Here is a 57,671-nt window from a genome sequence, read left to right as displayed (position 1 = left end):
ACGCTCCATTAATTCCACGAACGTACGGGATGCTTTGTATCGGATGCTCTCCATCCGGGCCTCATAACCAGAGTCATCTGTTGCGGCTAAAGCGTATTCGAGCTGCTCGTACGGATTCTCCAATTGGAACGACTTGCTCAGCCGATAGTGCAAATAGTCCTGGAAGGTCGTCTGCTCCATATTCTCTTCGCCCAGCTCAGGCAGAACGGTCGATACATAACTATTGAACATCGGATTTGGCGAGAAGAGGACAATCTGGTCGGCACTCAGGGTTCCTCTATGCCGGTACAGCAAATAAGCGACCCGCTGAAGCGCTGCCGAGGTTTTGCCGCTCCCGGCCGCTCCCTGAACAACGAGAAGCCGGCTGCGGTCATTACGGATAATTAAATTTTGCTCGCGCTGAATAGTGGCAACGATACTCTTCATCTGCGCATCCGAATGCTTGCCGAGCACTTCCTGAAGCATCTCGTCGCCGATCGTAACACCGGTATCGAATACGCTGGTAATGACGCCGTCCCGTATGACGAATTGGCGCTTCAGCTTCAATTCGCCGCCGATTATTCCCATGGGGGTTTCGTACTGCGCCGGTCCCGGCGGATAGTCGTAATACAGGCTGGAGACGGGCGCACGCCAATCATAAATGAGGTAGTCAGTATCGCTGCTATCCCGCAGCGAAGCGATGCCCAGATAGATGGGATCGGCCGCGGACTCCCCTTCCAGGGCAAAATCGATTCGTCCGAAATACGGTGACTGCCGGAGCTTTCTTAACGTCCGCAGCTGCTTGTCGCTCTGACGGTGCGCGTGCTCGCGGTCGAAGAGCATCTCGGCCTGCTGCTTTAGGCTTGCGGCGGTTTCGGCCATCTCTGCCGCATCCTCGAAGTTGACGGTGACGTCTTCCCAGAAATTTTTACGGATTTCAACCATTTCGCTTCTGGCTTCGGAGGTTTGCTGCTCCAGTGTAACCGTTCGGCTGTCAATTTCCTGAACAACCTGATCGACCCGCTGCTGTTCACTTTTCCACTCTTGAGTCGCTTCAGACATTCGACAACGTTCCTCTCACTATAATATGCATGCTTGAAATCGGTAAGTAACGAAAAACAAGGTGAATGCCCTTGTTGACACGCTCCGATTCATTGTGATATAATTAATTTGGGATAATTCGCTTTAAAAGAATTATCTATTTACCATTTCTTATTGTATCAAACCTCGCTCTAAAGTTCAATATCCATCCGCTATCTATATGATGAAATCCAACTGCATTCGCCTTCTCGATTCCTAACCGGAATTCGGGAGGGCGTTTATTTATTTCGGGCCGGAGTCTCCCCATGTCTGTCCGCTACTGAAGCCGGTTTCCTGCCCCATAATAACGGCACGGACGCGGCACAATAAGCACCTGAAATCGCCGGAGGCGAATCCTATCGTGAGCTTGCCCCCGGACGCAATCACATGGTTGATTTCAGCATTTCCCCCCTCATACCCCGCTTACTGTCTCCGTCTACAACGACACCAGCTTTCCCGCTCTTGAAGCAAAGCAGCCCTCGAGTATAAACATGCAAGGTTCAGGCAAAATAACCAATGATAGCATATTAAGTCGCATTTAAAAAAATCATATAAGCGGCAAGGGGGTAGCTCTCATTGTTGAACAAGACGCTGCAGAAAATCAGCGCATGGCAATTCGGCCTGTTGATGATCGTCGTTGTCACCGCCTCGGAAATTCTGTTCGCCCCCAGACACGCGAGCATGTTTGCCAAACAAGACGCTTGGTTATCCATGGCCCTTACCATTCTGCCAGGGATCTTCATGGTTATGTTGATGACCGCTCTGTTAAATCGGTATCCCGGATTGTCTATCGTGGAAATCGGATACCGGATTCTTGGAAGCTGGGGTGGACTCCTTCTTGCGGTCTTTTTATCCTACTCCATGTTTTTGAATGTTGCCACGAATCTCAAATCGCTAACATCCTTCGTTAAGCAGTACTCGCTTCCGCAGACGCCAAGCCTTGCCATTGCCGGCATCTTCATGAGCGTATGCGCCATTGCCGTGCTGGCCGGAATCGAAATTCAAGGACGATGCGCCGAACTAATCGTCCCGATCAATCTGCTGTTTATCGTTCTCGTTTTATGTTTCTCGATCCCGAACATGAAGCCTGATCTGATAAAGCCCGTCTTGGGAAATGACATATTGCCGATTCTGCAAGGAACGGTGTTGCCGTCTTTTTGGATTTTGCAGGGGAGCTTTGTGATGCTAGGATTTATCCTGCCTTTCTTGGGCCGGTTGCCTGCAGGCCGGACGATTTCCCTGTACTCGGTCGGTTTCAGCGTACTGCTGCTTGTCGTCATTACCGCACACACGCTTACCGTAATTGGGCCTTTTACTTCCGAAATGACATACCCGGTTTACAACGTTGTCCGCATGATCAACATCGGCGATTTTTTCGAGCGAATCGATATCATTATATCGTTCGTATGGTTGTCGGGCTATTTTCTTAAAAATAGCATATTTCTGTACGCCTTCTGCCATAGCGTGAGCCGGCTGTTCGGCTTGAAAGACTATCGGGACATCGTCATTCCGCTCAGCGTGCTTTCCGTGCTGCAGGTTTATTGGTCATTTTCCGGTTATGAGCAAATGCAGGAGTTCAGCATCCATACCCTTTCAATTACGGTCTGGATCACCTACTTTCTGATCCCATTGGCTCTATTGGTTGTCGATTCCATGCGCGTCAAAGGAAAGGTCTAGATCGTTATCGGTTCGGCCACTCATACAGGTCATGGAGGCGATCGGTTATGTGGGGAATTGCAGGGTTCATGCTTGTAATCATCACTTTGTCTTCTATTCAAATGAAATCCCTCTTCAAACGAAGACGGAAGAGGGAAACCATCGTATACTTCGGCTTGATGGGACTGGCAGCGATTATTGGATGTCTCTTGATTGCGGGAATAAAAATCCCGAGTCCTACCATCCCCCTTCAGATCGTGTTTGAGCCAATCGGAAAAATGATACTTAAAAAAGCGGAGTAACCGCAGCGTGCGAGAGAGAGAGGAAGAGACGATGAATCCGATTAGCAATAACCCGCAATCGCATAAGAAGGAACTGGTCTCTCCCGACCTGTCGGCCAACAAGCAGCGAATGGAAACGATTTTCGCGGATTGCAAGGATGTCGTGTTTCATCCGTATCATTATGGACCCGATCTCGTGCATTCCGCACTGGTTGTTCATTGCGAAACGCTTGTGCAGGACCAGAAGGTGAATTTCTTAAAATCGGCTCTGCAGGATCTTGTGGCGCATGAACTTGGGTCAACATTGGAGATTACGCCCGACCATATTATCTCCTTCTTTGGACGTCAGGGCGTTTCCGCTCATACCGCGAAGGTTCTCGAACAAATCCGCGATGCAGAACAAAACGTCATGAGCGGGCATGTTGTCATATTTTTTGATAAATGGAATAAAGCACTCAGCTTCAACGCGATATCCGTTGAGTCGAGACAAGTGACGGAACCGATCACGGAGCCGGTCGTTAATGGACCTCATGAAAGCACGGTCGAAAATCTGAAAAAAAGTGTCGGCATGATTCGTGCGCGGCTAATGAACGCCGACTTTAAAATGGATTTCTTCCGAGCGGGAGGCAAAACGAATAACGAAATCGCGTACGGGTATTTGAAAGGCGCCGTGAACCCGGAAACGTTGGCCGAATTTAAACAACGGATCGTCAAGGCCAAGGATATGGAGATATTGGAATCTTCTTATATCGAGGAGCTTCTGGAGGATTGGACGTATTCTCCGTTTCCGCAGTTTCGTTTCACGGAACGTCCGGATACGGCAGTCGCCGCTTTGTTGGATGGCAAGATTATCGTTATGGTATCCGGCAGTCCGTCCATAATGATTTGTCCCGGTTTATTTCCAGAATTCCTGCAATCCAGTGAAGATTATTACGAGAGAACGATTTATTCTTCCATGATTCGTCTGTTAAGGATCGCCGCTTTCCTGATCTCGCTTACGCTGCCGAGCATCTATATTGCCTTGACCACTTTTCATCCCGAGCTGATTCCGACGGTTCTTCTGCTAGCGATACTGAACACTCGCGAAGGGATTCCGTTCCCCGGCTTCGTGGAAGCGTTGATTATGGAATTTTTCTTTGAATTGCTCCGCGAAGCCGGGATTCGCCTGCCGCGGCCGATCGGCTCCGCGGTGAGCATCGTGGGGGCGCTGGTTATCGGCGAAGCGGCGATCAATGCAGGGATCGCCTCCCCTGCCATGGTTGTCGTGGTGGCGCTGACCGGGATCGCTTCCTTTGGCATCCCGCAGTACAATATCGCCATTGCGCTGCGGATCCTGCGTTTTCCGTTAATGATTCTTGCCGCATCGCTGGGAGGATTCGGTCTGATGATCGGATACCTTTTGATTCTGCTGCATTTGACGAGCTTGCGTTCATTAGGCCAGCCTTATTTTTCGCCGCTCGCTCCCCTTCACTTGCGGCAATTGCTCGATGTGTTCGTTCGCGCTCCATTGAAAACGTTGTTCCGTTCGCCGCGCAGCCGGCATTCACGCTAATCGTCTTCAATAACGGAGAAGGAAGGATGAACGATGATGAAGACCATAACTGCGGTTATATTGTTTGCGTGCTGTCTGCTTTTGTCGGGATGCTGGGATAAAATGGAACTGGACGAGTATGCGTTTGTTCAAGCGGTTGCAATCGACGAAACCGAGGAAGGAAAAATCGACTTGACCATCCATACTTATAAACCGAGCGGCGGTGGCGGTGGCGGGACGCCGGGCGGAGCGCAGGGGATGAAAAATTACATTAATATACACGTGACCAATGAGTCCGTTTTTGAAGCGATTCGCGACTTTACGCTTCATATGGGACGAAAGGCGCAATGGAGCCACATGCGGGTCTTGTTAATCGGGGAAGAGTTGGCTAAGAAGCGTAACATAGGCGAGATCCTCGATTTTTTTTCACGCGACCATGAACCGAGAGCTACCATCGATATCCTGATTGGCAAGGACAAAGCCGGTAATTATTTGGAAGTCGATCCGTATATCGAGAAAACCGAAGCGCAGGAGCTGCGGGAAATCACCCGGCTCGCTCACCGTTATTCCGCAAAGGCGGTTGAAACCAATTTAATGGATTTGTCTTTGCAGATGAAGAGCGAAACAGGCATTGCGAGGCTGCCGTACATTACTCGCGACAAAAGAAATAATCCCAACTCCGTGCCCGTAGCCGGAACCGCGCTAATCAAAAAAGGGAGAATGGCCGGACTGCTGAAAAAGGAGGATACGGAATCTTTGATTGTCCTGACAGGCAAATATGATAACGGAGTTATCGAAACCGACTGTCCGGATCCGAAGAAATATGAAACGCTGGAAGCCGATTCCTTAAAGACAAAAATAACGCCTAAAATCAAGGGAGACTCCGTCGATGTTCACGTGTCGGTCAAAATCGACGGAATTGTCGGCGAACTCGTCTGCCATTCTCTGAAGGACAAGGCCGGGTACAAGCGTTACGTCGATCATGTCGAACAGAGCGTGGAGCGCAAGCTGCGGAAAACCATTAAGCTTCTGCAGAAAAAAAAGCTGGACGCGATCGGAATCGGAGATCTGGTTTACACAAAAAATCCGGAACTGTGGAAGCGCTGGAAACCGGATTGGGAAGAGCGTTTCGCCCGCATTCCTTTCAAAGTCGATGTCAAGGTGAATGTGACATCCACGGGAATGGATATCGGAAAGCCATATGTCGAATGAGTCAAACCTCGAACAGGGGGCGATTATGTGCTTGTAAAATTGTTGTTTTTAGTTGTTTTATATGTTTCGATCATTGTCGCTGACGGTCCGAAATGGAAGGAATTCGGGCTCCTGGAGCGGATCGCTTACAGCATGATCGTAATCGCAGCCGGTTATCTGAGCGTGATCTATGTAACGGATTGGAGCTTGCCAAACCTCGATGATCTACTTAATGCCTTCTTTGCCGGCCCGGCGAGAAGCATCGTGGAATCGGTCAAGCTCCCGTCGTAACCCTTCTGATTGATTTGCAGAGGTGAATGTTAATGAAGAAAACGGAGACGGTCAGTTCAGGACAAATGGCGGCGCTGTTTCTCTCTTTTATGGCAGGTTCGGCCATCGTGAATATACCTGCCCCTTTGACGGGGGCCGCGAAGAACGGGGCCTGGTTGTCGGTCCTGATCGCAAACGGGCTCGCGATGCTTCTTCTGTCTTGCGTTCTCTATTTAAACAGACGTTATCCCGGATTGACTTTTGTTGATTACACCCGCCAAGCGATTGGAAAGTGGTTATCCGTTTTCATTTTCATTCCGTTGTTGATTCTTGTTTTAGTCGACCTTTCCTATATCGTCATCGATATCGGAGGTTTTTTTAAAAGCACGTTGATGAGGAGCACTCCCGTATATATGACGCATTCCCTCATTTTTTTGACTTCTGCCCTGACGGCAAGGGCGGGAATTGAAGTGATGGCCAGAATGTTCGTTTTGCTGCTCTTCGTTATGATCGCCTCCGTATTGCTGGTGTTATCGCTTGTGCTGCCTTATTATCAAGTGGACTATCTGGTTCCCTTGCTGTCGGGCGGGTACAAATCGGTTATCCATGGCGCGTATATCGTTTTTGGATTCCCATACGCCGAGCTTGTTCTGTTTTCCATGCTTCTTCCGCTTGTTTCCAAGGAAAACGGCCGCTCGTTGAATAAATTCATGTTTGCCGCTCTTCTGACAGTCGGTTTCCTTTTATTCGTCTCGATCATATGTTCGGTTATGGCTTTGGGCCCCCGCGCCGGAGAGCTGAAATATTCCCTCTTTCAGCTTGCTCGTCTAATTAATGTGCAAGAGTTCATCGAGCGGATCGAATCCGTGATCGGCATGACTTTGATCGTCGGCTCTTATATGAAAACGACCATCATGCTGTTTATTCTTAACAAGATGTTGTCGCATGTATTGGCCGTCAAGGATGCGAAGAGCTTTGTTTTTCCGATAACGCTGGCCGCTCTGCTCCTCTCGCTTACGATGTATAAGAATGAAGCGGAGTTTGTCGAAGCCGTCCTTGTGGTCTGGCCGTTATTCATCTTCGTCGTCGCCGTCCTTCCATTGCTCCTGGTCACAGCGGTTACAATGTTCAAGAAGAAGGCGAACTAGAGGGTCCGGTCGTCTCCTTTCCCCGGATTATTATTCCGCTGGAACAGGACTATTGTTTTCTCACGGCCTCTTTGGCCGGTATGGAACTCGAATCAACCACTCCTTCATTAGGTTAGCCGCCTTCGTAACGCCTTCGAGCATATCCATCAGCGGATCATTCTGCTCGATACTGAATACGTAGCTGTAGCCTGTCATTTGCAATGCGCTGATCAAATCGGCCCAAATTTTGATATCATGTCCGTAGCCTACCGTCCGATAGATCCATGCGCGAGTTCGAATCGAATCCGACGGTTGAATATCGTTAATTCCGTACATATTCATGTTGAATTCGTTAAACTCCATATCCTTGGTCGATACAAAATAAAGCGCCCCTGCATAGCCAAGAATTTTCACTGCTTCAACGGGGTTGATACCCTGTGTCCACAGATGGCTGGCATCGAAACTTGCACCGATCACATCGCCGACCGCATGGCGCAGTCTCAGCAGCGTTGCGGGGGAGTGGACCGCAAAGCCGGGATGAAGTTCGATTCCGATTTTCACCTGATGAAGGGCAGCATACCTTCCTGCTTCTTTCCAATAAGGGATCACGACATGATTCCATTGCCATTCATTGAGTTGAGGATATTCCGGCGGCCAGGACACGGTGACAAAGTTCGGAAATATTCCGGGATATGGCGTTCCCGGCTGACCGGAGAAGTTATTGACGATCGGCACTCCCATTTTGTTTGCCAATTGAATGGTTTTGATGAACGTCTCGTGATGTTCTTTGGCAATGGTCCTGTCAGGATGCAAAGGGTTTCCTTGCACACTGAAAGCAGCTATAAAAAGTCCTCGCGATTCAATGGCATGAAGGAAAGCTTTCCGCTTATATTCGTCTGCAAGAAGCTCATCCAGCTTGACAAAAGCATTGCCGGCATAATTGCCGGTTCCAAGCTCCAGAGCTTCCATTCCGACGGACTGGACGAAATCAAGCATCTGCTCAAAGGACAGCTCGCTAAACACGGAACTGATAAACACACCGAGTTTCATGGAATGTGCCTCCAATGTGAAGCCAAATGATGTACCTTATTTCAGCTGCTGGACAATATAATCTGCCGTGCGAATGGCCAGTGCGACACAGGTAAGGGTAGGATTCGCGGTACCGCTGGTGGGAATGACGCTATTGTCGGCGACATAGAGTCCTTGTATGCCATGAATTTGACCGTATTGATTGGTTGCCGAAGTAAAGGGGTCCTCACCCATGCGGCAGGTTCCCATATCATGATTCTCCAAACCTGGTTCGACCAAGCAGAGGGGAGGCTGGCCGTCTCTTGAAATCAAAGGGGTGTTCATCGCCGAGGCGGCCTGCTGCATCCCTTCTCCCATAATTTGAATGACGGCTTTGTCAAGCTCGCTGAAGGAAAAATCGACTTGCAGCTCCGGCAATCCATACGCATCCCGCTTGACAGGGTCAAGGCTAACTTTGTTATCATATTTCGCTTCGACTTTGCCGGAAGCGGCAAGAAGGATCTCCCACTTCTCTTGCAACGGTTGCACTTTATATTGAACCCAGTAGTATGGCCCCGGACCCAAAATCTGTATTTGATAAGGACGATCGTTGCCCGGGACCAATATACGAAGCGGCCCCAACACTTCCGGGAACTCGCTGCGGTTCAAGATGGCCGTTCCCATGACTCTGGAATGATTGATTAGATAATGGCCGATCGCCCTTCCTTCTATCTCTGAATTAAGCAAGATTTGCGGCGTTCCAAACGTGCTTGCCGCCAGCACAACGTTCTTTGCTTTAATAAAATAGGATTTCTTGTCAGGAGACATCACCTTGACGCCCACGGCTCTTCCTTTCTCCGTGAGAACCTGAACGACGCGCGCGTTAACGGCTAAATCGAAAGGGCGATTCAAGGCTTGAGCGAAGAAAACAATGGAGCTGAAGAATGCGTTGGAGTTGATCACGCCATATTGCGACGCCGGTTCCAGGTTCATGGCTTGAGGTTCATCTATGGCATCGGAAAAACCGTTCATCTGAAGCCGACGCAGAAGAATCTGCGTAATGGAGGCGCTTTTCGTAAAGTTCTGTGTGACGTTCATGGCCTTCTCCGCCAGGTTGTAGTAGAAATCCATTTCTTTAAGGGTGACAGGCCATCCTGCAATTTCGGAAACAGGCATTCGAGGGCAGGCCACTGTCCAGAACAAGGTTCTGCCCCCAAGGGCAAAAGTCTGGGAAGAATGATAACCGGGTGGCGATTTAGAGACGGTGTGAAAATATTTCTCTACACGTTCTATATCCATCGTTGCGATGTTCTGCGCATGTGTCGGCAGCAGCAGTCCCCCTCTTTCAAGGACAGCGATCCTTGTGCCGGTTGTCCCTAACTGTTCGGCCAATCTCCAGAGGACGGCGCCTCCTCCTGCCCCGGAACCCACGATGAGGACATCGTAATCCGTCCGCTCCATCTCCTCGAGCGTTGTTAGAGGAATCCATTGCTCGTTGAAATCAAGGGAGGCAGGCGGACATGAGGGGACGTTCGTTCTGTTATCGGCTGCCGCTGCCAAGTCGGGCAGCTTTATTGACATGCCCGCAATATTCGAATCGGGATGATCGATATACGGATTAAGTGAAATCAACGACTCTAGTTCGACATTGCATTGTCGAGCGACCGTTCGCAGAGTATCCGTATCGTGAGCGATAAAGATTCTCATAGCTGCACATCCTTTCCTTAAACTATATATGAGGATACGTATCCGCTTAGTCTACGATTAAGGTGGCACATCAAATAACGTCGCCCCATTATTGGAAAGTCAACCGCAATAACATCCAAGTAACGTGTATATTACCTATTTTGTTTGGAACAATATTACATGACATTATAACGATTTGGGTGATCATTGCAATGATGACAGGTTCAAAAATCAGTTTTTTTCAAGCTTGCCTGATTTTGATGCTAGCGATCGGACTTACGAATCATGTTATTCTCAATCCCATGCTATTGGATGCCTCCGGCAGAGATGCATGGATCGCCGTTCTATTGGCTGGGGTATGCTATGTTCCCTATTGCGCGCTTCTCGTCGTCTTTATGAGGAAATCGGATAAGCAGAAGCTTCAGCCCTGGCTGGCACGCCGGACGACGCCGTTCGTATCCTGGATCCTGATCCTCCCTATACTCATTCAAGTATACTCCATCGGGGGTACGACGATCATTCATACGGAAACCTGGACCTTAACCTACTATCTGCCTGAAACGCCTAAATACATATTAGTCCTCACATTGGCATTGGTCTGCTTCTATTTTGCCAGATCAGGTCTTAGCGTAATATCTTATAGTGCCGGAATACTGCTTCCTTTTGTTATCATTCTCGGTTACTTTGTCTCTTTCTCCAATACGCCGAACAAGGATTTTACTTTGTTAAAACCTATACTGGAACATGGATGGCAGCCGGCCGTTCACGGCATGCTCTATGCGGGAGGGGGATTCGTCGAGCTCATCATGCTGCTTACGATCCAGCACCGGATAAAGTCAAAGCCCAAGGTGTGGCAGATTATATTATTAGGCGCCATTCTAGTCTACATCACAATCGGGCCTGTAATTGGAGCTATAACCGAATTCGGTTATAAAGAAGCCGCCAAGCAGTTTGAGTCCCCCTATGAGCAGTGGCGGCTCGTGAAATTGGGCAACGATCTTGAGCATGTCGATTTCTTGTCTGTCTTCCAATGGATGGCGGGCGCCGTGATCCGCGTCAGCTTCGCTCAGTATATTCTGGCGGAGCTTCTGCCCTTCCGATCAAAGAGGGCGCGTGATTGGTTCATCCTCGGCACGACTGTCAGTTACATTGTCATATCCATGTATCCCATCGAACAGGATGCATTCTACCAATGGATGCTTCATTATTATTTTCCGCTATCCCTGATATCGGCTTTCTCTGTATCCGCGGTTTGCATTGCCATCTCGCTACTAACCAAAAAACCGAAGGAGGAGCCTACATGAGCGGTATAAATCAAAATCCCCAACGATCGGAGAAATGGACGTTCGAGAAGCTTAAGAAGCTGTTCATTCATGCTTCGGACGTCACGGTCAGACGACTTCAGCTGAGTGAGGAAGCCTCATCGGAGGTTGTCTTGCTTTACGGAGAAGGCGTGACGGACTCTTCCATGATCAGCAGATCCGTTCTTCCGGAGCTGGAGCGCTTGTACTGCTCGCAGGGCTTTTCCACGCTGCATGAACGACCCGTTCATGGCACACTGCCGCTAATTCCGACCCAAGAGGAAGTTTCTGTAAATAAGCTTTCGGAATGGATCTTTCAGGGAGATCTGCTTCTTGTGTTTCCGGCATCCGATAACGCTATATTCAGATTGAGCATCTGCAACCGGCCGGAACGTTCGCCCGAGGAATCCAGCACGGAGATTACGATCAAAGGCCCCAAAGATGGCTTCGTTGAGGATATTCTGACGAATGTGGGGCTCGTACGCAAACGGATCCGAAGCCAATCCTTATGCAACGAAACCTTCGTGCTGGGAAGACGAACGAGGACAAAGGTGGCCTTGTTATATTTCCAGGATATCCTCAATCCAGATATCGTTAAAGAGGTGCGCAAACGGTTAAACGGAATCGATATCGATGGTCTGTACAGCATTAACCAGCTCCAGGATATGATCGTCGACTCCAAATATTCCTTATTTCCGCTGCTCGATTTCACAGGGAGACCGGATAAGGTTGTAGCGAGCTTGCTAGCCGGACGTTTTGTCATTATCGTCGACGGCAACCCGCTGGTCTTGATCGGCCCGGGGAGCTTCTCGCTCTTGATGAAATCGCCCGAGGATTTGCATTTTAGTTACGAATATGTGTCGTTCGCCCGCTTAATTCGGTTGTTAAGCTTTGTAATCACGGTCCTGATGCCGGGCGCATGGGTGGCATTGTCATCCTATCATCCGGACCAGCTGCCCTTCCGATTAATGGCGACCATTGCCACATCCCGACTAGGCCTTCCGTTCTCCGGTCAGCTCGAGCTGTTTATCCTGCTCATCCTGCTGGAAATCTTCCGGGAAGCCGGCCTGCGCCTGCCCAGCTCGATCGGTCAGACCTTGACGGTCATCGGCGGCTTGGTCATCGGCGATGCGGCGATTCGGGCGGGCCTGATCTCGCCAAGCGTCGTTGTCGTCGGAGCCTTGACGGCCGTATCCGGCGTGACGCTCGTCAATCAGTCTTTGAGCCAATCCGTGGGCATTATCCGTTTGCTGCTCTTCTTCATCGCCTCTGTTCTCGGGATGTATGGCCTGCTCCTGGGTATTGTCCTGCTTGTCGGATATATGGGCAGTCTTCGTTCCTTTGGATTGCCTTATATGTCTGGTATGGGGCCTGTTTTCAGCTGGAGCGGCTTGTTTAAATCGATTCTCCGATTCCCATGGCGGAAGATGAGCCAGCGGCCTGAAGGGCTTAGCCCTATCGATCCGGACCGGTTTAAGGAGGAGTAGCATGATTCGGTTAGCCAAGCTATGTCTGGGTGTGACGCTTCTCTTCGCTCTAACCGGTTGTTGGGGCTCCAAAACGATACAAAGCATGGATTACGCAACGGCGATCGGCCTTGACTACAAGGACGGCTTGTTTCACTCGTACGTACAAGTGCTAAGCTTCTCCCAGGTTGCCAAGACCGAAACGTTGGAAATCGGGAAGAGCATCCCGATCTGGGTAGGAAAAGGGAAAGGGAAAACCGTAGCCGAAGCCTTCTCTTCCCTCTATCGAACCTCGCAGCTCCGTATATTTTGGGGGCATGTACGGGCGATTGTGTTCACCGACAATTTTATCAAAAATAAACATGCGCAGCTGCAGGCTTACGATGCGCTCAACCGGTACCGGGAGATCCGCTATAACATCCTCGTCTATGTGACGAAAGAAGCGATGCCCAAAGTATTGACGCAGCGGGCGATCTTGAACCTGTCTCCTCTCGAAACGATCCTGGATTCGCCTGAGGAGAGCTATAAACAGCAATCCGAGCTTCCGCCTCAATACCGATTTCGAGTCATCTCGGAGGTCAACGAACCGCTGCGCGCGACGTTGCTTCCTACACTCGCGATAACGGAAGAAAGCTGGATTGAGGATGAAAAGAAAAAACCGATGTTCCTTAATAACGGCGCCTATATTGTACAGAATAAGGAGTTAAAGGGCTGGTTTTCGCTGGATGACCTCATTGGCTATAAATGGCTGGAGGAACGGACGAAACGATTTCTGATTAATGTTCCGCCCAATGAACCCCCTCACACGGCGATCATTCTAACCAACCCCCGCTATCGCATCAAACCGTTTGTCGCGAACAATGCAGTCAGGTTTAATATTGATGTGTATATGAAGGGCAATATAGAAGAAATGACGCACGACACTACCATCGATAAGCTGGAAGCTCAAGCGGCAGCAGTCGTTCGCGGTCAAATTCTTCACACCTATAAGACAGGGGTCCGGAAGCAAACGGATATTTACGGATTATTGGCGCTGTTGCACCGCAATGAACCGGACATGTACCATAAATTGAATAGGGAGGGAAAAATCGCGCTCAAAGAGGATACCTTAAACAAGATAACCGTCAAGATAAAGATTATTCACACAGGCAAGTATAAGGCCAGAACGCGCTAGCTGAGACGGATGAACCCCGGCACGGATGAAGATCAAGCGAGAACCGGCCTGCCCGTGAAACGCAAAGCAGCTGACTGTCGTCCATATGACGCGGTCAGCTGTTTTGTTTGTATGTCATTTTATAGCCGTGCGCCTGCTATTGCCGATTCTTCTCCCGGCTTCACTAGTTGAAGCGGATATAAAATCTCCGTCTGCAGCTTATATGGATCCTCATCCCAATGGCCGTAAATTTCCATGTAAGGATATGTATGCTGTCTGCCTGACGCTCGAATCGCTTGCCGCATGCTCTCATGAGTAGCGCCTAATTGGTTGTAAGGCCCAATATGCTTCCAGTATGCATAGTGCTGAAAGCTGATATCCTTCCTCGCCAGCACAGTGCCGGCATCCGGTGTTGAATGAAGCTCGACGCCTGCGAACAGAATACGGTCGCGGTCATAGAGAACATGATTGATGCCTTTGTGAGGCAGCTTCTTCCCCCGCACTTCCCTCCAAACCTCATCCAGCAGCTTCTTCATTGCTTCCGGGATGCTGGCATTGCCTTCGGCCTGCATGGAAACGCCATACAATTGAAATTCCCGTGTGTCATTCACAATCGTTATATTCATCATTCATACCCTCTCCCTGTGCCCTTATGTTAACGAATACACCCAATAATATACCGAACATACGATCCCCTGTAAATAAAATAAGACAAATTGGCTGCCTCGCTTAATGACCTGTTTACTCAAATAGTTGGGTTTTTCTTCATATTATCTTAATCTTCATTTGAGTCTACGTTAATAATTGATCGTTATGATTAATGCGTTACCAATTAAAAACATCTAATAATAGTAACATTCAAACCTATTTAGTTGTTTTTTATTGGTTTAATCAATCTTATCATTAAAGGAGAGCTGATGATGACTTCTACTCGCAACAAAAAGGTGGTTACCTTGGCACTAAGCTTAACCCTCATGGGCAGTGCGCCGAACGTATTGACGATTCCCCAAGCCTTCGCTCAATCCGATGCAGCTGTTCAAGCTGCGGAACAAAGCACCGCTCAAGCCAGAACTTATAAAATTCCGAATTCCAATCGCGGCGAAGATTTAAACCAATTGAAATTTACCGGCGGCTGGTCCCATGGCGGCGATTCGTATACGAATGAAAAAGATGCTTATTTCGAGTTGACTTTTACCGGCAAGCAAGTGCAGCTGTATGGGGCCAAAGACAAGGCTCATGGAATCGCTGCAATCTCCATCGACGGCGGGCCCGAAACGATGGTTGACTTATATGCCTCCGCCCGGGCAAATCAAATCTACTTCACGAGTCCCGAGCTGCCATCCGGCACGCATACGGTTAAAGTACGCGTAACGGGAGATAAAAATCCGCAATCCCAAAATTCGTATGTCGTCATGGAAAATGCCCAAATTGTCGTTGATTCCAGCTTCATGAGCTTGTCCGGTCCGTCTGGTATGGTATCCGGTTCTGAGAATGCATTTGAACTTAGTTATATCGGCAATCTGGACCAAATCCTGCCCAATAGCGCCGTTATTCAATATGACCCGAGCAAATTTGAAGTCATCGGTGCAGCATCGCTGCAAAACGGAGTAATCGTCGGCCCCATTGAACATTTGGATAACGGAAAGGTTAAGCTTGTTTTTTCAAGCAATCAGCCTATATCTGCCGGCATCAAAACTCCGATTGTTAACCTTAAACTAAAAACAAAAGATAGTGTGACAAGCTCCAGCAGCATAGCGCTTACGAATCTTTCCGTCACGACGATTGAAGGCCAGGAAGTCGAAATCACCCAGCCGTCCATCAAAAAGGTTGACATTTTCGAAACGGAAGAAATCACGCTGGATCGTTCCACGCTTTCCTTGAAAGCCGGCGGCTTTGATCTTATCGATTTGAACTGGACGCCGGCAAGCGTCTTAAACCCGAACATCCACTGGGTTTCGAGCGATAACAGCATCGTAAAAGTAGAGCCGTATCCAAACGCCGCGAAACGCTTCAAAGTGACGGGTTTAAAAGCAGGCAAAGCGACGATTACCGCCTTATCGTCCAATGAAAAGTCACAAAAAACCATTGAAGTGGAAGTATCCAACTCTATGGATGTCAATCGAGACGGTTACCTTACGAAAGAGGATATGCATTTAACAGGCCAATTGTCAGGATCCCAAACGGGAGACCATAAATGGGAACAATCCTCCAAAGCAGACATTAACGGTGATGGCAAAGTAAATGGCCAGGATGTCAAGCTGATTCAGGAAGAATTGAAGGAGCATAACGATATTCCTTATAAGCATGTGTTCATTATCGGATTGGATGGAGCCGGGAACTTCGTGCAGCATGCGAATGCGCCCAGAATGAAACAGTTTTTCTCGGAAGGTGCCGTTACCTTCCATGCAAAAACGGAAGATTACTCATCAAGCGCACCGTCATGGGGCGCAATGCTGCATGGCGTAGGCTTCAATACGCATAAGGAAGACAATGCAACGATCGGCAATCCTTTTGCGGAAAATGTCCCTTACCCTTCTTTCTTCAAACTGCTGAAGCAAGAACGCCCTGCGGCAAAAATGGCAGCCATGATGAACTGGAATCCAATCTACAACGGATTAATCGAGCGTTCAGCCGATGTATATAATGAATCTGCCGGTGACAACGCGATCACGCAAAAAATTGCAGAATATGTTAAGACAAAAGGAAAAAATACTCAGATTACCTTTATTCAATTAGATGATATTGACGGAGCCGGTCATTCCCACGATTACGGCAGTGCTAAATACTATGAGCAATATGAGAAAACCGATAAAAATGTAGGGATTATTCTGGATGCCATTGAGGAAGCCGGGTTAATGGAAGACAGTCTCATCATCATGTCGACCGACCATGGCGGGCACAATTATACGCATGCCACTACGGACCCTCTTGACACGACGATTTTCTGGGCTGCGAAAGGCAAAGGTATCGAACCGGGAACTGTAATCACGGATGCCGTGCAAATCAAAGATACGGCTGCCGTTGTTGCGAAAGCATTGCGGCTGGATGCTCCCGCCGCATGGGAAGGAAAAGTTCCTGAAGGATTATTTCAGGAAAAGAATAACAATGGATTAGGGAATTAGAGCTCCTATATCCCCATAGGAAACAAAGATAAACCGTCCCGCTGATGACCCCGGGACGGTTTATTGCCTATCTATTGTATTGCGCATGATGCAGCCGGCTGTAGATGCCGCCGGAAGCAACCAGTTCCTGGTGTTTGCCCTGCTCGGCGATCCCGTCTTCGTTAACGACGATGATGCGATCCGCATTCTTGATCGTCGTCAGCCGGTGGGCGATAACAAGCGTCGTCCTTCCAACGGACAGATCGGATAGCGATTGTTGAATGGCTGCTTCGGTTTCCGTATCCAGCGCGGAGGTTGCCTCGTCCAGGATAAGGATCGGCGGGTTCTTCAGAAACATCCTTGCAATCGACAGCCGCTGCTTCTGTCCGCCTGACAGCTTGACGCCGCGCTCCCCGATAACCGTTTCGATCCCTTCCGGCAGCTTATGGATCAGTTCCTCCAGTGAAGCGCGTCTGGCCGCTTCCCAAATCTCTTCATCCGTTGCCTTCAAATTGCCATATGCAATGTTCTCCCGTATCGTTCCGGAGAAGAGGAATACGTCCTGCTGTACGATACCGATATGTTTGCGAAGCGATTGGAGCTCAAACTGCCGGATATCGACTCCATCCACGGTAATTCTTCCTTCATTCACGTCGTAGAACCGCGGCAGCAGGCTGCAGATCGTCGTTTTCCCGGCACCCGACGGACCTACGAACGCAATGGTCTCCCCCGCTTGAATGGTCAGATCGATATTCCGCAATATCTTCCGGTTCGGCTCGTAGCCGAACGTAACGCCTTCGAATCGAATATCACCCCGGACTGCGTCCATCCGGATGGCGTCAGGCGCATCTGCGATGTCCGGCTCCGTATCGATGATTTCTATATAGCGTTTGAAGCCGGCGATTCCTTTCGGATAGCTCTCGATGACGGCATTGATTTTCTCGATGGGACGGAAGAAGATATTCGATAGCAGCAGGAAGGCCATAAATTCGCCCATATTCACTTTTCCCCGGATAAAGAACCAGGCCCCGCAAACCATGACGAATACGGTAACGAGCCGCATCATCATATAACTGACGGATATGCTTTTGGCCATCGTCTTATAGGCGAGCAGCTTCGTATCGCGATATTTGTAATTATCGACGGCGAACAGTTTCTTCTCGTGGGCCTCATTGGCAAAGGATTGAACGACGCGGATTCCGCCGACATTATCCTCGATCCGCGCGTTGAAGTTGCCGACATCCCCGAACAAGCGTCTGTAAGTCTTGGTCATCTTGCCGCCGAACACGATAATCAGCCACGCCATTAGCGGGATAATGATGAAGGTCAGCAAGGCGAGCTCCAAATTAATGTAAGCCATAAGCGTGAAGGAGCCGACTAGCGTCATGACCGCAATGAAAACATCCTCGGGGCCGTGATGGGCCACCTCGCCGATATCATTCAAATCGTTCGTGATCCGGCCGATCAGATGACCGGTTTTATGATTGTCAAAAAAACGGAACGACAGCTTCTGAATATGCTCGAACATCTTTCTGCGCATATCCGTCTCTATATTGATCCCCAGCATATGACCCCAGTAGGTAACGATATACTGGAGCGCGGTATTCAATGCATAGATGGCTAACAAGGCGATTGCGGCCAGTACGATGAGCGTCCAGTTCTCGCCAGGCAGCAGCTCGTTAATAAACTCGCTAACCGCAAGCGGGAAGGCAAGCTCGAGAAGCCCGGCTAGAATCGCACAGGAAAAATCTAAAAAGAAAAGTCCCTTGTAAGGACGATAATACGAGAAAAAACGGCGCAGCACGCAAAATCACTCTCCAGGATCAGTCCATAAATTAATCTTCTTTGTTCGCCTCGGGTGAAGATTCGCCCGGTTCCAGCATTATCCGGTCTTCTTCACGAAGCTCGAATAAATACATATAATCGCTGATCACCTGCTCAATCGCTTTAAGCTCTCCGCTTATAACAGGCTGTATCGATTGAAATTCCGCTTCTCCCAGCTGCCGCGCCAACGTTGCGCGCTTAATTTGCAGCTGCTCCAGGAAGGTTAAGATTCGCCCTCTTCTATAGGTCTGCGCACCGCCGCCTGCTCCCGGCTCGCCGCCCCGCCGCCTGTGATGCTCCCCGCGGCGTCCCGGGCCTCTTTCCTTTCCGCGTTCGTCAAGCGGCGGAATATGCCTTGCTTCCGGCCTGCCATGATGGATGGGTCTCATTTGCCGCCCCCTTTCACGTATACATTCGTATACAAGTTTATTGTATACGAATGTATACGATCACTGCTTTTCTGTCAATGGGTAAATCGCTATTTTCTTACAATTATGTTTGCCGGCATCCGTATTTTGATGGCCTAAATAAGGTACATCGTATTGATAAAGACCTTGCTAGATCCCCTGTACAATCCGCGCTGCCCGGTGACGAACCTGTCCGAACAGCTCCTCTTCATCGATCGTCAGCAGCTTCCTTCCTTGCATAAGCAATCTGCCGTCCACCATAACGGTATCGACATCCGAGCCCTTTGCTGCATAGGCAAGCAGAGATTCGACGTTATGATTCGGCTGAAGATGCGGCTTTCTCAGATCAACGAGAATCAAATCAGCTTTCTTCCCTTTCTCCAGCGTGCCGACTTCACGATTCAGGCACAGCAGCTTGGCACTCTCCAGCGTCCCCATTCGCAGCGCCTGTCCTGCAGGCAGCATCGTTGGGTCGCCATAGTCCAGCTTCTGCAGCCATGCCGCCGCCCTTGCCGATTCGAACATATCGAGGGTCGTCGCGCTGCCGGCTCCATCCGTCCCGATCCCCACCGTAATGCCTTGCCGGATGCACTCGGTTACGGGCGCGATGCCGCATCCCAGCTTCAAATTGCTGATGGGATTATGCGCAACTCCGCCTCTCATGCCGTGCAATAATCGAACATCCTTGCGAGTCAGATGGACCGCATGGGCAAGCAGCACATGGGAGCGGTCGAACATCCCCAGATCGACCAAATATTCCGTAGGTGTAACGCCGTACCGGTCGCGGATTTTCACAACCTCTTCTTTCGTCTCCGCCAAATGGATGTGTATAGGAAGCTTGCGGGATTCTGCATACGCAATCGTTTCCTTCAGTGGCTCCGGAGGACATGTGTATGGCGAATGGGGCCCGATCATCGTCGTAATCCGGCCATCCGCCGCACCCGACCAGCGCTCGACCAAGTCGATCGCTTCGCCCATTCGTTTCCCGCCGTCGTCCTGCAGGAATACGAGGCCGCGTGTCAGGGAAGCCCGCATGCCGGCGCTCTTCACGGCTTCGCCGATTTGATCCATATGAATATACATGTCTGCGAAGCAAGTCGTCCCGGAACGGATCATCTCCGCCATCGCCAGCATCGATCCCCAATAGATGTCCTCGGGCGTCATATTCGCTTCCGCCGGAAGCATCTTGCGGTCCAGCCAATCCATCAGCTTCCTGTCGTCGGAGAAAGCTCTCAGCAGGCTCATGGGGGAATGCTGATGCGCATTGATGAAGCCTGGCATGACAGCGAAGCCGTCTCCCTCGATTACCTTGTCTTCTTCGGAAGCGTGAACGGACGTCCCGATCTCAACAATGCGATCATGCTCGATCAGAATATCGCCGCAATAAGGTGCCTCGCCCTCCACCATCGTTGCCAACAAGCCGTTTCGTATCCAAGTTCTCATTCTCTCATCGTCCTCCCTGCCGGATTGCATCCTCTACTTTACAGAATTTGTTATCCGGCCAATCAATATGATAGCCGCCGGACGGCTTCATACAGGAACGATAAGCGTTCACGCAGCGTCAAGGTCAAGTATATAAAATCTTTTTTCAAAGACGGTGTCACAAAACCGCATGTTCAATGGTCTTGTGTATGTAAGGATCGAATCAACAACCAACCGAACAGGAGTGAAGATGAAATGAGATTCAATTATCGCGAAGCCAATCCGCAAGTCTTCCAGGCCATGCTACGATTGGAGCAGTTCGCAAGCCAAATCGAAATCGATCCCGCGTTGAAGGAATTAATCAAAATCCGCGTCTCGCAGCTCAATAGCTGCGCCTTCTGCATCAATATGCATACGAAAGATGCGCGCAAACGAGGCGAAACCGAACAGCGGCTTTACCTGTTGAACGCGTGGCGGGAGACTTCCCTCTACACGCCTGAAGAAAAAGCGGCATTATCGCTTGCCGAAGCTGTCACCCGCATCGGAGACGGCGGAGTTACCGACGAGCTGTATCGGTCCGTTAGCGAGTACTATAATGATAGACAGATCGCAGACCTTATCTTTATTATCAATACGATAAACAGCTGGAACCGGTTAGGAATCAGCAGCGGTATGGAGCCGGGCGATTTCGAATAATTGGTACGATTATGCATACTGAAGCAGTCCTCCAATTGCATTGGAGGCTGCTTCAGCTCTAATCGGGACTATTCGTATTGCCGTTAATGCTAACACTGGCGCCTATTAACCGACTTCCACAGCCGGTACAGAAGGTGCAGCCGGCAAGTGCGACGCCACTACGGCGTAAATCGTCACTTTATTGCCGAGGATCGGGCCGTGTGCGGATGACTCGCCCTGCGCAGCATGGGATGGATGACCGCTGTGACCGGCAGGATTGCTTTGGTGATGATTGCCATGCACCGCACCTGGGTTCCCGCTGCCTGCTGCCGAAGTCTGGGTGGAACTCTCCTGGTTTCCTGCCCGTGCGGCTTCAGCCTCAGCGCGCCTGGCATGAGCATGGCGGAAGGAATCGCTGCTTGACCAGCCGTGGAAGGCTTCCTCGTTCTCCCATGTCGTACATACACGAATTTCTTCATTCCCTAAAGCATTCTTGGCATGCAGGACATCCATCCGAATAAATCCGGGGAATGTATGCACGCTCTTAGGTGTCCGAAACCGCTCCATAACCGCTTCGGCGTATCCGGCACGAACTTCGATAAGATTCTCGACCATAATCATACCTTTATTCACTTCCTCCTCCGGTTCGATCAGCGATTTCAAATAACTGGCGACCTCCTTGGCCTGATCGCCGCCCATAAGAGCATGCTGGAGCAAAGGGATCCCGTGCGGGCCTGTCGCAGACGCCATATGCGGATATTTATCCAGCATCGCCCGAACCAGCTCCAACTCGCCCAGCATAGCCGCAGCAAACACGTCCATTCGGGCCCCCTTGGAGAGCAGCCATTCCGCGATATCCCGCCTGCCTACGTGGGACGCCGCACCCAATGCGGTCTCCCAATCGTCGCCACCCCAGTTCATGGAGGCATGCAGCAGCCCCGGTTCTTGTTCAAGCAGCGCTTGCACTTTATTCAAATCCGCGTGTGCCGCCCCTACAAACTGTCTTACCAGCTCCGTACTAAGGCTCGTTCCTGCCATTTAACTCCATCCTCCCGACATAGCTTAAATTTGAAATGCTGCTTTGCAAAGATTTTCAAATCGATTCTGGCTTTTGACTCCGGATGATGCGTTATAAGACTGAATATCGTACACATTATGAGACGTTTCCGACCCGGGACGGCTGTTTCACGACCCCGCATGGCAGATAGACCGGCACGCCATCATCGTCATGAACCTTTGCTTCAATACCGAACACCTCGCGGAAAAATTCGATCTGAAACACCTCGGACGGCTTTCCTTCCCTCACGACCGCACCTTCTTTAACGGCAACGATCCGGTCGCAATAGCGGGCTGCCTGATTCAGATCATGCAGCACCATGATGACGGTGATCCCCTGCTCACGGTTCAACCGCCGAATCAATTCCATCAGCTCCAGCTGGTGGGCGATATCGAGATAGGTGGTCGGTTCATCAAGCAGCAGCGTCTTGGGGCTCTGGGCCATACACATCGCAAGCCAGGCCCGCTGCCGCTCGCCGCCGGACAGCTCCAGGAGAGAGCGATGCTGGAGCAGCTCCATACCGGTTACGCGCAGCGCCCAATTCACTACTTCTTCATGCTGGCCTCTGCATTCTTCATACCACTTCAAATGCGGATTGCGTCCTCTGCGGACAAGTTCGCGGACGGTAATATCCAGTGAAGACTCTTGCGTCTGGGCCAGCATCGTCATCCGCTTCGCGATATCCTTGGTGTTCATTCCGGCCAGATTCTGACCGTCCATCATTACGGCCCCCCTATGCGGGGCAACCAGTCTGGCCAGCATGCGGAGCACCGTGGACTTGCCGGAACCGTTCGGACCGACAATGCCGAGCCATTCGCCGGCTGCGACCGTCAGATCGAATCCATCGACGACAGGCTCTGCCCGGTATCCGTATTTAAGGTCGAATGCTTGCAACGCCACGCTCATCTGTTGATCCCCCTTCGGAGTAAATAGAGAAAGAACGGTGCTCCGAGCAATGCCAGCAGAATGCCTACCGGAAACTCAATCGGGTCAAACCAGCTGCGCGCAGCCGTATCTGCCGCAACGACGAGCATCCCGCCGCCAATAGCCGATATCGGGAGCAAAATCCGATAATCGCCGCCCACCAGAAGCCGAACGATGTGAGGGACGACAAGTCCAACAAAGCCGACCATGCCGACAATGCTGATAGCAGCCCCCGCCAGGAAGGTCGAGAGTAGAATAATGAGCAGCCGCCCGGCCTCCACCTTGCTGCCCAGCACCTTTGCCGCGTCGTCTCCAAGCACCAGTAAATTGGCCTGCTTGATCAAGAATACCGACGCGATAACACCGATGACAGTGTAAGGAAGCAAGGTTTCAAAATGCGGCCAGCTTCGGCCGTTCAGGCTCCCCGACATCCAAGGCAGAACCGCCTGCACCTTCTCGCTGTTCAGAATCATCAAAGCCGTCATAGCCGCGCCAAGCAGAGAATTGACCGCAACGCCTGCCAATATAAGCCGCATGGGAGACGCGCCCCCTTTCCAGGAGAGCGCATAGACGATAACAGCTGCGGTCAATGCGCCTGTGAATGCGGCGATTGGCAGCAAGGCGATCTGCTCAGGGAACAAGATCATAATGACAACCGCCGCAAGTCCTCCCCCGGCCGAGACGCCGATAATGCCCGGATCCGCGAGCGGATTGCGGAACACCCCTTGCAGGAATGCGCCGGCAATCGCAAGGCATGTACCTGCGAGCATCCCGGTTAATACCCGGGGCAGCCGCAGGTTCCATACGATTTGTCTGGCTTCCGTGTCGGATGCCTGTGTCAGAGCTGTCCATACTTCGCCCGCAGGGATCGGAATGGAGCCAGACATCAAGCCTGCGAGCACTGCGAGCAGAAGCAGTGCCGCACTGCCAATCCAGACGATCATATTGCGGATCATTCGAGGATTTCTTTCCTGCTGAGCAGCCGCCGGCTTCAACGCTACGATAGCCATTGCCTCTATTTCACCTGAAGGAGCAGCTTATTCATGGTTTCAATCGCTTGCGGCGCTCTCAATCCAGGGTTGGCGGCGAATAAATCGGACGGCAGCACCTCGAACTGCTCATTCTTGACCGCACCGAGGCTCTTCCAAGCGGCATTACCCTCGAACTGCTTCTTGAAGCTCGCTTTCACCTCATCCGCATCGCCATGCGTAATCAATAGAATAATATCGGGATTCGCTGCAACAATCCGCTCCATGCTGAGTTCTGCGTATTGAGGCATCGTATCCATCTTAGGGAATGAGGACGCGATGTTCTTGCCGCCCGCCAATTCCAGGAAATTGCCGGGATAGCTCGTAGGCAGCGCGACGACAAAGCTTCCGGGCGATCCGTAGACGATCAGCGCCTTCGGCTTATCCTTCGGCTTGCTAAGGGATTTCAGTTTATTGTCCATTCCCTTGATCAGCTGCTCCGCTTTACTCTCCTGACCCAGAACGCGTCCATACAGGCGGATGGAATTCTGGATTTCGTCGTATGAATTATGCGAGTTGAACATCACCTGCGCACCGAGCCGCTCGATCGTCGCCTGCTGCGATTTCAGCGATGGGCTGGCAATGACGAGATCGGGCTTCAGTGTTGCCAGCTTCTCGAACAGGACGCCATGCGAGCTGCCGACCTCAGGCACGGAAGAGGCTGCTGCCGGAATCACCTTGCCGATGGCGGTTGGACGGCCAACGACTTTACCTCCCAGAGCGTAGATGATTTCCGTGTCTGACGAAGATAGCGTCACAATGCGGCTCGGTTTCTTTTTTAACGTAAAGGAGCCCGTGCTCGTCTTAACTGTCAGGGTGCTGCTAAGCTGTACCGTGCTGGTGTTCTTGTTATAACTCACCCAATTGCCGAAGGCTTCGGAAATAAGACGGAGGGGAACGAACGTCTTGCCGTTCACGAAGACCGGTGCCGCATCCATCTCTGTCCGTACGCCATTTATGTATGCTGTGGTGGATCCGACAGTGAGCTTCACATTCACGCTATCCCGATTTGCCGTGATCGTCTTCGTATTGGCATCCCACGAAGCCTTCCCTCCGAGTGCTTTCACGATGCCGCTGTACGGAACCATTGTCCGGTTATGGACGATTCGCGGCTGCGTGTCCAGCGAAAGCTCCTTCCCATCCAATGTGACCTTGATCGAGCTTCCTGCCGCAGATGCTGAAGGAGCCCCCCACTTCCCAGTCGCAACCGGCGACAGCAGCACCGCTGCAGCCAACAAACCATGAACCAAAGCTTTACGAAACATTTCCCCTGCCTCCTATTAGTAATGATAATCAATATCATTTATGACTTCTTTATTTTATTGATAACGATTATCATTGTCAATATTATTTTTATATTTTTCCAATTTCGTTGGTTTGCTGATTCGCTTCGCTTGTCATTTCGCTTTGCATGTCTGGCTTGACCTCTCCCATTTCGACTATTGCATTGCGGCGTTCCTCTTACGTTGTCACACTATCCTGCGACTGCCAGCCGCGCTCGAATGCACCATGCGGATGGCGCACATTTGTCGTCTTCATCCGACCTGGCTGGCCACCTCGCTTCTTCCGAAGCCGAAACGCCGGAAAACGGACGTACAGACCATTCAACGGCTGCGCCAACTGCTGTTACGCTCTTTTTCGGTCACTCAACTTCGGTTTCGCTCCTCCATCCATGATTCTGTATCTCTGTCAAGAAAGTGGACACAGTTTTTAAGCGATCTGGAGTTGCTCATAGTATCTTTTCTCGAACTGATGCGGGGTCAGGTAGTGAATGGACGAATGGATCCGGATACGGTTGTACTCGAGTTCAATGTACTCGTAAATCGCATCGTATGCTTGCTTGCGGGTCTTGAAGGTGGTTTGGTAGATGAGTTCTTTCTTAAGGACACTGTGAAAGGCCTCGATGCAGGCGTTATCGTAACAATTTCCTTTTCGACTCATGCTTCCAATCATCTCATTCGCCGCCAGTCGCTCGCAGTATTCCGTCGAGGCATACTGTGAACCTCGGTCCGAGTGGTGGATTAACCCTTTCGGCGGCTTTCGATGTAAGACAGCCTTGTCAAAGGCGTCTAGCACCAGCTCCTTGGTCATGCGTTCGCCAAGCGACCAGCCCACGATCTTGCGAGAGTAAAGATCCATAATACTCGCTAGATATACCCAGCCTTGCCGCGTGGCAATGTAGGTGATGTCGGCTACCCAAACTCGATTGGGTGCATCCGGTTTGAACGCACGATTCAGCACGTTTTCAAACACGGCCATGTTGTGCTTCGAGTTCGTTGTTGCTTTTTGCTTCTTCACTGTAATCGAGCGAAGTCCCATGTCCTTCATGTAACGACTCACCGTTTTGGTGGAGACTGTCCAGCCTTCTTCGCGCAGCTTTTCAGCGATCTTATCGCTCCCATAACGTTGCTTGAAGCCATCGAAGTGGTGCCTGATGCGTTTCTTCAGCTTCTGACGGCGTTTCTCCTGCTCGCTTGGTTTTCGCTTGACCCACTTGTAATAACCGCTTCGGGATACATTCATGACACTGCACATCTTCTCAACACGAAACTGGAAGCGGTGTTTATGAATAAATGAGTAAATCAGTCTCGGTTTTTCGTGAAGAAGTGCATCGCCTTTTTTAGGATTTCATTCTCTTCTTGCAACTCGCGATTCATTTGTTCAAGTTTATTCAAACGCTCGTAGTCGACGAATAACTGGGACTTCTCCCCAGTATCGGCAAACCTCTTTCTCCAGGCGCGGATGGTACTTACCGGGATATCCAGCTCCTTTGAAACTTCAGACGGGGATTTCCCTGTTTCTTGCATGTGCTTTACGGTTTGACGTTTGAACTCATCATCAAAATGTTGGCGAATATCTCCCATGACACACCTCGACCCTTATTGTTAGTTTTATTGTAACAGGTCGCTACTACGGTGTGTCCACTTTCTAGTCTAGCTGCATTCGGCGCGCTGTAAGTCCCTTTTCCGGCCTTACAGCTCGTCCGTTCAGCCTTCGACTGGCTGTAACGCCGATTTTGGGTCTTACAGTTTGCATTCTCGGCTTAACCTCCCGCTTTCCGCAGATGCATAACGCCATTCCTCCATCTATGCAACCAGCTTCTGTTACATCGCCACATAACGGAGCAGGCTATCATCGAAGATCGTTCCATCGTCATCCCACTTCCTGGACATCATCCCGAAACGGCTAACCTACCACATTACCCTCCACCGTGAGTCGAACCGAACCTGCATACATTGAACGACTATACACCAACACATACCATATAAGCAGGTACACATAAAAGAAAGAGAGCTTCCCGAATATCGGGAGGCTCTCTAAACATCCTGCATAAATCGACGGTACTTCATGCGAGGGCCTTCTTCACAGAAAAGCCTATCGCGAGAGCCGCGTTCATTGCATGCCGGATACTGCTTAATCTTATCTATCTCGTATATAAACTCAAGTCGTTTCTGAACCTGCTGCTGCTCAACAGCCCACTTCAACCGATGCGACGACAACGTAAATCAAATCATTGCGGTCATGCTTGTCCTCAAGCACGATACCGCTTGTGGTCAGCATTCCACCATCGATGACCTCGATCGTTACTTCACCGTATGGCAGTACAGCTTTCACGGCCTCATGATCAAGCTGTTCATGATCGCACGGAACTGCCAGCTTCACGTTCACTTTCATCCGATCCAAGCTTCTCTCCGGAAGCATCGACGGCAAGCCTGGCATCGAATTATGGTGAATCGCGTTTTGAACGGCCCGTACCGCGGCCTTGGTCACGTTCTGTCCGTGCAAATCGGTCCCCATGCCAAGCTGCACAAAAAATAACTGTTCCATTCGACTTGACCTCCCCTGGCATCTAATAAATTTCCCATTAACGTTCCCGTTTGGCCCAACGGCCAATCACCTGCTCCGGAGGGGATCAGGCTCACATAATCAGAACGGCGGCTCGTCATCCTCCTGCTTCTTGCTGCCCACCTTCTCCAATACTTCAAGCAAATCGGGCGGCTGCAGCAGCTCGACAGGCAGCATGCTGCGATCGAATTGGAAGCCTTCTCCTTCGATCAAAGCTACATAGCGACCGTTATAAACGGCAAAATGAACCGAATTCCCGAATTCGGCTAACGGCGCTTTCACGGATACGCTATCCAGCTTGAACGTCAAGCTCAGATTCGGCTGCTGCTCTACGAGCCGTTCCGTTGCAACCGCGACCTGCTCTTCCGACCACTGCTCCTGCAGCTCGCGCTTCTCGCTGTGCGCCCACAGCTCGTACACATTGGCTTCCTGCTCCCGCTCTTCCCCCTCCTGCCCCTGCCACTTCTCCTCCATATATTCGGATACGATCGTCAGCATATGCTCCGTCATTAGCTCGGGCATCGCTTTTTCGTAGCTGACATAGCGGAGAAAATCTTCAAAGTAGCGGGCATGGGAAGCTTGATGGATCTTCAGCTCCCACGGCTCAAGCATCCCTTCCTCCGGCATGTACGGATACTGGATCGATTTCATATTCCGGGCGCTGATGGCCATCTCAACATGCGAGATCAGCTTCTTCTCATCGGCGATACGGGCGATCTTCGGCTCGAAATCGCATTTTAACACAAACAGAAGCGGCTCGCTTGAATGCTTGACAGGCGTCGCTTGTACAATAATCAATGCTCCGCCTCGAACGGCCGCTGCGTCCATATACATCCGCACAAGCTCGTCGGCATAACCGTGAAAGCCTTCCTTGCTGTCCGACGAACGCAGCCGCTGCATCAGATTATAATTCGGATTGCTGTCCAGATCGTAGCCCGGCTCTGCGATAAATCGCCCGATCTTCGTCGGGGCAGCCTCCGTGTTCGGGTGGCGTTCCGCCTTGCGCTTGCATATCCGTTGAAATTCCCCGTCGAGGAATGATTTCAATTCACTTTCGGCATATTCATCCTGGTCTATCGTTTGAAAATGCTTGAACGTCTTCGATGCTCCGTCCGGCCCTTCCGTCTGGATCACGAAGAACGATAAATAGTGCACGGTAAAATCCATAATGAGGCTTCCCCTTTGCTCATGATCGGTGACCATTAGCATAGCACATTTGCCGCTCCTGCGACATGCTTTGACAGGAAATGCCGCCGGTACGGAAGATGGCTTTGAAGCTGCCGTTCCTTCAATGTGCGGCTATGAGTACCTGTCCTCCGTGCCATCTGAGAGGTGTTCCAGTATCCAATAAATATCATCCTACCGGAAAGTCGGTCAATGACCGCACTGAGCTGCCAGCTGACTGCGAGTCCCTTTCCCAGCCGAAGCGATCATTAATCCCCAAAAAAAGCCGATATCGACCCGCTTCATGCGGATATGATACCGGCTTTCCGATTATTTGCTTGCCATTAGTAGATCCCGGCCTCGCCCTGCTTCAGCTGGTTCAACCGATCGAGCAAGCGGCGCTTCCGGTACAGCATTCTCGCCGCTTCGGATACATCCTGCAGGGTCCCCCGGTTGATATAGGCCCCGAACAGCATGCCGGCGATCGGGATCATCTGGAACAGCTTCTTCCATCCGAAATTGTCCCGATAGGTCGTCATCACTTCGCGCCAGCCTTGGATTTGGGATGCCATCTGATTATGCGACCCCGGTTGCCCGAACAGCGCGAGCTGCTCCAGAATGGCCCGTTTGCCGACGATATCGGAGGAGGCGAACTGCATACATTTGACGGCGAAAACGCGTTCTTCTTTCTCCTTCGGATCATAGCCGTAGCTGATGGCGATTTCCTGGATGACCTTGAGCGATAATCCGAGCAGCGCCGGAATGTCGACGGCAAGCGTGAACAAGCCGCCGAAGCCGGTTGTCGCGCCTTGGACGGTCGCGTACGTTTTGCGGCTCTCTGAAAGTTCCTCCGCCGTCTTGTTCATGCTCGTCAGCGGCAGCACCGCTGCTTCGCCGAGCGATTGTACCCCAAGGTTACGCAGCACCTCGCGCTCCGAAATGATATATCTGCCGCCAGTCTGCAGGAAGCTGCCCACCTCGTCCAGCGCTTGGCCAACCTTTTGCTGCAGAAAACGCGGGGTCAGCTTGTCGAGCAGCATAAAGGGAAGACGGCCGAGCTTCTCCCAGAAGAAGATATCTTTCTGCTCTCGCTCCCATTTTAATACGACCTGCAGCGCATCGGTCAGCTCTTCTTTCGTCTCCGGCACACGCAGATGTTCTCGGATCGGTTCACCAGCCCGCACCTGATCCGGATCGCCCGCGGTCGGCACTGGCTGAGGCCTTATATCGGCTTGCGGATCTTGTTTCGTTGATTGGTTATCTTCCATCGTCTCCCAGCTCCTTCATCCTATCTCCGTGTTCGTACGGATAACGCTACCGTTAGGATGCACAAAATGCGAAAAACCCGCCTTAAGGCGGGCAGATTTTAATTGATGAATAGACTCTACAGAGGAACAGCGCGCGGATTAATCTTGCGGTTGGATAAGCGACGTTAGCGTTCCTGCGTGCAGCAGTTTAAGCTTATGCAGGGCACGGGTGCATCCGACATACAGAAGCTTGGCGTCATCGGGTCCATAGTACGCCGCATCGGCATCGGCAATGAGCACGGCATCGAACTCGAGCCCTTTGGCTAAATAGACCGGAACAACCGTCAGTCCGCCGCCGTAGGCTTCCTGCTTGCTGCGGACGAGGGAAGCCTTCAGCCCTGCGGCCGTCAGATGCTCCCAGATCGCTTCGCAGGATTTTGCCGTACGTCCGAGAATCGCAATCGTCCGGTACGCTCCATCTTCGGTCCAGGCTTGAATGGAATCCTTCACAAGACGCAGGCGTTCCATTTCTTCGCAAGAAACGACTTCTACCGGCTCACCGCTGCGGAATACCGGAGTCGCAGGCTTCACACCGTCTCCCATTCCCCGGAGAACCTGGTTCGCGAACTCGATAATCTCCATGGTCGAACGATAGCTGCGGTCCAGCTCGAAGTATCCGCTGTCGTCCAGATCGAACAGCGCCGTCAGCTCGATCCAGCTGTGTATGCCGGCGTAGCCGTGTATGCCTTGCTGCAAATCGCCAAGCACGGTCATCGACGGTCGGCGCTGGCACAAGCGCAGCGATTCCAGCTGGAACGGCGAATAATCCTGGGCTTCGTCAATCACGACATGATCATAGGTCGGTTGATCCGAACCGAATAGACGGAGCTGGATGTATACGAGCGGCGCCAAATCCTCGGGTGCAGCCGTTCCCTGCTTCATCCGCTTCTTCGTCGAAGTCCGGTCCTCGGCCGGCAGCAGCGCCGCGACCGATTCGTCGTCCATGAGCGAAGCATATAGCTGAGTTGCTGTGAAAGAAGGGATTTTTTTGCTAAAGGCATTGAGCCTGGCGTTTGCTTTGGCCTTCAGCTTGCTGTCGGTCATCCGCCGGCTCTTCCACTCCGACTCGAACCAGCGCTTCAAGCGGCTGACAAGTCGGGTGCGGCGGCGCATTAACGGTTCGCTGCTCTCGTCGGTGAGCATCCAGCTCTGAACCGTATCCGGCGTTAATACCATGCCTTCGATCGGCTCGAACGGCTGCTGCGGCAGCAGCGTCGCCTCCACAGCCTCCAGCTTGGCGTCAACGGCCTGCTTGAAGAGCATGCTTCCTTTCAAACGTCCGGGCGAGCGCTCCATCTCTTCCCGCTTCCTCGGCTGTTCGAACCAATAGGCTAGCGAATCCGCGTTATCATCGATACGGACCGTCTTCTGCAGCTGCTCGATTGCCCATTCGGTGTAGGTTGTTTGCTTAATATCGCCAACGCCAAGTTCCGGCAGCACCCCCGAGATATAATCGAGGAACATCCGGTTCGGCGCAAAAATGACCATTCGCTCCGCGCTGATCCGGTCGGCGTATTGATACAGCAAATAGGCCAGCCGGTGCAGCGCGACGGTCGTTTTGCCGCTTCCGGCAACGCCCTGGATGAATACCGCCTTATTCTTATCGGTGCGGATTATGCGATCCTGCTCCTGCTGGATGGTCGATACGATATCGCGCAGCTTGTTATCCTTGCTCTCGCCGAGCCGATAGAGCAGAAATTCGTCGGTAACGGATTCATCCTCCTGCCCCCGGACATAGCTGTCGACCAATCGGTCGAGCTTCCCCTCACGCACCATCAGGTTCCGTTTCAGATGAATGGTGCCGCCGATTTCTCCATCGGGCGACTCGTAAGTTACCGGATCTTCCCCTCCGCTGAACGCATAGAAAAGACTTGCAACCGGCGCACGCCAATCGATGACGAGCAGGTCGTTCGTCTGCTCGTGCGCTACACCGGCCTTGCCGATATAGAGCGGTGTCGGCTCGGATTTCGCATCCTCTTGAAAATCAAGCCGGCCAAAGTACGGCTCCCGATGGGATACCTCCAGGCGCTGCCTGCGCTGTTCCGTCTGCAAATCGATCATTTGCTCGGTAAAATCATCGCCGGTATAGCGCGGACCGATTGCGCGAAGTTGAATGCGGATATGCGACAATACATCTTCAAGCCGCTTCTCCTCGTGTTGAAAGGCACTTTGAATCGTCATTTCAGTTACCCCCCATATGGATATGATAAGAAACCGATAGCCGCATTCGCATGCGGCTTAAGGTTTAGATATAGAGTGAGCCTCGAACGCATCGTTTCATAGCGAATATGAACAGGTCCGTGCTTCACGCGAATGATCAATATACCATAGGACAAGAGGGGCAGTCAATACCCACTAAAAATCATTGCTTGGTCCTCCGGGCAATAACGGCCCTGCCGATCATCTATTTCTCCATCGTCCAGCGGAATAATAAAATGAGCCCCGCAATATGAAGGATCAGCAGGACGGGCAGTCCGACGGAAAACTTCGGATGCTTCGTCTTGTGGCGGTAGCGGTGCATAGCAAGCCATGCGCCTAACGAGCCTCCGACAGCAGCATACGTGAGCAGCCTGCGCTCCGATATCCGCCGTTTGCGATGGAGCGCGTAGGTTTTGTCGATGCGCATCAAGGTAAATGCTGCAACGTTAATTAATACGAGATAGATAATAATCGCATACATGTGTGGAATTCCGCCTCCTGTTTAATTCGGGTTATGAGCGCGGCTTGGCACGGTTTGTCGGCGCGGCCTCCAGCGGATTATCCGGCCAATAGTGCTTCGGATAACGGCCTTTCAGATCTTTTTTCACGTCGAAATAAGCCTGTTCCCAAAAGCTTGTCAAATCGCTTGTCACCTGCACCGGCCGATGCGCCGGGGAAAGCAGATGAATCGTGATCGGCAGCTTGCCGCCCGCAATCCGCGGCGACTGCCTCAAGCCGAACAGCTCCTGCAGCCGGACGGCAAGCGCGGGCGCTTCGGGATTGCTGTAATCGACCGGTATGCGGGATCCGCTTGGCACCGTTATATGAGTTGGCACTTCTTTCTCCAGCGTTTCCCGTTCCTGCCAGGTCAGCAGGCTCTCCAGTATGGAGAACAGATTCAATCTGCCCAGATCTGCACGGTTTCTCATGCCGCCGATATACGGGCCCAACCACTCCGGCAGCGTATCCATCAGGTGGCTGTCGGATACATCCGGCCACTCCGGATTATGATGACGCATCAGTTCAATGCGTGCTTGCAGCTGTCTCGATGACTTCGTCCACGGCAGAACCGGGGATCCATGCAGCTTGATTCCGTCCAACAATGCTTGCATGACAAGCTCCGGATCCGGATCTTGAAGCGGCCCTTCCTTCAGCACGATCGATCCGATACGCAGCCTGCGGCGGGCACGGACCGATTCGGAAGCACGGTCCCATTTCACTTCCAGTTCCGTATCCAATTGTGCGGATAGGTAGATCTCCAGTTCCTCCTGCGTGATAGGAGCAGCCAGCCGGATCCGGCTGTCCGTTCCGCTATCCTCAAGCTCGGCCGCTGCCAGATATGGCGATCCGGACAATGGCTGGAGCTCCTGTATGACCGCTCCCCTCCCGTTGCGAAGCAGAAACCGGCCATCGCCGCGCCGCTGCGCAATCCGGTCCGGGTAGGCCATCGCCAGAAGAATGCCGCAGCTATTCGCACTTCTCATGCTCTCGGATTCGCGAATGCCGGCTGCGCGCATCCACTGCCCAGCCTCGCTGGCGATACGGCGTACTGCCGATTCGTCTGCATCCTTGGACGAATAACCGCCATGCAGCGCCTCCAGGCGCAGCCGGATATCAACGCTGCGGCTTCCATGCAGCAGGTCGCGGTCGCTAAGCAATGCCGCAAGCTCGCATGCCTCGGCGCCAAGATCAAGCTCGGCAGCTTTGAGCACCATGTGCGACAAGCGCGGATGCATGCCCAGCTCGGCCATTGCTTTGCCATGGCCGGTCAGCTTGCCGGATTGCCGATTATCAAGCGCGCCAAGCTGCTTCAGCAGCTCTAACGCATGATTGTATGCGCCGGCCGGCGGAATATCCAGCCACTGCAGCTCCTGCGGATCGGCGATGCCCCATGCAGCAAGCTCAAGCGCCAGCGGCGCCAAGTCCGTGCTCATCAGCTCTGGGTCGCTCTGCGGCCGCAGTTGCCGATGCTCCTGCTCCGACCAGAGCCGGTAACAGACCCCTGGCGCTTCGCGGCCCGCGCGGCCCCGCCGCTGGTCGGCGGAAGCGAGCGATACGGGCACCGTCTCCAGACGCGCCATCCCGGTCCGCGGAGAAAAGCGCGGCACCCGGCTGAGGCCACTGTCGATAACGATGCGAACGCCTCTCACGGTAATGCTGGACTCTGCGATAGAAGTCGCTAATACGATTTTTCGTTCGCCAGGGGCTGACTCGGCCACCGCCCGGTCTTGGGCTTCGGGCGTAAGATTCCCGTATAACGGGGTTATGCGGATATCCGCACCCAAGGACATCGACGCCAGAATACCGTGCACCCGGCGGATTTCCCCTGCACCCGGCAAGAACACAAGCGCATCTCCTTCATGACGGTGCAGAGCTGCTGCTGCTGCCCGGGCCACAGCATCTTCGATCCGGCCTGCGGCCGGACCTGACGTATAATGCGTTTCGACTTGAAAAGCCCGACCCTCGCTCATTACGACAGGCGCTCCGCCCAGCAGCTCCGAGACAGGTCCGGTATCGATCGTCGCCGACATCACCAACAGCCGCAGATCCTCTCTGAGCAGCGATTGCGATTGCAAGCAAAGGGCCAGTCCCAGATCGGAATGCAGATGCCGTTCGTGAAATTCATCGAATATTACGATGCCAACCCCTTCAAGCGCCGGGTCGGACTGGAGCATTCTCGTCAATACGCCCTCGGTAATGACCTCGATCCGCGTTCTTGGTCCCACCTTGGTGTCCATACGCACCCTGTAGCCAACCGTATCGCCAACCTGCTCTCCAAGTTGAGCCGCCATAAATCTGGCCGCCGATCGCGCTGCGATCCGTCTTGGCTCCAGCATGACGATACGCTGCCCGTTCAGCCAGGACGCTTCCAGCATTGCCAGCGGCACCCGCGTCGTCTTTCCTGCGCCCGGTGCGGCTGCGAGCACCGTGTTCCGATGACCTGTCAAGCGGTCCAGCAATTCCGGGAGTATCGCATCTATCGGTAATTGTCCCATCTCTTCTTCCCCTTAATCTGTCGGCTGTTCCTTGCCGCAGCCTCTTCGCCGCGGACACACTCTTCATTATAGTAACGATAACGATCAAAAGATAGTTGAGTCAAGCGAACACCCCGATACGCCCGCAGCCAGCAGTATACATCCTTGCTGTTAGCGGGGGATCGCGTGCCTCTATGAATATAGAAATTAATAGTTGCAAACAGGAAGCTGTTTGTGATAAAGTTTGTTTGTCTTTCATTCGCGGAGCTGTGGTGTAGAGGCCTAACATGCCTGCCTGTCACGCAGGAGACCGCGGGTTCGAATCCCGTCAGCTCCGCCATTATCAACTTATACGAGCCGAATTTAAGGAGCAGGGGCGCAAGCGTCCCTGCTCTTTTTTTGTCGATTTATCCTCCCTGCTATGTATCCAAATAACGAAGCGTATGCTTACGATGCGAGTTTTGTCGCGATGATTGTTCGAGAGGTTAAGCTTCACAAAACGAAGCCTATGCTTACGATGCGAGTTTTGTCGCGATGATTGTTCGGGAGGTTAAGCTTCACAAAACGAAGCCTATGCTTCCGAAGCAAGTTTTGTTGCGATGATTGTTCGAGAGGTTAAGCTTCACAAAACGAAGCCTATGCTTCCGAAGCAAGTTTTGTTGCGATGATTGTCGAGAGGTTAAGCTTCACAAAACTTTTAGGAGTGGTTAGCCATGTCTCAACCTCCGGTACGAGGACGGTTTGCCCCGACACCTTCGGGGCTTATGCATATCGGCAATATGCGGACGGCTCTGCTGGCCTGGCTACAGGTGCGCAGTGCCGGAGGCCAGTTCGTCCTGCGCATGGAAGACATCGACAAGCCGCGCTGCCGGCCGGAGCTTGCGGAGCAGGCGCTTGCCGATCTCAGGTGGCTCGGGCTGGATTGGGATGAAGGTCCCGATATCGGCGGACCCTTCGCCTCTTATGTCCAGAGCGAACGCGAGTCCTTCTATCATGAGGCCTTGGAGAAGCTCAAGGAAGAGGGCAGACTCTATCCCTGCTTCTGCAGCAGAGCCGAGCTTCTAATGGTTGCCAGCGCCCCGCACGGCCTGAGCAGCGAAGGTCCGGTATATCCCGGCACATGCCGCATGCTGACCGAAGAGCAGCGCGAGGAGCGAAGAAAGGATAAGACGCCGTCGCTGCGAATCGCCGCACCAAGCCATGATATATGCTTCGACGACCTCGCTGCAGGTCCGCAGCGGTTTCCATCCAGCTCCGGAGGCGACTTTGTCGTCAGACGCGCGGATGGAATCATTAGCTACCAGCTAGCCGTATCGGTCGACGATGCCGCGATGGGCATAACCGATGTGCTGCGGGGATACGATCTCCTCGACTCCACGCCGCGGCAGCTGCTTCTCTACGAAACACTGGGACTGACTGCGCCAAGATTCGCCCACGTTCCGCTCCTGCTCGGGGAGGACGGCAAACGGCTTGCCAAGCGGCATGGCGGCATGGCAATAGCCGCTATGCGGGCAAACGGCATCCGCGCCGAGTATATCGTCGGCTGGATCGCAGCGCATAGCGGATTGTTAGATCGGCCGGAACCGGTACGCCCGGACGAGCTTGTGGAACTGTTCCGGCTTGACCGTATACCGAAGGAGCCCATAACCGTAACGGATGCAATGCTTCGCCAGCTTACGGGCTGATGCGGCTAATCAGCATATCGCTCGTATTCTTCATGGCTCATCGCGTGTAATGACGGATTCGTATACCGTTTCATAAACAAGCCGGCCAACGGCATTGCCGATTGTCGTAGCCGCTCCGGCATATAAGTGGGGGCTGTCATAGCGATCGGACTGGCTTGCGCCGATGAGGATGGCATCCGTCGTCGTTCCGGTAGCGTGTCCTCCGTGGAGCGGATCTTCAATGCCCAAATCTTGCAGAGCGGCCGCCTTTGCTTCAGCTGCCACGATAACGGCATTCACCATTGCGGAAGATGACATTCTGCCGTCGATCATAATAAAGGTATTGATCGTACCGGCCGCATAGGCCGAGAATGAAGGCCTGCCAATACCCGCTCTTGCGGCATTGCTGACCCCTGCGGTCGTCACGCACACGATGGCGAATTGATCCCCGGCTTCTTCCATGACCGATGCATGCGTGAGCTTCGCGGCCGTCATGAAACCGATCGTCGACTCATCCGGATAGCCCCACTCGCCAAACATGCCGCGAAAATCCGCCACAGGATCGCTGCAATCATAAGTCAGCGGCACCTTCCAATTCACGAACCGCTCCGCGGCGCCAAATCCGCCCCCGTATACCGCACTGCTCAGCGTCTGCAGAGGCGCCTTGCTGCTCGCTACGATCCGCTCTTCATGCCATTCGATCGTTAAGTCCGGCCATACATGAGAGAGATAAACCGTGGCTCCTTGACGGAATGGCTGGCTCATGACGGACTCCTTTCCGTTATCCCCATGGCATGTTTGATCCGATCGATATCAACATAGCAGCGAACATGATCGGCCAGACGCCGGAATGACTGCTCGCGCTGATCCCGCATGCGCACCGTTACGGGCAGCGGTTGCCATCCCCTGCCTTCGCGCAGCCGGTTGATCCACGACCGGCGAAGCTCATCGTTATGCATAACACCGTGCAGGAAAGTACCCCAAATATGACCGTCTGCAGAAGCAATTCCTTCCGGAACGGCACTTGCATCCCCTTTTGTCCGCAAGCGGAAAGGCCTTGTCCAAGGGATGGAACGGATGCGGTCTCCGTCAGCCATGTCAGGTTCGGTTAGATGCACGGTACCCATATGAATTTCATACCCTTCCACCGCGAACTTGCCGCTTAGCCCAGGCAGCTCAGCCGTTCCTTCTACACGGACCGTTCTTTTCTGCGCAGCGAATGCGACGTCGAACGGGAACCAGCCGAGCCCGTCGGTCTGATCCTGATCCGATTCGGCATGATGAGGGTCGAGGAGCTTTCGGCCGAGCATTTCGTACCCGCCGCAAATGCCGACGATATGGCCGCCGTCTTGCTTGAACCGTTCCAATCGATCAGCCAGCCCGCTCTCGCGCAAAAAGTGAAGGTCGTCTACGGCATTTTTACTCCCGGGAATGATCACTGCGTCCGGATTCGCCCATTGCTGAAGATTGGCAACATATCGAATGCTGACATCCTCTTCCCTGAAGAAAGGATCAATGTCCGTAAAGTTGGAAATATGCGGAAGCCGTATGACAGCAATGTCGATCTTATTGTCATCCGTGCCGCTCCTTGACTCATACTCCGTTCCGTGCTTGCTGTCGAGCGATAACGAATCTTCATCCTCCAGGCCAAGCTCCGGGAGATAAGGCACGACACCGAGCACCGGCTTTCCTGTTTTGGCCTCCAGCCATTCCAGTCCGGGTGTCAGCAGCGAAACATCGCCGCGGAATTTATTGACGATAAATCCGCATACACGGTCCCGCTCGTGGGGCTCCAGCAGCTCCAGCGTTCCGACGATGGAAGCAAACATGCCGCCCCGATCTATATCCGCAACCAACACGACCGGCGCATCCGCCCATGCGGCAGCCCGCATATTGACGATATCCCGGTCCTTCAGGTTAATTTCCGCCGGACTTCCCGCGCCTTCCAGAACGACGATATCGTATTCGGATCTCAGGCTGGCCAGCGATGTCGTGACAATATCGCCGGCCTCGGCCAGTATTTCCTCGCGATACACCTTCGCAGCATAATCGCCGAGCGGTTTTCCATGAATAACAACCTGTGAAATCATATCCTTCTTCGGCTTTAATAGAATCGGGTTCATATCCGTTGTGGCCAACACTCCGCATGCGTCCGCCTGCATTCCCTGCGCTCGCCCAATTTCCTTGCCGTCCCAGGTCACATAAGAGTTTAAGGACATGTTCTGCGATTTAAACGGCGCCACCCGGTACCCGTCCTCGGTCAAAATGCGGCATAAAGCCGCGGTAATAATGCTTTTGCCGACATCCGAAGCGGTGCCCTGCACCATAATCGTATGGGCAAGCTTCTGCTTCTTCTCGTTCAACATATGATCATGATCGCCCCTTTCATGGCCGGCTCGGGTCAGCCAGCACGTTCTTCATCACATCAAGCAGCCGCAGATGCTCTTCCCGGAAGCGGACGGCGATCCGGCAGAAGGTCTCATCAAGACCATCGAATCCAGAAGCATCGCGGATAAGAACGCCTCTGACGCCCATTTCATGCTGCAGCTCTTTGGAAGTAAGGTTGAATTCCGCAGGAATGGAGAAGAGAATATAGTTCACTTCGCCGGGATAGACCCGCAGCCCCAGCGCTGACAGCTGCGACTCAAGCCAAGGCCGCTCTTGCTTCAACCACGTCAGCGTATTCTCGGCATACTGCTTCTCATCCAATACGGCCGATCCGATTTGCTGCGAGAGCGAATTGACGCTCCAGGGCACCTGCAGCCTGCCCAGTTCAGCGATCGTTTGCGGTGATCCCGCCGCATAGCCTAGGCGTATACCCGGAATTGCATAAAATTTGGTCATCGAGCGAATGACAGTCAACCGCTCATTCACTTCAGCCTCTCTCAGTAGACTGTAATTCGCCGCATCCGGCACGAAATCCATGAAAGCCTCGTCGACGATGACCCTTTCCCCTTCGAGCAGCAGCTCCCGAATGATTGCAGGCTCCACGAGCTGCCCGGTCGGATTATTCGGCGACCCCAGAAACCATAACGCTTGGCCGGGTTGAATACCCCTTCGCCTGAAATCAAGAAGAGCTCGCCTTATCGTATCGGCTGTCAGACGAAAGTCATTCTCCGGATAAAGAGGCAGAACGTGGATCGGGCTGCCGCATTTGCGTGCAGCATCCGCATATTCCACAAAGCTGGGGCCTGTCACCGCCGTAACCTCCGGTCGATATACCCTGACGGCCAAATCGATCAATTCAGCCGCCCCATTGCCGACAAGAACGCATGAGGGGTCTAGGTCATGATGAATGCCCAGCTTGCGCCGAAGCTCCCGAACGGAAGGGTCGGGGTAACGGTCGATGGAATCCGTATACGTACGAAGGACCTCCGCCACACAGGCAGGCGGGCCGTATGGATTCATATTGGCGCTGAAATCATGAAACTGATCTGCAGGAAGGCCGAATAGCTCCTGTGCCGTGCGCAAATCTCCGCCATGTCCATATCTTTCCAGCATGTTGTACACTCCTCTCTGCTGCCATTCAAATCCACATCATCGCTGCGAATAGCAGCATGCACTCAAGCACCTCATTCATAGCGCCATACGTATCGCCGGTCAAACCGCCGAGCTTTCTGCTTAACCATATCGCCATAATCAATCCGGTTACGAGCGTAATAGCCGCGCCGCCGCCAAGAAGAAGGCCCGTTACCGTCCAGCTGTAGCCATACAGCTTGAATAACGCGACCAGAATGATGGCATGCAGCATCGTCCCGGATGCCAGATGCTTCGTCGTCACACCTGCGAACAGCGCGCCGAGCCCTTCATTCTTGCGGGCTTGCGGCCATATGGCAATCGCGGCGATCATCCAAGTCCGGCTCCATACACAGGCAGCCGTTAATAACGGTACGGCACCGTGATGGAACCCGTCAGTCAGCAGCAATTCGGAAAGAACGGCGAATTTGAACAAAAGAAGTCCTGCTGCGGCTATAACCCCCATGGCGCCTACCCGGCTATCCTTCATAATCTCCAGCATACGCTCCCGCGACCGATGGCTGAGGACGCCATCAGCCGTGTCCATGAGTCCGTCCAGATGAAGCGCTCCGCTTAAGGCCACCCACAGCAGCAGAATAATGACCGCGGCGGGCATGGCCGGTACATACGATTCGAGAAGCCATCCCGACGAAGCCGTGATTCCGCCAATGACCAGCCCGACGACAGGATAACAGACCGTGCTTCTCGCCAGAACTTGGGGTGTGAACGGGATGTTGACCGGAACCGGGATTCGGGTAAGGAGTTGAAAAGCAGATCCGACCGCTTGCAGCAAGCCGGTTAGCGCACGAATAGCCATCCGATAAGCACCCCCATAAATACGATTGCACTCGTGACATACAGCAGCTGAACGGTCTTCAAAATGTCCCGCCGTTCTAGCGGCCGCAGCGGCCAGCCCAGACGGGCCCGCTCGCTGACGGTACCGAAATAGACGTTGCGGCCGCCCAGTTCGATCCCGATCGCCCCGGCCGCAGCCGATTCAGGTATGCCGCTGTTCGGGCTCGGATGCCGATGGGCGAACTCGCGAATCGATCTGAACGCTCTCAACGGAGATAAACCTGGTATACACCACGCCGCCGCTGTAAGGAGCAGCCCGCATAGCCTGGCAGGAATGAAATTCAACACATCGTCGAACCGTGCGGAAGCCCAGCCAAAGTGAATATAGTTTTCGTTTTTATACCCGACCATGGAATCCAGCGTGTTCGCCGATCGGTACAGCATCGCGAGCGGCGCCGCTCCAAGAAGCGCATAGAAGATCGGCGAGACAAAGGCATCGACCGTATTCTCCGCGACCGTTTCGATCGCCGACCGGGCCGTATCCCGTTCGTCCATGACGGAGGTGTCGCGGCTAACGATGTATCCGGCATACTTCCTTGCCTCTTCCAAATTTCCTGCCGCAAGGGGGCGATACACGAGCATCGCGGCATCCTTTAGGCCCTTCACGGCAATTGTCGTCGATATGAACCAAGCGGACAGCGCATAACCCAGCCATGTGTGGATCATACTCCCGAGCATGATTACGGCCCATAGAATACACAAAGAGACGGTCGTCGTAACAGCCGTCAGCACAACACCGCGTCTCTTTAATTGCCTGGCTGCCAAGCTCTCGCCACCCGGCCTTAGCCGTGCTTCCAACAACCGTATGAAACGGCCGATATAGATAACCGGATGCGTCGGCCATTTCGGATCGCCCACGATCCAATCGATGATGATTGCGGCTGCGACGATAAGCAGTATTTCCTGTAACGAGTAGAAGATCATTCGTTATCCAGCCGGAAGGAATGTGCCTTCAGATCCAGCGGGAAGCCAGCCACGACCAAATAGGCTTCATCGCAAACGGCAGCCAGCTTGCGGTTCATTCTGCCCGCCGCATCGCGGAAACGGCGGCCAAGCGCATAGGCGGGCACGATGCCGCTTCCTACCTCGTTCGTAACAAGGAGCAGCGGACCGCGATATGCCGCTACAACAGCCAGCAGCTCGTCGATGACCTCGTCGAGAGAACGATCATCCTGCGGCCGATGCAGGATGCCATCTTCCTCCCAAGGCTCGAGACGCAGCATCCAATTGGTCAACCAGAGCGTCAGACAATCCACGAGTACGGCAGACTGAGCGGCTGCATCTCCTTCCTGCGCGCCAAGTTCTCGCAATCTGCCGGCAAGATCATAAGGCTCTTCAATCGTCCGCCATGGGAATGCGGCGGATTGGCGGGCTTGCCGGTGCCTGTCGATCCGCTCTGCCATCTCGTCATCTCTGATTTCAGAAGTGGCGAGATATACACCGCTGTCGGACAGCTGCTTCGCGTACCGTTCGGCAAAGTCGCTCTTGCCGCTGCGGGCCCCGCCCGTAATAAAAACCGCCATTCATGATCCTCCTCAACGATTAGTGAATGCTTTGCTGCCGATAATGCGTTTTGAGCCAAGCATATTCTGTCGCATTGTCTCTTTCAATCGCAGCTGAAGCTGCTTAACGGCAGGTATCATCCGGTTTGTCCTGCTACCCCAACCATTTGCTTCATCCTACGCCTGCGAGACGCCTGCACTTTCAAATGTCGCCATCTCCTGCATGATAAGCAGCGCGGCGTCAACGAAGTGAAAGCAAAGTACAGCGCCCGTACCCTCGCCAAGACGCATGTCCATATGAATAATCGGCGATAGTCCGACTGCTTGCAGCAGCTGTCTATGACCCTGTTCATGCGACAAATGCGAGCCAAGCATATATGGCACCGATTGAGGGGCGATCTTCGAAGCGATAAGAGCGGCGGCAGTCGAAATAAATCCGTCCACGATAACCGGACAGGAAAGCGATGCCGCACCGATCAGAACGCCTGCGAGACCGGCTATCTCCAGTCCGCCTACTTTGGCGAGCGTATCGATGGCATCGGCTGCATCGGGCCGGTTCACGGCGAGCGCCCGCTCCACAACTTGGATTTTATGCTGACGGCGTCCTTCGTCGATACCGGTACCGAGTCCGACGGCCTCCTCGATCGGCATGTCGGCCAATACGGTACACAGAGCTGCGCTTGCGGTCGTGTTTCCAATGCCCATCTCTCCGGTAGCAAACATGCGGTAGCCCTCGCTGTAGAGCTGCTCCACCGTCTCAATCCCCGCCGTAATGGCAGCTACCGCTTCCTCCCGCTTCATCGCAGGCTCGCGCGTCATGTTTGCGGTACCGAACCTTACTTTACGGCTTATCAGCTTCGGATGCGCCAGTTCGGCATTTACGCCGACATCTACGCAGAATACGCCTGCATTCGCCTGCCTGGCAAGCACGTTGACGGCAGCGCCTCCCGCCAGAAAATTATGAACCATCTGCGGCGTAACCTCGGATGGGAAGGCGCTTACCCCCTCCTCGCATACGCCATGGTCGCCTGCCATGACGATAACCGCGCGGGCTGACAGATCCGGTACCAGCTCTCCGGTAATCCCCGCAGTCTGGCGAGCGATGGCCTCCAGCTTCCCCAAGCTGCCCGGCGGCTTGGTCAGACTGTTCAAATGGCGTTCCGCGGCATCCATGGCCTCACGGTCAGGCATACGAATGCTCTCTATTGTTGTCATCAGCTTCCGATCGTTCATTATTACATCATCCTCTCGTTTGTACGATGCTGCTGTCTGCCGACGGCTGCAGAAGCAGCTGCGGCACACCTGTGACCGGATGGGGGACAACGACTGCTTTCGTCCCGTATACGCGGTCAATCAAGCCGGTCTCGATAATTTCCGATGGGGCTCCGAATGCGACTAAGCGCCCTTCATGCAGAACAAGCAGCTTGTCGCAATAATGTGCGGCCAAATTCAAATCATGCAGAACCGCGACAACCGTAATCCGCTCATCCTGCTGCCAGCGCTTGACTGTATCGAGCAAGCCAACCTGATACCCGATATCCAGATAGGTTGTCGGCTCGTCGAGCAGAAGCAATCTCGGCTCCTGTACCATAACCTTGGCCAGCGCGACGCGCTGCCTCTCGCCGCCGCTGAGGCGGTCGATCTTACGCTCCGCCAGATGGGTAAGCCCCATCAGCGCAAGCGCCCGGTTAATCAGCGGCTCTGGGTCCCGCTTCTCTTCGCCCAGCCAGTTCTGAAACGGGTATCGCCCGAATGCCAGCACCTCGCGTACCGTAAAGTTCGCCGGGTCCAGACCGCCCTGCTGCAGAACCGCGACCCACTTCGCCAGCTCCTTGCGGCCATATGCCGATGCTGCTTTTCCTTCCAGGAGCAGCTCGCCGTACGTTGGGGAATCCACGCCGGACATGAGACGAAGAAGCGTCGATTTGCCGGCGCCGTTCGGCCCGATGATTCCATACATCCCGCCCTGTTCCATCGTGAAGGTCAACGAATCCAGGATGACACTGCCGTCAATCGTTCTTGCCGCATTGCGAGCTTCTATCATATCGACCCTCCTTGCTTCATCTTCCTCCGGTATAAGAGATAAGCGAAGAACGGCGCTCCGATTAAGGCAGTTACGACGCCTAACGGTATTTCCTTCGGACTCAAAGCCGTTCTAGCCAATGTATCCGCCCAGACCAGGTATATACTCCCGCCTATAGCCGAGAGAGGAATGATCAAGCGGTAATCAGGCCCCACAAGCAGCCGGACAAGATGGGGGACGACGAGTCCGACGAATCCGACAACGCCGGTCATGGATACGGCAACTGCCGTTAGAAGAGTCGAGGTTAGAAGGACAATCAGCTTCGTACGCTCCACATGAATGCCCAGATGCGACGCATGACGTTCGCCGAAAATAAACAGGTTAAGCGGTTGAGCGTAACGGATCAAAATCGGTATTCCGACGAAGAGAAACGGAAGTACAACCTTTACATGCTCCCAGCCCCGGCCGCTTATGCTCCCCATCAGCCAGAACATAATTTCATTCACGACGCCGGATGACAAGGAGACCATGAAGGAAACGAAGGCGCCGAGAAAAGCCTGCACGATGACGCCCGACAGAATGAGCGTCTCCACATTCATCTCCCCTCGCGCGCGGGCAAGCGTAAACACAATGACGAGGGTAACCATTCCGGTAGCGAATGCGACGATCGGAATGCTCCATATACCCAAGATGGTTTGATAACCGAACAGAATGAGAAAAGCCGCGCCAACGGAGCATCCCGACGCAACGCCAAGCGTGAACGGATCGGCAAGCGGATTGCGCAGCACCCCTTGAAATCCGGCACCCGCCAGAGACAAGCAGGCGCCGACGAGTACCGCCAGCAGAATGCGGGACAGCCTCACCTGTGTAACGATCGCTACGGAGCTTTCATCCCATTTCGCATCTCCATTACCGGCCCACGGCAGCTGATCCAGAAGAATCCCCCACACCTCTCCGAGCGGCAAAGCGGCGGAACCGATGGACAAACTAATGACGATAGATGCGGCAAGGAGGAGCATGGCTGCTCCTCCGTAGACGTATAGTTTGAGACGCATCTATTTGAATAGATCCGGATGAATTTTCTTCGCTACATCCTGCAGACCATCTGCAAGGCGAGGTCCTACACGTACAAGCGGATCTGAATCCACTTCGTGAACCTGCTTGTTCTTAAGGGCATTAATCGAATCCCAGCCCGGCCGCTTCTGAATGAGATCCAGAATCGGATTCACTTCGCCTTCCTTCACGGGCATAGAAGCATAGATGATGACTTCAGGATTGGACTTAATCACCTGCTCCGGATCGATCTCGTACCAGCCCTTCTGATCCGCAATATTGATCCCGCCTGCGGTGGCAATCAGCTCATCCAGAAACTCTCCTGCTCCGACCGTCCAGCCCGGCGAGAATTCCAAATACACATTCGGCTTCGCCGCGTCTTTCACGGTATCCTGCACCTGCTGTCTAACATCCTGCATATGCTTCGTCACTTCTTCTGCTTCCGCCTTCTGATCCATAATGATGCCGACTTGATTAATCTTCTCGATAACAGCGTCATATGTCTTCGGATCGGATGCGTAGACATTCAGCTTCAATTCTCTCAGCTTGTCGATGGTGGCTTGGTTCATCCCTGAAGATGCCAGCACAAGATCCGGCTTCAAGCCTACGATGGCCTCGATGTTCGCTTCCATGCCGCCGATCTTCGTCTTCTCCGCCGCTTCCGCCGGATAGTTGGAATAATCGTCCACGCCTACCACTTGATCGCCTGCGCCGATGGCATACATAATTTCAGTCTCGCTCGGAACCAGCGTTACGACCTTCTGCGGAGCGGCATTAAAGGTTATCTCTACATTGGTCGCATCCTTCACGGTCAAAGGATATACAGTTGCGGCGGACGAACTGCCCGCATTGCCGCTTGTTGCGGGATCATCTGCTTTGTTCGTATTTGCCGGTGTATTAACCGCGTTTCCGCTGCCTGCAGTATCGTTCGTCTCCCCCGCTTTGCTGCCGCAGGCTGCCGTCAAGAGCAGCATCGCAGTCAGCAGGACCATCATCCCCATTTTGAACCACGTAAATCTTTGTCTCTGTTTCATTGGTCAAGCACTCCTTAAAAGTTTTGTGGAACTATACTTCGTTGAAATTACTTCATAACAAAACTTGCTTCGGAAGCATAGGTTTCGTTTTGTGGAACTATACTTCATTGAAATTACTTCGCAGCAAAACTAGCCCCGAGAGCAAAAATCATAAACGAAGCCGTGCTGCCAGCTATCCAATATGGACAACAAAAAAAGCATCTCCTGGCATAACGTGCCGGAAATGCTCTACGTTCCGAAGAACTGCGGCTGTATGGACTTACGCCTCGCGGGCGGTATTCGTCCCCAAAATCGTATCACAGCCATTCCAACACCTCCTATACCACGTAGGTAGCGCGTTCTAACGTCACAGGCAGGTCTCCTGACTATAGAGCATGCGCAGCCAACGTCTTCCCGAATGATAGCCATTCAGTGACTTAAGCTGGTGCGTTGTCAACGGGATGGCTGGCATGAAAGCTGCCTCCCCTTGACGCTCCTCACAGTGGCGGGTCCGTGCCGGTTTTTCACCGGTCTTCCCTTTTAAGCCGAAAACTCCGTTCTCCCAAAACGACAAACAAACGAAGCCGGCACCTGAAACGAGTATGCAATTGTGCATCTGTTACTATATCATCCCCCTGCTCGGGTTGTCTACCAATAAGAAGCAGCAGACAACGTCATAGGCAGCCGACCGGGTATCTTCCTTCAGGATATAGAAGCAGCGTATCGCGAAAATTATCTTTTCGATATTTAAACAAAACGCCATGCAAAGGGTCTTGAAAAGCGATTGTTTGCATACTTCATAGGTAAGGTAACGCCCTTCTCATTAAGGAGGGCTGCTTCTGATTCCGAATCGGAATTTTGCAAAAGGAGCGACGTTAATGAATGCGTTGAACAAGAAAATCGGATTATGGATCGCAGCCCTTATAGCCGTCATCGCAATTGCAGCGGCTATTCGGACACAAGCCGGATGGGCGGCAGAAGCTCCGCCCGCGACCATCCTGCAGACTGTTGACGGCTTGAAGGCTGAGATGACGCTAGGAACCTATCCGGTCAAGCGGCTTCAGAGCAACGATTTTACTGTCAAGCTATCGAAACCGGACGGAATGCCTGCAAGCAGCTATAAACTCCATGTTCGCTTATCCATGTCGAATATGGTATGCGGAGTTGTTAGCTTCGAGCTGAAGGAGATTGCACCCGGTGTATATAACGGAGATGCGGTGCCGCTAATGGCTGGGATATGGGATGCCGCCGTTGAAGCCGATAATGGCGAAAGAACCGTTATGTTTAACCGCAAACTAAAGGCCGGCGCTTAAATCGACTTTTCTGTGACAGGAAGCACGACGGTTACGGTTGTACCGGATTCCAGCTCGCTTGCGAACGATATCGTACCATGATGGGCCTCGACAATCCGGTTGCAGATCATCAGGCCAAGACCGGTACCGCTGCTCTTCGTCGTATAGAAGGGACCGCCCAGCTTCTCAAGCTGCTCCTTGGGAATGCCAACCCCGTGATCCTTTATAGTAATGGCTACCGTCTGGTTACGGTGAGGCTGAAGGTCGATTTCAACGTCTCCGCCCCCGGGCATGGCATCGATGGCATTCTTCAATAAATTAATGAAGACCTGCTTGATTTGATTCCCTTCGCATCGCGTTATCGTTAAATCGCTTCCAATGTTTAGTTTGATCTGGACATTGTTCATAATGGCCTGCGTCTCCAGCAGCCTCATGACACTGCGGATGATTTGGACCAGATCGTGATCTTCGTAAAATTCATGGGCCTGAGGCTTGGCTAGAGCCATAAACTCTTGAACGATCCCGTTGATCCGGTCAAGCTCGGTCAGCATAATGTCCAAATAGTCGTGATGTTTATCGAATTTGGTTTTCAACAGCTGTGAAAACCCTTTCAGGGAAGCCAGCGGATTCCGGATTTCGTGCGCGATCCCCGCCGCCATCTGACCGGCTACGGACAGCTTCTCGGAATTAATGAGCGCTTCCTCGGCCCGTTTGCGGTCGCGAATATCCCGGAATACGGTTTGGACGACGATTTTTCTGCCCAGAAAGTTATGTATGCGAATGCTCGATGCCTCGACCTCGATGGTTTGACCGTCCAAACCGAGAAGCAGCGTTTCGACGAAATCCAGCGGCTCGTCGGAGAGAACCACCTTATCCATACGTTCTCTCATAGAATCATGATAATCCGGGTGCGTAATCTGAGTGATCTTCAGTCTCAGAACCTGCTCCTGGTTATCGGCGCCGAGCAGCCTTAGTCCGGCGTTGTTCGTATAGATAATCGCCCCTTTGTCGTGAACGATAATCGGCTCGGGCAAATATTTGATCAGCCTCTGATAACGGAGATCCTGTTCCTGCATCAGGTCTCTGGCCGTTTTCTGGCTGGTCATATCGAGCAAAGTCCCCATTAAGGCAGGCTTACCCCCATATGTAATAAGCGACGCATGTGTCTCATAATTGAAGCAGCTGCCATCCTTCCTGAGCCCTCTCATCCAATAATTCGCCGTCTTCTCTTCGCCTCTGAGCCTGCTGTTCGTTTCCTCGATCATCCGCTGCCGGTCTTCCGGATGGACGAATGCCATAGGCTCCATCCTCAACATTTCCGATTGGGTATAACCGAACATTTCGGTAAGGCGGGGATTTACATAGATAATCCGGTTTTCTTGAACCAAATAGACGCCGGTTAAGTAATTCTCCAGAAGTCCTTTGATATTCTCGGTGAGTAGACAGTGCGGATTAAACAGCATGGTGCTTTTTAAATTTTCGACACGTTTATTGTTCAAATAGGTGACTCGACTTCTCATGGCTCATCCTCCGCTATTATGAAAGGAACGATTCACCTGAGAATTCGCTATGATCTGGCAAAATCCTTCCTGTCCTGAAGCACCATTTTATTGAATGGTTCAAATTCACCATAACCAAGGAGAAATACTTGGGATAAATCCTGCTGAAGCAAGCCCCCGCATGATGGCTAATACTCCGACAAGCGCTGCCGTTACCGTACCCGCTTTCCCCATAATCCGCCTCCAGCTCCTGCCCGCCTGGCCTGCAAGCAATCCGACGAATGCAAGCGCCGGGAATGTCGCCATGCCGAATAATGCCATTACGCCTGCGCCTCCCCATGCAGAACCCGCCGCGGCAGCGTTCATTTGCATCGCATAGGTGAGTCCGCACGGCAGGAAGCCGAACGATACTCCCGTTGCAAGCACGTGCAGCCATTCTTTGCCGGACGTTGATTCGCGTCCGCGAAGAAGATTCCGATGCAGAAATGATGTCCAAGCCTGCATGAACGGCAGTTGAAACCTCCGCCACAGCCAGAACAGCAGAAACAGGCCGCCAATGATCGATGCAAGTCCTTGCAAGCCGGCAAGCTTGCCTGCAAGATTCACGAACGAGCCGACCGTCCCCATCGCTGCGCCCAGAATGGAATAGGAAAGAATCCGTCCCGTGTTGTACAGCGCGACTGCACGAAACGGCGTTGTCGTTGTCTGAAGCGTCACAGCCGATATAATGCCCCCGCACATGCCCATGCAATGGGGGGCGCTCAGCAGACCTGTCAATGCGATTAATCCCCACTCGGGCGCGGCCATGTAGTTCCTCCTTCGGGCAACGTATCAGTCGGGGCGCTTCAATGCCCGGCTCATCTGTCCGTTCAAGCGCAGGGAATTGCCTACGACCGAAACGGAGCTGAATGCCATCGCCGTGCCGGCCATCCAAGGCTCAAGCCCGCCGAAAGCGGCGAACGGAATGACGATCGCATTGTAGACAAATGCAAACGTCAGATTCTGGCGAATATTGCGAACGGTCAATTTACTGATGCGGAGCGAATCGCAAATACCGGTTAAACGGGGCCGGATCAGGACGACATGTCCTGCGGCGAGAGCCGCATCCGTTCCATCTCCCATGGCGATGCCGACATCCGCCGCCGCGATAGCAGGAGCGTCATTCCAGCCGTCACCGGCCATCCCGACCTGCCGCCCTTCCGCTTGCAGCCTGCGGACGAACGCCGCTTTGTCTTCAGGCAGCATGGAAGCCTCCACTTGACCGATCCCGGCCGCGTGCGCGGCAGCACGTGCAGCCGCGGGATGGTCCCCCGTTGCCATCAGCACATGAACCCCTTCCTCCCGCAGCATGCGAACCGCTTCGCGCGAAGAACGTTTGACCGGATCGTTCAGTGCGATAGCGCCCAAGCATCGGCCATCCGCATGAATGTAGAGAACGGTCGCGCCGCTGGCCTCCTTCCGCTGTGCAAAGGATGCTGCGGCATGCGTGATCCGCCACTCCCGCTCGGTCATGAGTCTTGCGCTGCCAATGGCAATGTGCTGGCCATCGACGACCGCTTCCACGCCCTTGCCTGGTATAGCCCGAAATTCTTCGGCTGACGGAATGACCAATCCTTTACGCCTCGCTTCTTCTACAATCGTCCTGGCATAAGGATGCGCGGAACCCTTCTCGACGGCAGCCGCGAGTCGCAGAAGCATGCTGGGGGTGATCGGGGCGACCCCATAAATCTCTGTCAATACAGGCTTTCCTTCGGTAAGCGTGCCGGTCTTGTCGAGCATGATCGTGTCCAGATGGGCTAATCTTTCAAGCGTCCCGGCTTCTTTCATGACGATTCCCCGCCTTGCCAGCTTCCCGGATGCGAGCACGAGCGATATAGGCGCCGCAAGACCGAGCGCGCACGGGCAAGCGGCTAGCAGCACAGCGAGCGCATGCACGGATGCCGTGCCTACATCTCCTGGCTTCAGCACTGTCAGCCAGATCAGCATCGTCAGGCCAGACATGCCGATCATGACCGGGACGAAAACGGCAGCCAGCCGATCGACTTTCCGCCCGATCGAAGACTTCGTTGACTGGGCTTGACGGGTCAATACGGCGATTCGGTTTAGCATCGTATCCGTGGCAGAAGCTTGCGCTCGTATGATGAGCTCTCCGCCCACCGGAACGGTTCCCGCATACACGACATCGCCGGGACCTTTGGCAGCGGGCATACTTTCTCCGGTCAAGAATGACTCGTCCACTTCCGCATAGCCGTTCAGAATGATGCCGTCGACGGCGATCGGCAGCTTCGGCTCGGCGAGAACGATATCGCCCGTCCGTACGAATTGGACCGGAACGGCTTGCCGCGTCCCTCCCTTCACGACCACCGCTTCTTTCATCAGAAGCGATGCGAAACCGTCACTTTCGCGCATCACGCGGTCCGCGGCGGCGGACTCCAGCCATTTGCCCAGCAGAATAGCCGTAATGACGACCGCCGACGTCTCGAAATACAGCGGCTGAGAGGTCAGCATCGCATAATAGCTGTAGGCGAATGCAGCCGTCGTCCCAAGCGCCACCAGAACGTCCATATTGGCCGTTCGTTCCCTTAGTGCATAATAAGCGCCGAAATAAAAGGGCATTCCCAGACCGAATTGAACGATGGCCGCCAGCACCAGCTGCAGCATGGGATCCAAGATAAAAGCCGGAACCGGCACGCCGCTTAACCAGCTATAATGATGGATCATCGCGCCTAATAGCGGAACCGTCAGCAGCAGAGATAAGATAAACCGAAGTTTCAATGCCGACGTCTCATTGCCTATCTTCTCATTGCCATAGGGGAACGCCTGGAAGCCGAGTTCACCGATCCGTTCCATAATCCGGCTTGGCGACACCCGTTCGGGAGCATATTGCACGCATCCTGATTTGCCGGCATAATGGACCGACACGCCGGAAACGCCGTCCAGCTTGCCAATGGCTCTCTCAATTCGGGACGCGCACGCCGTACAGCTCATGCCTTGAATCGACATATCCAGAATAGCACTGCCGTTATTTTCGCCCATGATCGTCCCTCCGGGTGAACAAGATGTCCTTCCTTTCACTATATGACCTGAGGCGGCCCGTCATGATAAAAGTTCGGACGAAGTTGCGGGTTAAGGCTTGCAGCGCATCCAAGCCGCATACATACATCTCGCCTTCACGCTGTTGATCGGGTGCAGGATTCGCTCGTTCCGGTTTCATTCGCTGTGCAGGAGGGTCCTATAATCGAAGTAAGCAAAGAAACCGTTCCTGTCGTCAATGGCGGATTACTCCTCCATTAACGAATGAACGGTTTCTTGTGATCCTGCATCAATACCTTGCGGAATCCAGTGTCAATACGTTGCGGGATCCGGTATCATCTTCGATGGTTCCCGGATCGCCGCTTGTTAAAGCATGTAACGGACCGAATTAATCGCCCTCGACAACCTCGCCCGGCCAGCTCATCATACCGCCGAGCATATTGATGACCTGATAGCCTTGCGCTGACAGAAAGTCGCATGCTTTGCCGCTGCGGTTACCGCTTCTGCAGACCATATAGATCGGTTTATCGTTCTTATCCAGCTCGTCAAGACGCGCTACAAGTCCGGATAAAGGGATGTGCTTGGCTTGCGCAATATGACCGTCCTGCCATTCGTCCAGCTCCCGGACATCGATCACTTGAAGCTTCTCTCCATTGCGAAGCTTGGTTTCCAGCTCGCTGGCCATTATTTCATCGTACAACGGTTATCCATCCCCTTCGAGTTTGGTACGCACTTTCTGTTCGTATTGGGCAAATACGGCCGAATCGGCCAACCCTTGCGATTCGAGCAGCATCCTGAACCGGATGCGTTTCTCGTTAAGCCGCTTCTGCAGCGGCACGCGCTCTTCATCGCTTTTACATAACGCAATGAGCTCCTGCAGCGACACCATCTCTTTGGATAGCTGCATCTCCTCGGGTATAACGCCCGCGTTCTTCAGCAGCTTGTAACCGATGCGAAGTTCCTCAGGGACATGCGACAGATCCTCGAGCTCCAGCGGTTTTCCCTTGCCTGGCAGCTGCTCGAAATCTCCGCGCGATAACGCATCCTTGATCCGGTCTTCCGCAATGCGTGTAAATATGTCCATACCGCTGTCGCCCTCCTTATCGCATGCAGTTATCCGTCAATTGGCAGCCGGGAGAAGTGCCTCAATTTGCATTTTACCAATGGAGGATCGATTGTGTCCAGCGGGGCTGACAGAGCCGGGATTCCGCTTAGCGGCGCGTACGCTTCTTAGCTGCGAGAAGACGGTTGATCCCGCTGTTTGCTCCATTCTCCCCGGCGGTGTTCTTGGAATTATCCGGTTCCGGCGGTGCCGGGGGTACCGGATTCGTTCCGGCCTGACGGACAGACGAGGAGGCAGTGCTTCCATGAACCGCGCGAGACCGCTCGACAGATCCGCCGGTTGGCTTCGCAGGACGGGTCGGAATGACGGGCTTGCTCTGCATCTCGGCTGTTTCGCTCGGCGTTACGGATGAAGCTGCTGGTTTTGAATGCTTCCGCTCCTCCGTGCCGCTGCCGTAGAACGAATCGGTTCGTTTCTTTCGCTGCTGAAGCTGAGCCATGCGTGTCCCTCCCGCTTCGGCGGGCGACTTGCGTGCCGGAGTGCGGCCGCGTGATCGGCCAAGGGCGCTAATAACCGCTCCGATCCGGTGCCAAGGAATCGCTAACCGGCGCAGTGCGATATCGACCAGCCACAGCAGTAGTGCTGCGATAAGAAGCTGCCGCGTGATATCCGTATATTCACGGCTAACCGTTGGATCGAACATGAACGCTTCCTCAGGCTTGGCCGACTGAAGCACCCGGCCTCCGGTCAAGGCTGCTAGCTTGTTCAGCTTCTCCGTCCCGTCGCCGGCCGCGATCCGGTATTCTTGGGAATAGGGAATGACGAAGCCGGCCATAATGCCTTCTTCCGCGTCGTCCCCGGAGGAAGCTCCGCTGCTTGATTTGGCGGCAATGCGGGTCATATAAGCGCCCGGCTCCGCCGCCGGTATCCGGACTTCGAATTCGCCAGGCTTCACAGGCAGCGCCGACAGGTCGCTCTTCTTCCCTTTATCGTCGGTCACGCCAACTTGAATACCGCCCGTGATTCCATCATCCGCCCCGGTTTGCGCAATTTGCAGCCGCGCCTCTCCGCCCTCCAGAGCAGCCGTCACTTCATAAGGCTCGGAGACAAATTGGGGGAAGGTCCACTTCACCCACGATGCGAATATGTTTGGAAAATCGCTCCAAAGCGTCCAATCATGCGACCATTTGCCTGTAAGATCGCTCGTCCAGGCAACCGACCGGCCGGAGCCGTACTGCCAACGGGCAAGCAGCGGATCGCCGTCGGGTGTAAGCAGAGCGGTTTCCGCGGTTTCTTTCGCTGTGGTGGCAATATACGCTTGTATGGCGGGGACGCCTTGCGCAAATAACGGCGACCAGCTGCCTGCCTGGCCGATCGACGGAATGAAAGGCTTGTCCACGATATAAGTGCGGGACATCATAACGGCTTCCCGGCTGAATATGGCCGGAAGCGTACTTTGGTCATTCGTGAAATAATATCGTCCTTTGGCCGCTTCAGCCAGCCATTGAAGCAGCCTGGTATCCGAGCCGTCACCGACTGCGACAGTAGAGAGGGTCATCTTCTCCTTCACCATGGAAGCGGTCAACGGTTCATAGCCGGGACTTGTCGCCGACTGCCCATCCGTCAGCAGAATGATATGCTTGCGTTCCGCCTGAACTTCTCTTAATGCCTGATAAGCGGATTCCAGGGAGGTATAAATCTCTGTGCCGCCGTCGGCCTGAATACCTTGGATGCCCGTCATGACAGCATCGCGGTCATTCAGTTTGGTCGGCTCGACGACCCACCACGGCGAGGAATCGAAGGCGAGAACCCCGACCGTATCCTGGTCGCGCATCAGCTCGACCGTCCGCATCGCGGCTTCCTTCGCGAGCTCGATCTTCCCGTCCGACATGCTCCCCGATTTATCGATGACCAGAACCAGACCGAGAGAAGGAATTTGCCGTTTGCCCTTCAAGTCCATGTAGACAGGCAGCGCGCGCTCGACCGGCGTTTTAAAATAACCGCCCAGTCCGTAGCTGTCCTCGCCCCCGACCATGACCAATCCGACGCCGAAATCGGATACCGCTTTGGAAAGCCATTCCATCGGCTTCGCCGCGATACGCGTCGCCGGTATATTATTCAACACGATGCTGTCATAACGGGAATAGTCGGCCAGCTCCAGCGGTAGCTGCTCCGGGAGAATCGTCTCCGTCGTTATCAGCGAAGATTCCAGTGCCGACACGATATTGTTGGAGCTACCAGCCTTGCCTTCCACGATCAGCACCCTCGGCGGGCCGCTTACCCGGCTGTAAGCAAAGCCGGCATTGTTCTGCCCCCGTTCGTCACCGTCCGCATAGAGCTCCGCCCGGTATCGGTGAAAGCCCGGCGAGGTCGCCACGCTCTGCAGGGCGAACCGGTTCTCGCCACGCTCCAGACGCACCTTCTGCTGAGCAATCTCCGTATTATCTTCGTATAGGCGAAGCACGGCATCGCCCGCGAACGTGCTGCTCAGCGTGATCTCGAAAGCAAATTTCTCGGCTTGATGCAAGCTCTTCGGCAGATCGAGCCGCTCGACCGCCGCATCCTTCCGCTCGCGGGGCGTAATCGGAAGAACGTCCACCGCGATCCCTTGATCGCGCAGCAGACGACCCTGCCGCAGCAGATCGCCTACGTTCTCTTCCCCGTCAGACAGCAGCACGACACGCCCTCCTTCGCCTGGAAGGAGACCCGATGCCAGCTGAAGCCCTTGCGCAAGATGGCTGAACGATTCGCCAACAACCGTTCGGAAGGCGAATGCCGAAGCTTGCTCCAATACCGGATCGGCGATGAGCGGCTGCTCGACAGCCGCGTTCAGCCCAACCGATACGACGCCTGAGCGGTCCTTGTCTTCCTTGCCGGCGATCGCTTGCGCGATCCAGTCTCCCATGGAACCGTCCGCTTCCAAGCTGGCGGACCGGTCCGCTACGAATACGACATTCCGCTGCTCTACCTTGACGTAGGGGTTGATCCCCGCCGCGACGACGATAACGAGCAGCATGATCAATGCTCGAATGCCGACCGCCGCAGGCTTGCGCCAGCCGGTTAACCGAAGCGTCGCCTTGTACATCCACCAGAGCATAACAGCCCATGGTAGAAGCAGCAGCAAAAACCAAGGGTGTTCAAATTGCGCGCCCACGTCGGTACACCCCCCATTCCAATGCAATAACAGCCAGCAGAAGAAGGGCGATCCAGCGGATCAGCGAATCTGCCGATTGCACGTCCATGCCGGATGCTGCAGGGCTTCCGTCAGGCGGCTGCTTGGTCGAAGATCCATCGGCAGCCGCTGCTTGCTTCAAGGTGAGGAGACGACTCTCGCCTGTTGAAGCGAATTCTCTCGTATCCGCGGTAACGGCCAGCAGCCTCTCGGCAACGACTTCGCCTTGCGCATCCAGTTCCTTGAGCCGGTACAACCCCGGCACATCGGGAACGGTCTGATTCGATGCAAGTACGCCGCCGCTTGCTTCCGGCTGATTCGGCTTCAT

General features: G+C 53.3%; 47 protein-coding genes, 1 tRNA gene, 2 pseudogenes and 1 riboswitch (2 of these 51 cut by a window edge). Of the genes and pseudogenes, 14 read left to right on the top strand and 36 right to left on the bottom strand.

What is annotated here, in order from left to right:
• On the bottom strand, positions 1-1,041 hold the 5' portion of the coding sequence (helD, locus tag L1F29_RS12780) for an RNA polymerase recycling motor HelD (RefSeq protein ID WP_258388682.1). It extends 1,320 nt beyond the left edge of the window; 1,041 of the gene's 2,361 nt are visible here — the first part of the coding sequence; the start codon lies at positions 1,039-1,041; the stop codon falls past the left edge of the window.
• Between the two features lie 594 nt (positions 1,042-1,635).
• Between helD and L1F29_RS12775 the strand changes: the two genes are divergently transcribed.
• From L1F29_RS12775 to L1F29_RS12750, 6 genes are read left to right on the top strand one after another with little or no spacing between them, the layout of a single operon-like run.
• A complete protein-coding gene (locus L1F29_RS12775) occupies positions 1,636-2,736 on the top strand; it encodes a GerAB/ArcD/ProY family transporter (RefSeq protein WP_258388681.1) in 1,101 nt (366 codons plus the stop codon).
• A gap of 47 nt (positions 2,737-2,783) precedes the next feature.
• Positions 2,784-3,017 (top strand): hypothetical protein, encoded by a 234-nt coding sequence (locus tag L1F29_RS12770; RefSeq protein WP_258388680.1) that lies wholly within the window; start codon positions 2,784-2,786, stop codon positions 3,015-3,017.
• Positions 3,018-3,048: 31 nt separating this feature from the next.
• Positions 3,049-4,548 (top strand): spore germination protein, encoded by a 1,500-nt coding sequence (locus L1F29_RS12765; protein WP_258389680.1) that lies wholly within the window; start codon positions 3,049-3,051, stop codon positions 4,546-4,548.
• Positions 4,549-4,581: 33 nt separating this feature from the next.
• Positions 4,582-5,739, top strand: coding sequence for a Ger(x)C family spore germination protein (locus tag L1F29_RS12760; RefSeq protein WP_258388679.1), 1,158 nt, complete (start codon positions 4,582-4,584; stop codon positions 5,737-5,739).
• A 27-nt stretch (positions 5,740-5,766) separates the two neighbouring features.
• A complete protein-coding gene (locus L1F29_RS12755; protein WP_258388678.1) occupies positions 5,767-6,009 on the top strand; it encodes a hypothetical protein in 243 nt (80 codons plus the stop codon).
• A gap of 32 nt (positions 6,010-6,041) precedes the next feature.
• Complete coding sequence (locus L1F29_RS12750) at positions 6,042-7,136, top strand: GerAB/ArcD/ProY family transporter (protein ID WP_258388677.1); 1,095 nt, start codon at positions 6,042-6,044, stop codon at positions 7,134-7,136.
• Between the two features lie 60 nt (positions 7,137-7,196).
• Here the strand turns inward: L1F29_RS12750 and L1F29_RS12745 are convergent, their stop codons facing one another.
• A complete protein-coding gene (locus tag L1F29_RS12745) occupies positions 7,197-8,165 on the bottom strand; it encodes a sugar phosphate isomerase/epimerase family protein (RefSeq protein WP_258388676.1) in 969 nt (322 codons plus the stop codon).
• Positions 8,166-8,201: 36 nt separating this feature from the next.
• Entirely contained in the window at positions 8,202-9,830 is a 1,629-nt protein-coding gene (locus L1F29_RS12740) for a GMC oxidoreductase (protein ID WP_258388675.1), read from the bottom strand.
• A gap of 191 nt (positions 9,831-10,021) precedes the next feature.
• Between L1F29_RS12740 and L1F29_RS12735 the strand changes: the two genes are divergently transcribed.
• From L1F29_RS12735 to L1F29_RS12725, 3 genes are read left to right on the top strand one after another with little or no spacing between them, the layout of a single operon-like run.
• Positions 10,022-11,113: a GerAB/ArcD/ProY family transporter gene (locus L1F29_RS12735; protein ID WP_258388674.1), complete on the top strand. Its 1,092-nt coding sequence runs from the start codon at positions 10,022-10,024 to the stop codon at positions 11,111-11,113.
• Positions 11,110-12,597: a spore germination protein gene (locus L1F29_RS12730; protein WP_258388673.1), complete on the top strand. Its 1,488-nt coding sequence runs from the start codon at positions 11,110-11,112 to the stop codon at positions 12,595-12,597. Before L1F29_RS12735 ends, L1F29_RS12730 begins: the two co-directional genes overlap by 4 nt.
• 1 nt (position 12,598) lies before the next feature.
• Positions 12,599-13,750 carry a Ger(x)C family spore germination protein gene (locus L1F29_RS12725; RefSeq protein WP_258388672.1) on the top strand — a complete coding sequence of 384 codons (1,152 nt, stop codon included), beginning with the start codon at positions 12,599-12,601 and terminating at the stop codon, positions 13,748-13,750.
• Positions 13,751-13,869: 119 nt separating this feature from the next.
• Here L1F29_RS12725 and L1F29_RS12720 read toward each other — a convergent pair whose 3' ends face one another.
• On the bottom strand, positions 13,870-14,358 hold the full coding sequence (locus tag L1F29_RS12720) for a GyrI-like domain-containing protein (protein ID WP_258388671.1): 489 nt from the start codon (positions 14,356-14,358) through the stop codon (positions 13,870-13,872).
• 291 nt (positions 14,359-14,649) lie between these two features.
• Here L1F29_RS12720 and L1F29_RS12715 point away from each other — a divergent pair, with 291 nt between their 5' ends.
• Complete coding sequence (locus tag L1F29_RS12715) at positions 14,650-16,851, top strand: alkaline phosphatase family protein (RefSeq protein ID WP_258388670.1); 2,202 nt, start codon at positions 14,650-14,652, stop codon at positions 16,849-16,851.
• 67 nt (positions 16,852-16,918) lie between these two features.
• Here the strand turns inward: L1F29_RS12715 and L1F29_RS12710 are convergent, their stop codons facing one another.
• From L1F29_RS12710 to L1F29_RS12700, 3 genes are all read right to left on the bottom strand, one after another.
• Complete coding sequence (locus L1F29_RS12710) at positions 16,919-18,634, bottom strand: ABC transporter ATP-binding protein (RefSeq protein ID WP_258388669.1); 1,716 nt, start codon at positions 18,632-18,634, stop codon at positions 16,919-16,921.
• Between the two features lie 31 nt (positions 18,635-18,665).
• Positions 18,666-19,043, bottom strand: coding sequence for a hypothetical protein (locus tag L1F29_RS12705; RefSeq protein WP_258388668.1), 378 nt, complete (start codon positions 19,041-19,043; stop codon positions 18,666-18,668).
• Positions 19,044-19,211: 168 nt separating this feature from the next.
• Positions 19,212-20,504 carry an amidohydrolase gene (locus tag L1F29_RS12700; protein ID WP_258388667.1) on the bottom strand — a complete coding sequence of 431 codons (1,293 nt, stop codon included), beginning with the start codon at positions 20,502-20,504 and terminating at the stop codon, positions 19,212-19,214.
• A gap of 234 nt (positions 20,505-20,738) precedes the next feature.
• Between L1F29_RS12700 and L1F29_RS12695 the strand changes: the two genes are divergently transcribed.
• Positions 20,739-21,179 (top strand): carboxymuconolactone decarboxylase family protein, encoded by a 441-nt coding sequence (locus L1F29_RS12695; protein ID WP_258388666.1) that lies wholly within the window; start codon positions 20,739-20,741, stop codon positions 21,177-21,179.
• Positions 21,180-21,284: 105 nt separating this feature from the next.
• Here the strand turns inward: L1F29_RS12695 and L1F29_RS12690 are convergent, their stop codons facing one another.
• The 12 genes and pseudogenes from L1F29_RS12690 to hrpB form a co-directional block, all read right to left on the bottom strand.
• Positions 21,285-21,725 carry an antibiotic biosynthesis monooxygenase gene (locus L1F29_RS12690; RefSeq protein WP_258389679.1) on the bottom strand — a complete coding sequence of 147 codons (441 nt, stop codon included), beginning with the start codon at positions 21,723-21,725 and terminating at the stop codon, positions 21,285-21,287.
• An 84-nt stretch (positions 21,726-21,809) separates the two neighbouring features.
• Positions 21,810-22,196: pseudogene (locus tag L1F29_RS12685) on the bottom strand (ankyrin repeat domain-containing protein); the annotation flags it as partial.
• 115 nt (positions 22,197-22,311) lie between these two features.
• Positions 22,312-23,121 (bottom strand): ABC transporter ATP-binding protein, encoded by an 810-nt coding sequence (locus L1F29_RS12680; RefSeq protein ID WP_258388665.1) that lies wholly within the window; start codon positions 23,119-23,121, stop codon positions 22,312-22,314.
• Positions 23,118-24,149 (bottom strand): FecCD family ABC transporter permease, encoded by a 1,032-nt coding sequence (locus L1F29_RS12675; RefSeq protein ID WP_373876503.1) that lies wholly within the window; start codon positions 24,147-24,149, stop codon positions 23,118-23,120. Before L1F29_RS12675 ends, L1F29_RS12680 begins: the two co-directional genes overlap by 4 nt.
• Before the next feature lie 5 nt (positions 24,150-24,154).
• A complete protein-coding gene (locus tag L1F29_RS12670) occupies positions 24,155-25,432 on the bottom strand; it encodes an ABC transporter substrate-binding protein (protein WP_258388664.1) in 1,278 nt (425 codons plus the stop codon).
• A gap of 445 nt (positions 25,433-25,877) precedes the next feature.
• Positions 25,878-27,031 (bottom strand): annotated as a pseudogene (locus tag L1F29_RS12665) (IS3 family transposase).
• Between the two features lie 604 nt (positions 27,032-27,635).
• On the bottom strand, positions 27,636-27,995 hold the full coding sequence (locus L1F29_RS12655) for a Lin0512 family protein (RefSeq protein WP_258388663.1): 360 nt from the start codon (positions 27,993-27,995) through the stop codon (positions 27,636-27,638).
• Between the two features lie 99 nt (positions 27,996-28,094).
• Positions 28,095-29,180, bottom strand: coding sequence for a DUF3900 domain-containing protein (locus L1F29_RS12650; RefSeq protein ID WP_258388662.1), 1,086 nt, complete (start codon positions 29,178-29,180; stop codon positions 28,095-28,097).
• Positions 29,181-29,521: 341 nt separating this feature from the next.
• Positions 29,522-30,445: an EcsC family protein gene (locus L1F29_RS12645; RefSeq protein ID WP_258388661.1), complete on the bottom strand. Its 924-nt coding sequence runs from the start codon at positions 30,443-30,445 to the stop codon at positions 29,522-29,524.
• Positions 30,446-30,583: 138 nt separating this feature from the next.
• Positions 30,584-32,665, bottom strand: coding sequence for a HelD family protein (locus tag L1F29_RS12640; protein ID WP_258388660.1), 2,082 nt, complete (start codon positions 32,663-32,665; stop codon positions 30,584-30,586).
• 223 nt (positions 32,666-32,888) lie between these two features.
• On the bottom strand, positions 32,889-33,164 hold the full coding sequence (locus L1F29_RS12635) for a DUF1294 domain-containing protein (protein WP_258388659.1): 276 nt from the start codon (positions 33,162-33,164) through the stop codon (positions 32,889-32,891).
• Positions 33,165-33,195: 31 nt separating this feature from the next.
• A complete protein-coding gene (gene hrpB / locus L1F29_RS12630; RefSeq protein ID WP_258388658.1) occupies positions 33,196-35,679 on the bottom strand; it encodes an ATP-dependent helicase HrpB in 2,484 nt (827 codons plus the stop codon).
• A gap of 242 nt (positions 35,680-35,921) precedes the next feature.
• Here hrpB and L1F29_RS12625 point away from each other — a divergent pair.
• Both L1F29_RS12625 and gluQRS read left to right on the top strand, forming a co-directional pair.
• Positions 35,922-35,998, top strand: a tRNA-Asp gene (locus tag L1F29_RS12625).
• Positions 35,999-36,371: 373 nt separating this feature from the next.
• A complete protein-coding gene (gluQRS, locus tag L1F29_RS12620) occupies positions 36,372-37,343 on the top strand; it encodes a tRNA glutamyl-Q(34) synthetase GluQRS (RefSeq protein ID WP_258388657.1) in 972 nt (323 codons plus the stop codon).
• A 30-nt stretch (positions 37,344-37,373) separates the two neighbouring features.
• On the opposite strand, the gene L1F29_RS12615 is transcribed toward gluQRS, so the two are convergent.
• The 10 genes from L1F29_RS12615 to L1F29_RS12570 form a co-directional block, all read right to left on the bottom strand.
• Positions 37,374-38,087 carry an adenosylcobinamide amidohydrolase gene (locus L1F29_RS12615; protein WP_258388656.1) on the bottom strand — a complete coding sequence of 238 codons (714 nt, stop codon included), beginning with the start codon at positions 38,085-38,087 and terminating at the stop codon, positions 37,374-37,376.
• The gene (locus tag L1F29_RS12610) at positions 38,084-39,688 is read right to left on the bottom strand and encodes a cobyric acid synthase (protein ID WP_258388655.1); all 1,605 of its coding nucleotides are present in this window, start codon (positions 39,686-39,688) and stop codon (positions 38,084-38,086) included. The genes L1F29_RS12615 and L1F29_RS12610 overlap by 4 nt, the downstream gene beginning before the upstream one ends.
• A gap of 19 nt (positions 39,689-39,707) precedes the next feature.
• Positions 39,708-40,823, bottom strand: coding sequence for a pyridoxal phosphate-dependent aminotransferase (locus L1F29_RS12605; protein WP_258388654.1), 1,116 nt, complete (start codon positions 40,821-40,823; stop codon positions 39,708-39,710).
• A gap of 25 nt (positions 40,824-40,848) precedes the next feature.
• A complete protein-coding gene (cobS, locus tag L1F29_RS12600) occupies positions 40,849-41,655 on the bottom strand; it encodes an adenosylcobinamide-GDP ribazoletransferase (RefSeq protein ID WP_258388653.1) in 807 nt (268 codons plus the stop codon).
• Entirely contained in the window at positions 41,637-42,617 is a 981-nt protein-coding gene (gene cbiB / locus L1F29_RS12595; protein WP_258388652.1) for an adenosylcobinamide-phosphate synthase CbiB, read from the bottom strand. The genes cobS and cbiB overlap by 19 nt, the downstream gene beginning before the upstream one ends.
• Positions 42,614-43,216 carry a bifunctional adenosylcobinamide kinase/adenosylcobinamide-phosphate guanylyltransferase gene (gene cobU, locus L1F29_RS12590; protein ID WP_258388651.1) on the bottom strand — a complete coding sequence of 201 codons (603 nt, stop codon included), beginning with the start codon at positions 43,214-43,216 and terminating at the stop codon, positions 42,614-42,616. Before cobU ends, cbiB begins: the two co-directional genes overlap by 4 nt.
• Before the next feature lie 156 nt (positions 43,217-43,372).
• The gene (gene cobT / locus L1F29_RS12585) at positions 43,373-44,428 is read right to left on the bottom strand and encodes a nicotinate-nucleotide--dimethylbenzimidazole phosphoribosyltransferase (RefSeq protein WP_258388650.1); all 1,056 of its coding nucleotides are present in this window, start codon (positions 44,426-44,428) and stop codon (positions 43,373-43,375) included.
• A 7-nt stretch (positions 44,429-44,435) separates the two neighbouring features.
• Positions 44,436-45,239 carry an ABC transporter ATP-binding protein gene (locus L1F29_RS12580; protein WP_258388649.1) on the bottom strand — a complete coding sequence of 268 codons (804 nt, stop codon included), beginning with the start codon at positions 45,237-45,239 and terminating at the stop codon, positions 44,436-44,438.
• Entirely contained in the window at positions 45,236-46,273 is a 1,038-nt protein-coding gene (locus L1F29_RS12575) for a FecCD family ABC transporter permease (protein ID WP_258388648.1), read from the bottom strand. Before L1F29_RS12575 ends, L1F29_RS12580 begins: the two co-directional genes overlap by 4 nt.
• Complete coding sequence (locus L1F29_RS12570; protein WP_258388647.1) at positions 46,274-47,305, bottom strand: ABC transporter substrate-binding protein; 1,032 nt, start codon at positions 47,303-47,305, stop codon at positions 46,274-46,276.
• Positions 47,306-47,639: 334 nt separating this feature from the next.
• A riboswitch (cobalamin riboswitch) is annotated at positions 47,640-47,894 on the bottom strand.
• 268 nt (positions 47,895-48,162) lie between these two features.
• Between L1F29_RS12570 and L1F29_RS12565 the strand changes: the two genes are divergently transcribed.
• Complete coding sequence (locus L1F29_RS12565) at positions 48,163-48,597, top strand: FixH family protein (RefSeq protein ID WP_258388646.1); 435 nt, start codon at positions 48,163-48,165, stop codon at positions 48,595-48,597.
• Here the strand turns inward: L1F29_RS12565 and L1F29_RS12560 are convergent.
• The 7 genes from L1F29_RS12560 to L1F29_RS12530 form a co-directional block, all read right to left on the bottom strand.
• Complete coding sequence (locus L1F29_RS12560; protein ID WP_258388645.1) at positions 48,594-50,096, bottom strand: PAS domain-containing sensor histidine kinase; 1,503 nt, start codon at positions 50,094-50,096, stop codon at positions 48,594-48,596. The two genes, L1F29_RS12565 and L1F29_RS12560, sit on opposite strands and share 4 nt — an antisense overlap.
• Positions 50,097-50,201: 105 nt before the next feature.
• Entirely contained in the window at positions 50,202-50,882 is a 681-nt protein-coding gene (locus L1F29_RS12555) for a sulfite exporter TauE/SafE family protein (RefSeq protein ID WP_258388644.1), read from the bottom strand.
• A 24-nt stretch (positions 50,883-50,906) separates the two neighbouring features.
• Positions 50,907-53,111, bottom strand: coding sequence for a heavy metal translocating P-type ATPase (locus L1F29_RS12550; protein ID WP_258388643.1), 2,205 nt, complete (start codon positions 53,109-53,111; stop codon positions 50,907-50,909).
• 385 nt (positions 53,112-53,496) lie between these two features.
• Entirely contained in the window at positions 53,497-53,808 is a 312-nt protein-coding gene (locus tag L1F29_RS12545; RefSeq protein WP_373876502.1) for a rhodanese-like domain-containing protein, read from the bottom strand.
• Between the two features lie 3 nt (positions 53,809-53,811).
• Positions 53,812-54,192: a DnaJ family domain-containing protein gene (locus tag L1F29_RS12540; RefSeq protein WP_258388642.1), complete on the bottom strand. Its 381-nt coding sequence runs from the start codon at positions 54,190-54,192 to the stop codon at positions 53,812-53,814.
• A 127-nt stretch (positions 54,193-54,319) separates the two neighbouring features.
• Entirely contained in the window at positions 54,320-57,325 is a 3,006-nt protein-coding gene (locus tag L1F29_RS12535; protein WP_258388641.1) for a VWA domain-containing protein, read from the bottom strand.
• Positions 57,309-57,671: the final stretch of a vWA domain-containing protein gene (locus L1F29_RS12530; protein WP_258388640.1), read on the bottom strand. It continues 1,641 nt past the right edge of the window; 363 of the gene's 2,004 nt are visible here — the last part of the coding sequence; its start codon lies off the right edge, out of view; the stop codon is at positions 57,309-57,311. Before L1F29_RS12530 ends, L1F29_RS12535 begins: the two co-directional genes overlap by 17 nt.

The organism is Paenibacillus spongiae (assembly GCF_024734895.1).
GTDB classification, from domain to species: Bacteria; Bacillota; Bacilli; order Paenibacillales; family Paenibacillaceae; genus Paenibacillus_Z; species Paenibacillus_Z spongiae.
The sequence above is the reverse complement of the archived record's forward strand: the minus strand, read 5'-3'. Positions and strand labels throughout refer to the sequence as shown.

Excerpts from the sequence above, each read along its gene's own strand:
- L1F29_RS12770 (WP_258388680.1), top strand. The coding sequence starts at position 2,784 with ATGTGGGGAATTGCAGGGTTCATGCTTGTAATCATCACTTTGTCTTCT.
- L1F29_RS12765 (WP_258389680.1), top strand. The coding sequence starts at position 3,049 with ATGAATCCGATTAGCAATAACCCGCAATCGCATAAGAAGGAACTGGTC.
- L1F29_RS12760 (WP_258388679.1), top strand. The coding sequence starts at position 4,582 with ATGATGAAGACCATAACTGCGGTTATATTGTTTGCGTGCTGTCTGCTT.
- L1F29_RS12750 (WP_258388677.1), top strand. The coding sequence starts at position 6,042 with ATGAAGAAAACGGAGACGGTCAGTTCAGGACAAATGGCGGCGCTGTTT.
- L1F29_RS12745 (WP_258388676.1), bottom strand. The coding sequence starts at position 8,165 with ATGAAACTCGGTGTGTTTATCAGTTCCGTGTTTAGCGAGCTGTCCTTT.
- L1F29_RS12740 (WP_258388675.1), bottom strand. The coding sequence starts at position 9,830 with ATGAGAATCTTTATCGCTCACGATACGGATACTCTGCGAACGGTCGCT.
- L1F29_RS12735 (WP_258388674.1), top strand. The coding sequence starts at position 10,022 with ATGATGACAGGTTCAAAAATCAGTTTTTTTCAAGCTTGCCTGATTTTG.
- L1F29_RS12730 (WP_258388673.1), top strand. The coding sequence starts at position 11,110 with ATGAGCGGTATAAATCAAAATCCCCAACGATCGGAGAAATGGACGTTC.
- L1F29_RS12725 (WP_258388672.1), top strand. The coding sequence starts at position 12,599 with ATGATTCGGTTAGCCAAGCTATGTCTGGGTGTGACGCTTCTCTTCGCT.
- L1F29_RS12720 (WP_258388671.1), bottom strand. The coding sequence starts at position 14,358 with ATGATGAATATAACGATTGTGAATGACACACGGGAATTTCAATTGTAT.
- L1F29_RS12715 (WP_258388670.1), top strand. The coding sequence starts at position 14,650 with ATGACTTCTACTCGCAACAAAAAGGTGGTTACCTTGGCACTAAGCTTA.
- L1F29_RS12705 (WP_258388668.1), bottom strand. The coding sequence starts at position 19,043 with ATGAGACCCATCCATCATGGCAGGCCGGAAGCAAGGCATATTCCGCCG.
- L1F29_RS12700 (WP_258388667.1), bottom strand. The coding sequence starts at position 20,504 with ATGAGAACTTGGATACGAAACGGCTTGTTGGCAACGATGGTGGAGGGC.
- L1F29_RS12695 (WP_258388666.1), top strand. The coding sequence starts at position 20,739 with ATGAGATTCAATTATCGCGAAGCCAATCCGCAAGTCTTCCAGGCCATG.
- L1F29_RS12690 (WP_258389679.1), bottom strand. The coding sequence starts at position 21,725 with ATGGAGCGGTTTCGGACACCTAAGAGCGTGCATACATTCCCCGGATTT.
- L1F29_RS12680 (WP_258388665.1), bottom strand. The coding sequence starts at position 23,121 with ATGAGCGTGGCGTTGCAAGCATTCGACCTTAAATACGGATACCGGGCA.
- L1F29_RS12675 (WP_373876503.1), bottom strand. The coding sequence starts at position 24,149 with ATGGCTATCGTAGCGTTGAAGCCGGCGGCTGCTCAGCAGGAAAGAAAT.
- L1F29_RS12670 (WP_258388664.1), bottom strand. The coding sequence starts at position 25,432 with ATGTTTCGTAAAGCTTTGGTTCATGGTTTGTTGGCTGCAGCGGTGCTG.
- L1F29_RS12655 (WP_258388663.1), bottom strand. The coding sequence starts at position 27,995 with ATGGAACAGTTATTTTTTGTGCAGCTTGGCATGGGGACCGATTTGCAC.
- L1F29_RS12650 (WP_258388662.1), bottom strand. The coding sequence starts at position 29,180 with ATGGATTTTACCGTGCACTATTTATCGTTCTTCGTGATCCAGACGGAA.
- L1F29_RS12645 (WP_258388661.1), bottom strand. The coding sequence starts at position 30,445 with ATGGAAGATAACCAATCAACGAAACAAGATCCGCAAGCCGATATAAGG.
- L1F29_RS12640 (WP_258388660.1), bottom strand. The coding sequence starts at position 32,665 with ATGACGATTCAAAGTGCCTTTCAACACGAGGAGAAGCGGCTTGAAGAT.
- L1F29_RS12635 (WP_258388659.1), bottom strand. The coding sequence starts at position 33,164 with ATGTATGCGATTATTATCTATCTCGTATTAATTAACGTTGCAGCATTT.
- hrpB (WP_258388658.1), bottom strand. The coding sequence starts at position 35,679 with ATGGGACAATTACCGATAGATGCGATACTCCCGGAATTGCTGGACCGC.
- gluQRS (WP_258388657.1), top strand. The coding sequence starts at position 36,372 with ATGTCTCAACCTCCGGTACGAGGACGGTTTGCCCCGACACCTTCGGGG.
- L1F29_RS12615 (WP_258388656.1), bottom strand. The coding sequence starts at position 38,087 with ATGAGCCAGCCATTCCGTCAAGGAGCCACGGTTTATCTCTCTCATGTA.
- L1F29_RS12610 (WP_258388655.1), bottom strand. The coding sequence starts at position 39,688 with ATGTTGAACGAGAAGAAGCAGAAGCTTGCCCATACGATTATGGTGCAG.
- L1F29_RS12605 (WP_258388654.1), bottom strand. The coding sequence starts at position 40,823 with ATGCTGGAAAGATATGGACATGGCGGAGATTTGCGCACGGCACAGGAG.
- cobS (WP_258388653.1), bottom strand. The coding sequence starts at position 41,655 with ATGGCTATTCGTGCGCTAACCGGCTTGCTGCAAGCGGTCGGATCTGCT.
- cbiB (WP_258388652.1), bottom strand. The coding sequence starts at position 42,617 with ATGATCTTCTACTCGTTACAGGAAATACTGCTTATCGTCGCAGCCGCA.
- cobU (WP_258388651.1), bottom strand. The coding sequence starts at position 43,216 with ATGGCGGTTTTTATTACGGGCGGGGCCCGCAGCGGCAAGAGCGACTTT.
- cobT (WP_258388650.1), bottom strand. The coding sequence starts at position 44,428 with ATGAACGATCGGAAGCTGATGACAACAATAGAGAGCATTCGTATGCCT.
- L1F29_RS12580 (WP_258388649.1), bottom strand. The coding sequence starts at position 45,239 with ATGATAGAAGCTCGCAATGCGGCAAGAACGATTGACGGCAGTGTCATC.
- L1F29_RS12575 (WP_258388648.1), bottom strand. The coding sequence starts at position 46,273 with ATGCGTCTCAAACTATACGTCTACGGAGGAGCAGCCATGCTCCTCCTT.
- L1F29_RS12570 (WP_258388647.1), bottom strand. The coding sequence starts at position 47,305 with ATGAAACAGAGACAAAGATTTACGTGGTTCAAAATGGGGATGATGGTC.
- L1F29_RS12565 (WP_258388646.1), top strand. The coding sequence starts at position 48,163 with ATGAATGCGTTGAACAAGAAAATCGGATTATGGATCGCAGCCCTTATA.
- L1F29_RS12560 (WP_258388645.1), bottom strand. The coding sequence starts at position 50,096 with ATGAGAAGTCGAGTCACCTATTTGAACAATAAACGTGTCGAAAATTTA.
- L1F29_RS12555 (WP_258388644.1), bottom strand. The coding sequence starts at position 50,882 with ATGGCCGCGCCCGAGTGGGGATTAATCGCATTGACAGGTCTGCTGAGC.
- L1F29_RS12550 (WP_258388643.1), bottom strand. The coding sequence starts at position 53,111 with ATGGGCGAAAATAACGGCAGTGCTATTCTGGATATGTCGATTCAAGGC.
- L1F29_RS12540 (WP_258388642.1), bottom strand. The coding sequence starts at position 54,192 with ATGGACATATTTACACGCATTGCGGAAGACCGGATCAAGGATGCGTTA.